Below are 56,709 nucleotides of genomic sequence, written 5' to 3' on the forward strand. Positions count from 1 at the left end.
TGCACGGTGCTGCCGGGGTACTCCGGCTCGATGGGCTTCGTTACGCTCAGCGCCATCCTACGAGGTGCCTGAGCCCGGGCCACGTACCGCACGCCGTAGGATGCGGTGAGCTCGGCGAACCGCATCAGATCACAGCACAGTGCTGCCGGGTACTCCCGCTCGATGGGCTTCGCTGCGCTCAGCGCCATCCTACGAAGTGCCTGAGAGCCCGGGCTACGCGCAACGCCCCGTAGGATGCGGTGAGCTCGGCGAACCGCATCAGATCGTTGCACGGCACTGCCGGGTACTCCGGGCTCGATGGGCTTCGCTGCGCTCAGCGCCATACTACGGACGTCCTGACGCCAGGTTGCGTTATGCAAAAAGCCCGGCACATGGCCGGGCTTTCTCGGGCGGATCAGGGGGGCGGCTCAGTTGGAGCAGCCATTGCCGAACACCATGTATTCCAGGCGGTGCACCTTGCCCTGGTGGTCCTCGTAGGTCAGGTAGGCCGGCACCACACCGCACACATCGGGGACCTCGCTACGGGAAATCACGCGGGCGATGTCCAGATCCATGCCGTACTGATAGTGCTCGACCTCGGCGGGAACGGTCTGGTCAGGCGGGGCAGCGAAGACGAGCGGAGACAGACCGGCAAGCGCCAGCAACAGGAAAGCTTTCATGAGTTCTAGTACTCGATTGCCTTGAGAGGGGCTTCGGCCCGCCCTCCACGAGCGGGCCGAAGGTATTGCGCGACACCGCACACGAACGGTGAAGTGGATCAAGCATGTGCCTCTTTCGTGGGAGGCGGAATCCATTCTAATGCCCGCCCCACGGGGCTTACAGGGCGATCCAGCACAAGGACTGTGACGTGCTGGTCAACAATCCCTCAGGCGCCGGGCAGGCCCTGGTGCGACTCATCCACCACCACCGTGCAGGTCATCCCGGCGGACAGCTCCAGCCCTTCGGGCACCTCGTCCAGGTGGATGCGCACCGGCACCCGCTGGGCCAGGCGCACCCAGTTGAAGGTGGGGTTCACGTCGGCCACCAGCTCGCGGCTTTCCGGGTTATCGCGGTCGTAGATGCCGCGCGCCACGCTGTCCACGTGGCCGAGCAGGCGCTCACCGCTCATCAGGCGCATCTCCACCTTCGCGCCCTGGCGGATGCGCGGCAGGCGGGTCTCCTCGAAGTAGCCGTTGACGTAGAAGGAGTGCGCGTCCACCAGCGCCATGCCGGCCTGCCCGGCGTGCACGTAGTCGCCCCGGTAGAGGTTGAGGTTGGTCACGTAGCCGTCCACCGGGGCACGGACTTCGGTGCGCTCCAGGTCCAGCCGCGCGGCGTCGAGCCGGGACAGCGCCTGGCGGTAGCGGGCCATGGCGCCGTCGGCCAGGTGGCTGGCGTCCTCGCGGTTCTCCCGCGAGACCACCAGGTCGTCCATGTCGGCACGCCGCCGGGCGTTCAGCCGGCGCATCTCCAGGTCGGCCTTGCGCGCGGCCACCTCGGCTTCGGCGTCACGCACGGCCAGCTCGTAGTGGGCGCGGTCGATGCGCACCAGCACGTCGCCGGCCTTGACCCGCTGGTTGTCGCGCACCGGGATCTCCACCACCAGCCCGGCCACGTCGGGGGCGATGTTGATCACGTCGGCCCGTACCCGGCCGTCGCGGGTCCAGGGCGAGTCCATGTAGTGCTGCCACAGGCGCTGCACCAACAGCATCGCCAGGGCGAGGATGAGCAGGGTCGCGCCGACACTGATGATTCGTTTCACGGACAGGGTCTCTCAACGGTAGGTGGCCAGGGCCAGGGAGGCGTACAGGCAGGTGAACAGGCAGACCCGCAGCAGCACGGGGTGCCAGGCCAGGCGGTAGAGGCCGAGCCGCGCGGCGACGCGGTCGATCAGCCAGCCGCCGACCAGGGTGATCAGAAACAGCAATGTCAGGCTCGGCAGGTAGACGCCGTGCACGGCGATTTCACGGGGCATGGGCGGGTACCGGGGTGGTGCCGGCGCCCTGATGCTCGGCCCAGGGCGCCAGGGGGTCAAGCAGGGAGGTGCGGATGAAGTGCAGGTAGCTCTGCAACCGGCGCAGCGGCGAGGTCTCGAACTGCGGCGCACAGGGTTCGGGGGTGGCGCGCACCGCCTCGATGGCCTGTTCGACGGCCTGCAGCGCACGCTGGCGATTGACCTCGCCAGGCTGGATCAGCAGGCGGATCAGCGCCCGGCCCATGGCGCGCACGGCGTGGCGCCAGGGCATGGATTCGGCATAACAGGACAGCGCCGGCAGGCGCGCCTGCTCCAGACGCAGCTCGATCACCGCGTGCCCCACCTCCTGCACGGCGAACATCCAGCGCAGCAGCCGGCGCTGGATGTCCGGCCGCCCGGCAGAGAAGGCATAGGCCTGGGCCAGCAGGTCGCGGGTGCCGCTCTCGAAACCGCTGACCAGCCCACGGATGCGCCCGCTGACGGTGTGCACCGCGCACATGCGCAGGTCGTGCTCCAGGCGCCGCCACAGCCAGGGCCGGTTGGGCGGCAGGATCAGCGCCGCCGCCAGGGTCGCCACGGTCATCGACAGCAGCACCGCCAGGTACTCGTTGAGCAGCCGGTAAGGGTCGTACTGCACCAGGTTGCCCGGCAGCGACAGCAGGCAGAACCACACCAGCAGCCCCACGCCGTAACCCGACCAGGCCGGGCGCGAGAGCAGCAGCGCGCCGAGGGCGAAGGTGGGCGCCAGGGCGCAGCAGAGCATGACGAAGCCATCCAGCGAGGGCAGCACGCAGAAGGTGGTGAAGAGGCCCGCCAGGGCGCCACCGGTGGCGCCCAGGGTCAGTTGCAGCGCCAGCCGCTTGGGGTTGGAGGAGGACGAGGCCAGGGCCGAGATCATCCCCACCGTCATGGTGAAGGTCTCCCCGGCGGGCCAGGCGGTGGCCATCCAGAAGGTGCCCAGGGCGAGGATCAGCAGGCTGCTGCGCATGCCCGCCACGGCGGCGGCCAGGGGGTTGGCGCGGGGGCGGAAGCTCTCCTGCCAGTCCTCGCGGTGGTGACGGTGTTCCAGCAGCGAGGCCAGGGTCATGGCGTAGCCGTGGAGGTCTTCGACGAAGCGGAACAGCAGCTCGGCAGCGGTATCGAAATCCAGCGCGCCGGCCTCGTCCACCTGGCGCTCGGCCAGCCAGCCGCGCCCGCTGCGGATCAGTTGCATCAACTCCTGCCGGCAGGCAGCCAGGCGCTCGGCGAACTCCGCCGCCTCGGCGTCGCTGCCCAGGCGCTCCCGCTGCGCGGCCAGCAGCGCCGAGACTTCGCCCAGGCACGGCTGCAACGCCTCACGCACCAGGTGGGCGCCGCCCAGGTGCAGGCGTTTGAGCAACTGATGCAGGGCGTGGAAGCGCGTGGAAAGGAGCATGAACTCGTTGTTCAGCCGCGCCAGCCGCCCGGCGCGCATGCGCATGTGCGGGTCCTCGAAGGTGGTGGCGTTGCGCATGTTCTCCAGGCCCACGGCCACGGCGGCGAAGCGCGCGTTGAGCGCTTCGAAGCGCTCGCTGTCGAGGCTGCCGGCCAGGCCTTCGCAGGCGAATGCGGCAAAGTCGCGAAAGCGCGCCTGCAAGGTGCCGCGCAGGTCAGCGCTGGTGGTCTGCGGCAGCACCAGGGCGCTGACCAGGCCGGTGCAGAGGATGCCCAGGGTGATCTCCAGCACCCGCCACAGCGCCGACATGAAGGCGCCTTCGGGGTGCAGGGTGGCGGGCAGGCCGATGATCACGGCGGTGTAGCCGGCCAGCACGCAGGCGTAGCCACGGAAGTCCCGGTAGCGTGCCGCGCCGGCGGTGCACAGGCCGATCCAGATGGCGATGGCCAGCATGAACAGCACCCGCTCCTGGTTGAACAGGCCGATCAGCGCCACCATCACCGTCAGCCCCAGCAGCGTGCCGATGATGCGGTAGAAGCTCTTGGCCAGGACCTGGCCGCTTTGCGGCTGCATGACGATGAATACGGTGACCAGCACCGTGCCGGGCTGCGGCAGCTCCAGGCGGTAGGCCAGCCACAGGGCGATGAAGGCGGTGAGCAGGGCCTTGAAGATGAAGACCCAGGTGACCCCTTCGGTACGGGCCCAATGGGCGAGGTCACGGCGCAGCGCCGTGCTCCAGGTAGCGTCGATGTTCATGGGCGGACCAGGCGGAAGCGGGGTTCGGAGGGCGTCAGGTGTTCAGGGGCGGGGCCGGCTTCCTGGGGCAGGCCGCCGCCCAGTTGCAGCAGCAGGTCGGCCTGGGCGGCGAGGCGCCGTGCGCGCACCTGCTGCTCCACGCGCTGGGCCTCGAACAGGGCCGGCTGCGCCTGCAGCACCTCGCTGTAGTCAGTCAGCCCGCGTTGCTGGGCCAGCAGGGTCAGGTCGCAGGCGTGTCGCGCCTGGGCCACGGAGACTTCCGCCAGGCGCTGTTGCTGGTGCAGCGACTCCAGGCGCACCAGGGCATCGGCCACGCCCTTGATGGCCTGCACCAGGGTCTGGTCGTAATGCCCCACTGCCAGGTCGTAGCCGGCGGTTGCTTCGGCCAGTTGGCCGCGCCGCCGCCCGCCGTCGTAGACCGGCAGGGACAGCGCCGGGCCGAGGCCCCAGGTGAGGGTGTCGTAGCGCAGGAAATCCAGCACACCGCCCTGCACCGCCAAGGTGCCAAGGCCGCCGAGCAGGTCGACGTTGGGGTAGAAATCCGCCTTGGCCGCCTCGATACCCTTGGCTTCGGCAGCCACCTGCCAGCGTGCCGCCACCAGGTCCGGGCGATGGCCGAGCAGCTCAAGGGGCAGGCGCGGCGGCAGGCCGATGTCCCTGAGCAGCGCCAGACGCGGCCGTGCCATGGTTTCGGCAGCCCCCGGCCCCTCCCCCGCCAGTGCGGCGATCAGGTTGTGATCGAGGGCGATGCTTTCGCGCAGTTCGTCGATCTGCCGCGCCACGGGCGGGATGCCCATTTCCGCACGGGTCACCTCCAGGCGGGTGCCGATGCCATCGTGGCGACGGCGCTTGGCCAGTCCCACCAGTTGCTGGCGCTGGGTCAGCTCGGCCTGGGCGATGTCCAACTGGCTGTGATGAAGCGCGAGGCCGATGTAGGCGCGCACCAGGTTGCCTTGCAGCTCCAGGGCTGCCAGGCGGGCTTCGGCGACGCTGGCACGGACGCGGTCCACCGCCGCCTCGCCACGGGCGCGCTCGCCGCCCCAGAGGTCCAGCGGGTAGCTGAAGCCGAGCTGGCTGGTGTTGTTCCACGAACTGGTGCGCGCCAGGTCGCCGGGGCCATAGAAGGCGTCGTCGGGCCAGCGCTTGCGCTGCACCTTGGCCGCCAGGCCGAGGCTGGGCGATTCGTCCGCCTCCACCACATGGGCCAGGGCCCGCGCCTGGCGGACCCGGGCGGCGGCCATGTCCAGGCTCGGGCTGCCGGCCAGGGCGCGGTCCATCCAGGCGTCCAGCTGCGGGTCGCCGAAGGCTCGCCACCACTGGCTGGCGGGCCAGCCGGCCTGGGCCTCGGCCGAGGCGATGGCGGCCCCCACCTCCAGCGCGGCCGGGTCGGGGACCTGGCTGGCCGGGGCGATGCCGTTGGAGTCGATGCAGGAACAGAGGAGCGGGAAACAGACGTACAGGCTGACCCGGAGCAAACCGGGCCGATCGATGCGGGGCACGTGCGGCGAATCCTGATGGCAAGGGCTCTGGTGGCCCGTAACGGCGGCGATTCTATGTGTCGCCCAGGGTCAGGATAAGCACACGGATAGGTGATTCATTGTGTACTCAGCGGCCATAATCGGCGGCACCACTTCATGCCAGAATTCGCGCCCCGTTCCGGGCCGGAGCCCTTGATGGACATCCTCTTCAACATGCGTGCCTTCGTCTGTGTCGCGGAGACCGGCAGCTTCACCGCCGCCGCCCAACGACTGGACCTGACCACCTCCTACGTTTCCCGCGCGGTCGCCACCCTGGAGACCCACCTTCGAACCCGCCTGTTGCACCGAACCACCCGCCGCATTGCCCTCACCGAAGCCGGCCAGCGCTACCTGATGCGTTGCGAGCAGATCCTCGGCTACATCGAGGAAGCCGAAGCCGAAGCCAGCGAAGCCCACGCCCGCCCCGCCGGCAACCTGAAGGTCCATGCCATGACCGGCATCGGCCAGCACTACCTGATCGAAGCCATCGCCCAGTACGCCGAGACCTACCCGGACGTGAGCTTCGACCTGACCCTGGCCAACCGCACCACGGACATCCTCGACGAGGGTTACGACATTTCGGTGGTGATCGCCCAGGAGCTGCCAGACTCGGGCTTCATCTCCAAGCAGTTGGGCACCACCTACAGCGTGCTCTGCGCATCCCCCGGCTACATCGCCAAGCACGGCGCGCCACGCCAGCCCGCCGACCTGCTGGGGCATCGCTGCCTGCGCCTGGTGAACTCGGTGATGTCGCTGGACAAGTGGACCTTCGACGGCCCGGACGGGCAGCAGATGATCACCATCACCCAGACCCCCTTCCAGGTGAACACCGCCGATGCGCTGACCGAGGCGCTGCGGGCGGGCATGGGCATCGGCGTGCTGCCGGTGTACTCGGCGGTGCATGGCCTGCGGGACGGCAGCCTGGTGCGGGTACTGCCCCATCACAGCCTGTTCCCGCTGGGCATCTACGCGCTGTACCCGTCGCGGCAGTTCCTCGATGCGAAGATCCGCACCTGGGTGGAGTTCCTCCGCGACTTCCTCCCCAGCCGCCTGAAGGCCGACGAGTCGGTGTTGCTGGAACACAGCACAACGCTGGGTTGAGCCTTCCATCGGGCAGCGAGCGCAGCGTTCGGGCGCTTTCCAGCAGCCAGATGGCCCGGCTGGCCAGGCGCACGAAGGGGCCGGCCTGGCGGTGCGGAAATCCGTCCGCTCGATAGTGCTCATGGGGTGTCACGATGCGCCGCTCCCAACCGAAGCGAACGGGCTCATGAACAGCGAGCGAGACGAGAAGGGCTTCCGAACGCCCGAGCCGCTTCAGGACGAAGCGGCCGGACGGCCAGAACTGACGGCCATGCAGGCCGTCGGCAGGATCAACTGAGGGTGCCGAGGTTGAAGCCGGTGACAGAGGCCAGGGTGCCGCGCCACAGGGTCAGCCCGGTGCAGGTCAGGCCGCCGGCGGCGTAGACACTGACATCACGCAGGTGGATGTACTGGGGCGGCAGCAGGTTGGGGTCTTCCCCGGTGGACTTGGCCATGACGCCGAGCTTGGCGAAGGTGGCGCGGATGTCCTCGCGGCCCTCTTCCGGCCAGGAATGGGCGTATTCCTGGGCGAACAGGTCGAAGTAGCTCTCCACGGAGATCAGCGTGCCGCTGACCAGGCCCGCGCCGACGGTGAGGGTGATGCCCACTTCCACGCCGAGTTCGTTGGCCTGGCGCACCAGCATCTGCAGGAACCAGTCCATGCTGCGCCCCGTCCACTCGAAGTCCTTCGCCGTGCTCAGGTCATAGCTGCTGAGGATTTCGGCGGCATTCGACTTGGGGGTGTTCTGGGTGTCGCTCATTCGTCCATCTCCGTGGTTGCGGGGCTTGAAGTCCAAGGGTTATAGCACGGCGCCAGCGGCAGGCAGGCGGCGCCGTTGCGCGGCAGCACGCCGCAGGTCAGGCGAGGGTCGCGCCGAGGGCGCGGATGCAGCGCTGCAACGCGGGCGACTCGCCCAGCAGGCGCACCCGCAGGCCATCGATCTCGCGGCGCACCGGGTAGTGCTTGCGCAGTGCGTCGAAGGCGGTGCGGCGCTGGGTGGCATCGCCCACCAGGCTGCGGCGGAAGTCGGCGTCGTCCCGCCGCGGGTCGTACACCGCGCGGCAAAGCATGGACAGCGCCCACTGCGGATCGGCGCTGGCATCCAGAGCCAGTTCGGGCAGCCAGGGCGCCGGCAACAGATCGGCCAGGCGCACCGTCTCGGGCTGATCCAGGGCCCGGCAGAAGGCCTGGTAGATCTGCTCGGTGCCGCGCAGCTTGCCGTCCAGGCTGTAGCCGGCGATGTGCGGGGTGGCGATGCGGCACAGCGCGGCCAGTTGCGGGTCTGCCTCGGGCTCGCCCTCCCACACGTCCAGCACCACGCGCAGGTCCGGGCGCCGGCCCAGCACGTCGCGCAGAGCGCGGTTGTCCACCACCGCGCCACGGGCGGCATTGATCAGCCAGGCGCCTTCGCGCAGGGCGGCCAGGCGGGTGGCATCGAGCAGGTGATGGGTGGGGTGGTCGCCGGCCTTCTCCAGCGGGGTGTGCAGGCTGATGGCGTCGCAGCGCGCCAGCAGGGTGTCCAGGTCCACGTAGTCCCCCCCCTCGGCCGCCTGGCGCGGTGGGTCGCAGACCAGCACGGTCCAGCCCAGCTCGCGTAGCCCCCGCACCAGGCGCCCGCCCACCTGGCCGGCGCCAACGACGCCATAGGTGCGGCTGGCCGGGTCGATGCCGGCGTCCTCGGCCAGGGTCAGCAGGCTGCCCAGCACGTAATCCACCACGCCCCGGGCGTTGCAGCCGGGCGCACTGGACCAGGCGATGCCGCCCGCGTCGAGGGCCTGGGTGTCCAGGTGGTCGGTGCCGATGGTGCAGGTGCCGACGAAGCGCAGCGCGCTGCCTTCCAGCAGGGCGCGGTCCACATGGGTCACCGAGCGCACCAGCAGCACCTCGGCATCGCCCAGGGCGGCGCGGTCGATGGCCCGGCCGGGCAGGCGGCGGATGCTGCCGAAGCCTCCGAAGAAGGCATCGACCAGGGGAATGTTCTCGTCAGCGAGGATCTGCATGGGGGCACTCCATAGGCGGGGTGGGCATTCTACGGAATCCATCGCGCAAGGTCCTACAGCCCTTTCCTGACTCATGCGTCAACGCGTAGACTACGCGGCCTTTCGCCTCCGCTGATTCCCCATCGCCGGCAGTCCCCCTGCCACGGCCGCTTCAGCGCCCGCTGCGAGCCCATCGCAGTCAGGCGGCCCGACAGGGCACTTCTAAAAACGTAAGCGAGGCAGTCAGCGCAAGGCAAAAACAGGCGAAAAAGCGCAGTTTACGCAGTGTAAATGAGCATTTTGATCGGACTCGCGCACGAGCGTGTTTTTAACGCAGCGATGACCACGCAGCCAGTTTTTAGGGGTGCTCGCCGGGCATACGCAAGACGGACGCCACCGCCGTACCGGTGAACGCTACACAGCCATGGAAAGACCTCCCGTGACCATTCGAACTCGCCTCGACCGTACCCGTCGCGAACTCCGAGCCCTATTCACCCTCGCCCTGCCGATCATCATTGCCCAGCTCTCCCACTCGGCCATGGGTTTCGTCGACGCCGTGATGGCCGGCCGCGTGAGCCCGCGCGACCTGGCCGCCGTGGCCCTGGGCAACTCCATCTGGGTGCCCGTGTTCCTGCTGATGACCGGCATCCTCCTGGCCACCACCGCCAAGGTGGCGCAGCGCTTCGGCGCCGGCCAGCAGGGGGAGATCGGCCCGCTGGTGCGCCAGGCGCTGTGGCTGGCCGTGGCCGTGGGCCTGGGCGGTGCCGGCCTGCTGCTGTGCGCCGAGCCGGTGCTGCACCTGATGGGGGTGGAGGAAGACCTGATCGCCCCGAGCATGGGCTACCTGCACGGCATCGCCTACGGGCTGCCGGCCGTGGCGCTCTACCAGGTGCTGCGCTGCTTCAGCGACGGCCTGGGCAAGACCCGCCCGAGCATGGTGCTGGGCATCTGCGGGCTGCTGCTGAACATCCCGCTGAACTACGTGCTGATCTACGGCCACCTGGGCTTCCCGGCCATGGGCGGCGTGGGCTGCGGCTGGGCCAGCGGCACGGTGATGTGGATGATGTTCCTGGGCATGCTCGGCTGGGTGCGCTTCGCCCGCGTCTACCAGAGCAGCGCCCTGTTCACCCGCTTCGAGCGGCCCGACTGGTCGGTGATCCGCCGCCTGCTGTCGGTGGGCCTGCCCATCGGCATCGCGGTGTTCGCCGAATCGAGCATCTTCGCGGTGATCGCCCTGCTGATCGGCGGCCTCGGCGCCAATGTGGTGGCCGGCCACCAGATCGCCCTGAACTTCAGCTCCCTGGTGTTCATGATCCCCTACTCCCTGGCAATGGCCGTCACCGTGCGCGTCGGCCAGGCCCTGGGCCGTGGCGAGCCCCGCGAGGCGCGCTTCGCCGCCGGCGTCGGAATGGTCACCGCACTGGCCTACGCCTGCCTCTCGGCGAGCCTGATGCTGCTGCTGCGCCACGGCATCGCCGGCATCTACACGCCGGACACGGAGGTGATCGCCATGGCCGCCTCGCTGCTGGTGTTCGCCGCACTGTTCCAGTTCTCTGACGCCATCCAGGTGACTGCCGCCGGCGCGCTGCGGGGCTACCAGGACACCCGTGCCACCATGGTCATCACCCTGTTCTCCTACTGGGGTATCGGCCTGCCGGTGGGCTGGGTGCTGGGGCTGACCGACTGGCTGGGCGAAGCCAGCGGCCCGCGCGGACTGTGGCAAGGGCTGATCGTCGGCCTGACGGTGGCGGCGGTGATGCTCAGCTACCGCATCACCGGCAGCGCCCGGGCGCACATCCGCCACCTTAGCCAGCGCCCGGCCGCTGCGGCCTGACCCGGCGAGAGCGTCGCCCCAACGCAACAGGGCCCTTTCGGGCCCTGTTTGCTAATCGGCTTTCTTGCGAATCCAGTACAGGTAAGTCCCCGCCTCTTCGGCCTGGTCCACCAGCTCATGGCCGAGGAACATGCAGAACTTCGGAATGTCGCGGCGGGTCGAGGGATCGGTGGCGATCACCTTGAGCAGGCCGCCGGCCTGCAGGTCGCGCACCTTGTTGTGCAGCATCATCACCGGCTCGGGGCAGTTGAGGCCGGTGGCGTCGAGAATGGCATCGGGCTGATCGGTCATGGGGCACTCCGTCGAAGGGGCGCCATTGTCGCGCAAAGCGCCGCGTCCGCCCACTCCCGAGCCCGACCTTGGATGGGCCGCCGGACGGAACGCAACGGTGGTAGCCTGCCGCGCCACGCCCATCAAATGCCCACCCCCCATGCGCCTGACCTGCCTGCTGCTCGCCCTCCTCCTGCTCGGCGGCTGCGCCGCCCGCGACCACCTGCCCGACTACGCCGCCCAGGCCGGCAAGGCCCTGCCCGCCACCTGGTACGACGCGGTGATCATCGCCCGCGACGGCACACGGCTCTCCGCCACCGTGTTCCAGCCCGCCCTCGCCGCCGGGGAAACCGCCCCGCTGGTGGTGCATACCCACGGCTGGGGAGGCTGGCGGGTCACCGGGCCGGACGGTTTCTACGGCCAGCGCATGATTTCCGGGCGCAGCGCCCTGCGGGCCTGGCGCGCCGGCTACTGGGTGGTCAGCTACGACCAGCGCGGCTGGGGCGGCAGCGAAGGCGACATCGAGATGATGGACCCGCGCTACGAGGTGCAGGATGCCCTCGCCGTGGTGGACTGGGCCAGCGCCCATCTACCGCGCCTGACCGAGGACGGCCCTGGCGACCCGCGCGTGGGCATGCTCGGGGAAAGCTACGGCGGTGCCGTGCAACTGCTGGCCGCCAGCGAAGACCCGCGCATCGACGTGCTGGTGCCCATCGCCACCTGGTACGACCTGGCCGACGCCCTCGCCCCTGGCGGCCGCCTCAAGGTGGGCTGGACCGGCGTACTGGTCAGCCTCGGCCTGGCCACCGGCTACGACCTCGGCAAATTCATCCAGGCGCCCTACCTGCGCAGTGCCGGCGGCGAACTGACCGAGCCGGTGCGCGACGAACTCCACGCCCACAGCCTGGCGGCCTACTGCGAACAGGGCCGTCGCCCGCGTGCCGATGCCCTGCTGATCCAGGGCCTGCGCGACACCCTCTTCCCCCTCGACCAGGGCCTGGCCATTCGCGACTGCCTGCGCCAGGGCAGCGCCGACGTGCGCCTGCTGGGCATCCAGGGCGGGCACATCCTGCCGCCACCGCTGCAGCGCTGGAGCGGCCTGCCGCCCTTCAACAACGAACCGGTGCTGCACTGCGATGGCCAGGCCCTCAACCTCGAAACCGCCGTGGTGAACTGGTACGAAGACCGCCTGCGCGGCCGTCACGGCGCGGCGGACAGCATCCCGCACCTGTGCCTGAGCCTGTCCACCGACGAGGGCCTGGCCCTGCGCGAAGCACCGCGCCTGGACGGCCCGCTGCCACTGCCGGAAACCCGCCTGCGCCCTGCCACCAGCGGCTGGCTGCAGCCGGCGACCTTCGTCGAGCTGAAGCAGATCGAACAGCCGGCAGCCCTGGTCGGGCCGACCCTGCTGCACCTGCGCCCCCGGGAGGACGATCACGAAGTCTTCGCCGCCCTCGCCGTGCGCCGGGCCAACGGGGATGTGGAGGTGCTGAGCGAGCAGGTCACCCCGCTGGCCGCGCGGGCCGACGTGCGCCTGCCTTCGGTGAGCACCCGGCTGCAACCGGGTGACCGCCTCGGCCTGCGCTTCAGCGGCTTCAGCGGGCAGTACCTGTTCAACGGGTCCTGGTGGCCGGGCCAGGTGAGCCTGGCCGGTGAAGTGGAGCTGCCGGAGCTGCAGCCCCTGCCCCACTGAGCGGCGGCCTCAGCCGAGGCGCCGCAGGTGGCAGGTGACTTCCTCGCGGTCGTGGTAGAGCTGCTTGCAGGCCATCGCCACCTTGATGCGGCGCGCCTTGAAACTCTCTTCCAGGCGTTGCAGCAGGCGCTGCACTTCTGCGTAGCGCTGCTTCATCGGCAGCTTGAGGTTGACCACCGCCTCGCGGCACAGCCCCTCGCCGATCCAGGTCTCCAGCAGCGCGGCGTTGCGCGCCGGCTTCTCGACGATGTCGCAGACCATCCAGTCCACCGGCTGCTTCGGCTTGTAGGTGAAGCCGTCGACCATCAGGTGCTGCACCAGGCCGGTGTCCATCAGGCTCTCGGCCATCGGACCGTTGTCGATGGCGGTGACCAGCATCCCGCGCCGCACCAACTGGTAGGTCCAGCCGCCAGGAGAAGCCCCCAGGTCGACACCGGTCATGTCACCGGACAGGCGCGTTTCCCACTGCTCGCGGGGGATGAAGGTGTGCCAGGCCTCCTCCAGCTTCAGAGTCGAGCGGCTCGGCGCCTCGCGGGGAAACTTCAGGCGCGGGATGCCCATGGGCCAGAGGGCCGAGTTGTCCGGCTCGGCCAGCCCGACGAAGACCTCGCGGCCACTGCGGAACGTCAGCAGCAGGCGCGGCAGGCGCGGGTCGTCCTGCAGGCGGCCGGCCTTCTCCAGTGCCTTGCGCAGCGGGCCCTCGAACTTCTTGCAGAAATTCGACAGCTCCTTGCCTTCATTGGTGTCCAGCACCTCCAGCCAGAGGCTGCCGCACACCGGGTACGCGCCCAGCTGCTCCAGCAGCACGCTGATGCGGTCGGTCTCGGGCAGCGCTACGAAGCCGCCACGGGCCCACTGGCGCGGGAAGATCAGGCGCGCGAAACGCTGGCCGCGCATCAGCCGCTCAGCGCCGTCGGCGTCCTGGCAGATGAACTCGGCATAGGCGCTGCTGGCCTTGCCCTTGGCGTAGCCGGGCACATCCAGTCGGGCGGCCAGGTCGGATATCTCGGCGCACACTTCGCCCTCGAAGCCGGGGCGGCAGTGCAGTAACAGGGTGTTCATGGTGGTGTCTCCTTGGCCGCGCACTATAGAGCCGCAGCACCCGATTTCACACAGCCGCTGACGGAAAATTCCTACGCACGCAGTGATGCAGCAAGAGGAACCATGCTGGCGGAACGTGGGTCCAGAACATGGCGTGCCCCGCCAAGCAGAGCTAGCTTTGCTGGGTTACGCCCCCTGTATCGGCCCATGCCGTGTGGGCCAAAAGGAGATGTCACATGCCTTCCCTGGATAGCCTGAACAGCCGCCGCACCCTCGAGGTGGACGGCAAGACCTATCACTACTTCAGCCTGCCAGAGGCCGCCAAGCGCCTCGGCAGCATCGACAAGCTTCCCCTGTCCCTGAAAGTGCTGCTGGAAAACCTGCTGCGCTGGGAAGACAACGAAACCGTCGGCCCCGAAGACCTCGAAGCCCTGGTGGCCTGGCAGAAGACCCGCAGCTCCGAGCGCGAGATCCAGTACCGCCCGGCGCGGGTATTGATGCAGGACTTCACCGGCGTACCCGCCGTGGTCGACCTGGCCGCCATGCGTGACGCCGTGGCCAAGGCCGGTGGCGACCCGCAGAAGATCAACCCGCTGTCCCCGGTGGACCTGGTGATCGACCACTCGGTGATGGTGGACCGCTTCGCCAGCCCCGAGGCCTTCGAGCAGAACGTCGAGATCGAGATGGAGCGCAACGGCGAACGCTATGCCTTCCTGCGCTGGGGCCAAAGCGCCTTCGATAACTTCAGTGTGGTTCCGCCGGGCACCGGCATCTGCCACCAGGTGAACCTGGAATACCTCGGCCGCACCGTCTGGACGCGGGAGGAAGACGGCCTGACCTACGCCTTCCCCGACACCCTGGTGGGCACCGACTCCCACACCACCATGATCAACGGCCTCGGCGTGCTCGGCTGGGGCGTGGGCGGCATCGAGGCGGAAGCGGCGATGCTCGGCCAGCCGGTGTCGATGCTGATCCCCGAGGTGATCGGCTTCAAGCTCAGCGGCAAGCTCAAGGAAGGCATCACCGCCACCGACCTGGTGCTCACCGTCACCCAGATGCTGCGCAAGAAGGGCGTGGTGGGGAAATTCGTCGAGTTCTACGGCGACGGCCTCGCCGACCTGCCCCTGGCCGACCGCGCCACCATCGCCAACATGGCCCCGGAATACGGCGCCACCTGCGGTTTCTTCCCGGTGGACGAGGTGACCCTCGGCTACCTGCGCCTCTCCGGTCGCCCGGAATCCACGGTCAAACTGGTGGAGGCCTACTGCAAGGCCCAGGGCCTGTGGCGCAACGCCGGCGACGAACCGCTGTTCACCGACAGCCTGTCCCTGGACATGGGCACGGTGGAAGCCAGCCTGGCCGGGCCCAAGCGCCCGCAGGACCGGGTGCCGCTGACCCAGGTGGCCAGCACCTTCGACGACCTCATCGCCCTGCAACTCAAGCCCAGCGCCAAGGAGGACGGCCGCCTGCTCAGCGAGGGCGGCGGTGGCACCGCCGTGGGCGGCAGCGTACAGAGCGGCGTGATGGACTACGAATACGAGGGCCGCACCCACCGCCTGAGCGACGGCGCCGTGGTGATCGCCGCCATCACCTCCTGCACCAACACCTCCAACCCCAGCGTGATGATGGCCGCCGGCCTGGTGGCGAAGAAGGCCGTGGAAAAGGGCCTGACGCGCAAGCCCTGGGTGAAGAGTTCCCTGGCGCCAGGCTCCAAGGTGGTGACCGAGTACTTCGCCGCCGCCGGGCTGACGAAGTACCTCGATGAGCTGGGCTTCGACCTGGTGGGTTACGGCTGCACCACCTGCATCGGCAACTCCGGCCCGCTACTGGAGCCCATCGAGAAGGCCATCCAGCAGGGCGACCTGACCGTGGCCTCGGTACTCTCCGGCAACCGCAACTTCGAAGGCCGCGTACACCCGCTGGTGAAGACCAACTGGCTGGCCTCACCGCCCCTGGTGGTCGCCTATGCCCTGGCTGGCAGCGTGCGCCTGGACATCAGCCGCGAACCGCTGGGCGAAGGCAAGGACGGCCAGCCGGTGTACCTGAAGGACATCTGGCCGAGCCAGAAGGAGATCGCCGAAGCCATCACCAAGGTCGACACCGCGATGTTCCGCAAGGAGTACGCGGAGGTCTTCGCCGGCGACGAGAAGTGGCGCGCCATCCAGGTGCCCGAATCGGACACCTATGCCTGGCAGGCCGACTCCACCTACATCCAGCACCCGCCGTTCTTCGCTGACATCGCCGGTGCGCCGCCCAAGGTGGAAGACGTGCAAAAAGCCCGGGTCCTCGCCCTGCTGGGGGACTCGGTGACCACCGACCACATCTCCCCGGCCGGCAACATCAAGGCCGACAGCCCCGCCGGGCGCTACCTGCGGGAAAACGGCGTGGAGCCGCGGGACTTCAACTCCTACGGCTCGCGGCGCGGCAACCACGAAGTGATGATGCGCGGCACCTTCGCCAACATCCGCATCCGCAACGAGATGCTCGGCGGCGAGGAAGGTGGCAACACCCTGCATGTGCCCAGCGGCGAGAAGCTGGCCATCTATGACGCCGCCATGCGCTACCAGGCCGAAGGCACGCCGCTGGTGATCATCGCCGGCAAGGAATACGGCACCGGCTCCTCCCGCGACTGGGCGGCCAAGGGTACCAACCTGCTGGGGGTCAAGGCGGTGATCGCCGAGAGCTTCGAGCGCATCCACCGCTCCAACCTGGTGGGCATGGGCGTGCTGCCGCTGCAGTTCAAGGAGGGCACCGACCGCAAGAGCCTGGGCCTGACCGGGCGCGAGCGGATCGCCATCCTCGGGCTCAGCGGCGTAGAGCTGCGCCCGCGCATGGACCTGACCCTGGAGATCACCCGCGAGGACGGCTCCCGCGAGAACGTCGAGGTGCTCTGCCGCATCGACACCCTCAATGAAGTGGAGTACTTCAAGGCCGGCGGCATCCTCCACTACGTGCTGCGCCAGCTGCTCGCGGCCTGACTTGCGAGCGACCCGGAGCCCCGCGAAGGCTCTGGGTCGCTGGTTGGCGGGAAACTTTCCCGACGGCGACACGACACAAACTGTTTACACTGCACGGCGAAAAATGGCTCAACTTTGGTTCACCAGAGCCGATACCCGCCTCAAGCCTTGCGGAAGAACAACATGCGAAACAACCAACCGGTTACCCAACGCGAAAGGACCTACCCCGCCGAGCAGCGCCTCATTTCGACCACGGACGGCAAGGGTGTCATCACCTACTGCAACCAGGCCTTCGTCGAGATCAGCGGCTATTCCCGGGAAGAGCTGATCCACGCCCCACACAACCTCGTCCGTCACCCGGACGTGCCCCCCGCCGTGTTCGCCCACATGTGGGCCACCCTGAAGAAGGGCCGGCCGTGGATGGGCATCGTCAAGAACCGCTGCAAGAACGGCGACCACTACTGGGTCAACGCCTACGTCACGCCCATCTTCGAGGGCAGCCAGGTCACCGGCTACGAGTCGGTGCGGGTCAAGCCCACCGCCGAGCAGGTGCGCCGGGCCGAGGCGCTCTACGCACGGATCAACGCCGGCAAGTCCGCCATCCCCAGCCAGGACCGCTGGCTGCCGGTGCTGCAGGACTGGCTGCCGTTCATCCTCATCAGCCAGATCGGCTTCTTCATCGGCGCCTGGCTGACCTCCCACTGGGGCTTCCTGCTCGCCGCCCTGCTCTCCGTGCCACTCGGGCTGATCGGCCTCGCCTGGCAAGGGCGCGGCATCAAGCGCCTGCTGCAGCTTGCCGAACAGACCACTTCCGACCCGCTGATCGCACGGATGTACACCGACAGCCGGGGCGACCAGGCCCGCCTGGAGATGGCCCTGCTCAGCCAGGAGGCACGCCTCAAGACCTGCCTCACCCGCCTGCAGGACACCGCCGAGCACCTCACCGACCAGGCCCGCCAGGCCGACGCCCTGGCCCACAACAGCTCCGACGGGCTGGAGCGTCAGCGCCAGGAGACCGACCAGGCGGCCACCGCCGTCAACCAGATGGCCGCCACCACCCAGGAAGTCGCCTCCAACGTCCAGCGCACTGCCGACGCCACCCAGGAAGCCAACCGCCTCACCACCCAGGGCCGGCACGTTGCCGCCGAGACCCGCGCCGCCATCGAACGCCTGTCGCAGTCGGTGATCGAGACCAGCGAGACCGTCGCCCGCCTGGCCCAGGACAGCAACGAGATCGGTGGCGTGGTGGACGTGATCAAGGGCATCGCCGACCAGACCAACCTGCTCGCCCTCAACGCCGCCATCGAGGCTGCCCGCGCCGGCGAAATGGGCAGGGGCTTCGCCGTGGTGGCTGACGAGGTGCGCTCCCTGGCGCAACGCACCGCCGAGTCCACCGGGCAGATCCACCAGCTCATCGCCCAGTTGCAGAAGACCGCCGAGGAAACCGTGCGCACCATGGAAAACGGTCGTCGCCAGGCCGACGAAGGCGTCGAGCAGGTGCTGCAGGCCGACCAGGCCCTGGTGGGCATCAGCGAAGCCGTGGCCAACATCACCGCCATGACCGACCAGATCGCCGCCGCCACCGAGGAACAGAGCGCCGTGGCCGAAGAGATCAACGTGCGCATCGGCAGCATCGCCCAGCTCGCCGACCAGACCTCGGGCGAAGCCCAGCGCACCGCCCTGCTGAGCGAAGAGCTGGCCCGCACCGCCCACGGCCAGTACTCACTGGTGGACCGCTTCAACCGCTGACCCCACCCCATCGAAACGGAGCGCCCCAGGGCGCTCTTTTTCGTTGCGCGCCCGCTCGCCGCCCCTCCCCTTGGCCCGTTCAACGGGTGCCAGGCTGCCACGTACCCAGGGCTTCAGTCCGGGGACACTCCACACCCTTCCCGGACTGAAATCCGGGCTACGCAGGGCCACGCCTCGTTGTTTCACGGTGGATGGATGAAGCGCCATCCACTCTACCCACCTGGAAACACCCGTAGCCTGGGCTTCAGCCCAGGGATGCGCCGGGCTGTACCCAGGCACGGGCTCGACACCCTTCCCGGACTGAAGTCCGGGCTACGCAGGGCCACGCCTGGGTGTTTCACGGTGGAGGGGTGAAGCGCCGCTCACCCTACCCACCTGGAAACACCCGTAGCCTGGGCTTCAGCCCAGGGATGCGCCGGGCTGTACCCAGGCACGGGCTCGGCACCCTTCCCGGACTGAAGTCCGGGCTACGCAGAGCGACGCCTGGGAGTTCACGGTGGAGGGGTGAAGCGCCGCTCACCCTACCCGCCTGGAAACGCCCGTAGCCTGGGCTTCAGCCCAGGGATGCGCCGGGCTGCTGTCGGGCGCGAGGTCAGGGTTGCAGCGGGTTCTGTTCGCTGCACAGGTCCGGGTTGTCGTTCAGCACGCGGCGGATGCGGCCGTTGTCGTAGTACGGCACTTCGGGGCAGTAGCGCTGGCCGGCGGCGGTCTGCACCGGTTTCCAGGTGGTTTCCTCGGTGCGCAGCAGGGTCGGCGGCTGGCCGGGCGACGCGGGTTTCCAGACCTCGATGTAGGTGCGTTCGAGGAAATTGCCTTCGTCCATGTCGCAGGACGCGGGGTCGAGCCCGCGTAGGCGCAGGCGGCCGTCGTCGCCCTGTTCCACCCGGCTGCTGTATTCGATGAAGCCGTCGCCGTAGCTGGGCATGACGTAGCACAGGCGCCGCTTGTCGCCGTCGATCAGCGGCAGCAGGTAGCTGCTGCGGGTGTCCACCTCCTGCACGTCGCCGTCCTGCCAGCGGTAGGTGGAAACGCCGTGTTCGCAGCAACTGGCGCGCCAGTAGGTGTAAACGATGCGGTGGACCGGATCGAACTCCGCCGAGCTGATGCCCTGCAGCATGGGCGGGGCATCGACATAGCGGCCGGTGGCCGGGTCGTAGAGCCAGGTCTGGTGGGGGATGTTGGGGCCGGCCGGGAGGAACTGGGCGATGGTCAGGTCCGGCCAGTCGTCGAAGTTGGCGTCGATCAGCGAGGGCGTGAACATCCCGCAGGTGCCCTGGGACTCGGTGGGCAGGGTCTGCACCAACTGGCCGTCCTTGTACAGGCGGATGGCCGAGACCATCGGCGGCGTGGGGCAACCGTCGCCCTCCTCCTCGGGCGGTGCATCCGCCACCAGGCGCAGCTCGAAGGGGAAGCGTGCCTCCAGCGCGTCCTCGGCAGTGGCCGGGCGCAGGGCCAGGGGCAACGAGCGCTTGCCGTTGGGCGAAATCCAGGTGCCGGTCAGGCCCTTCTCCAGCGAGGTGATGCGCCAGGTCCCCGTCGCCACGTTGGCACGGCTGCTGTCGGACTCGCCCAGCTCGCCCCCCTCGCCGGCGATACGCCCGCTGAGCCTGAGCACGTCGCGCGTCTGGTTGCTGCAAGGCTGGTAGCAATAGCGGCCGCGCAGGCCATCGGCCACCCGCTGCAGGGACACCTCCACCGTCCTGGTGCCCAGGGTGCCGACCCAACTGCGGTTCCACACCGGGATCTCCACCGCCGGGGCCGAAGCCTCGTCCGCCCTGCCAGGCAGGGGCAGCGCCGCCAGCGCGAAGATCAGCCCGGAAACAACGCCACGGTAAGAAAGGACAATGCGCATGCAACCTCCATGTCAGCGGAATTGGGGCGCGCAGGGTAGCAGACCCGGCGCCCGGCCCCTGAGACCTGGGCGAGCAAAACCGCCGGCACGGTGCCCGTACCGACACACCCGGCAAGAACCCCCATCGCCAGGGACGATCTGTTGCCAGCGACGCAACACAAGCCCCACTCTTGCGCATCGCCCCACAGGAGGCCCGTGATGGACCGTTTCCAGGAGATGCAGGTGTTTCTCGCCGTAGCCGAGGAACAGGGCTTCGCCGCCGCTGCGCGCCGCCTGAACATGTCGCCACCCAGCGTGACCCGCGCCGTGGCGGCGCTGGAGGAGCGCATCGGCACCCTGCTGCTGGCCCGCACCACCCGCAGCGTGCACATCACCGAGGCCGGCCAGCGCTACGTGGAGGACTGCCGGCGCATCCTCGCCGAGCTGGAGGAGGCCGAGGAATCCGCCGCCGGCAGCCACGCCACCGCGCGCGGCCAGTTGAGCGTTACCGCGCCGGTGCTGTTCGGGGAGCTGTTCGTCACCCCGCTGATGGTGGAGTACCTGGACCAGCACCCGGCGGTACAGATCAAGGCGCTGCTGGTGGACCGGGTGGTCACCATGGTGGACGAAGGCATCGATGTCGCGGTGCGCATCGGCCACCTGCCGGATAGCGGCCTCAACGCCGTGCGCGTCGGCGAAGTGCGCCGGGTGGTCTGTGCCTCGCCGGGCTTCCTCGCCACCCACGGCCGACCCACTCACCCCATGCAGTTGCAGGAGGCCCAGGTGGTGGCCTCGTCCAGCAGCCAGGCGCCGGGCGAGTGGCAGTTCATCGAGGGGGACCGGCCGCTGAACATCCGCCCGCAGCCGCGCCTGGTGGTCACCGCCAACCAGGCGGCGATCCACGCCGCCTGCCTGGGCTGGGGGCTGACGCGGGTGCTGAGCTACCAGGTGGCCGACAAGGTGCGCCGGGGTGAACTGGAGATCGTCCTGGAGGCCTTCGAGCAGCCGCCGCTGCCGATCCACGTGGTGTACCAGGGCGGACGGCGGATCGCCGCCAAGGTGCGCACCTTCGTCGACTTCTGCACAGAACGCCTGGCCCGGGACCCGGCGCTGAACCGCAACCGGCAGCCCTGAACATGGACCGCCACGGGCAGATGCAGGCCTTCCTCGCCGTCAGCCAGACCCTGAGCCTGGCCGCCGCCGCGCGCCAACTGGGGTTGTCGGCGCCCACCGTGACCCGCGCCGTGGAGGCACTGGAGCAGCGCCTGGGCCTGGCCCTGCTGCAGCGCAGCACCCAGGGCGTGACGCTGACCGAAGCCGGGCAGCGCTTCGCCGGCGACTGCGAGCGGCTGCTGCTGCAGGTGCGGGAAGCCGAAGCCTCGGCCGCCGGGCTGCACCTCGAACCGCGCGGCCGGCTCACGGTAAGCATGCCGCTGCTGCTCGGGCAGCAGGTGCTGACCCCGATGCTGCTGGACTACCTGCAGCGCTTCCCCGAGGTGGACGTGGTCGTCCGCTACCTGGAACGGCTGCCCAACCTGCACGAGGAAGGCCTCGACGTGGCCATCGTCGCCGGCAGCCTGCCGGATTCCTCCCTGGTGGCGCTGCCGGTCGGCCAGGTGCGCCGGGTGGTCTGCGCCAGCCCCGCCTACCTGGCCCGGCACGGCGAACCCCAGGCCCCGGCGGACCTCGCCCGGCACCGGATCATCCACGCCCTGGCGGACTCGCGGCTCCCCGAGTGGCGCTTTCGCGTCGACGGGGAACTGCGCCCGTACCCGCTGCGCCCGCGCCTGGCCTGCGCCACGACCCAGGGTGCGATCCAGGCGGCCTGCCTGGGCGGCGGCCTGACGCGCTGCCTGGGCTACCAGGCCCATGAGCAGTTGGCCAACGGGCAGCTGCGCAGCGTTCTCGACCCCTTCGCCCCGTCCCCTGTGCCGTTGCACGTGGTGTACCGCGAGGGGCGCCGCGCTGCCGCGCGGGTGCGCAGCTTCGTCGACCTGGCGGTGGCCGGCTTGCGCAACCACGGCGCCCTGAACGGGACGGGCGACGACTAGCGGCTCGGCGTTTATTCCAGATTCCAAAACAAAGGATTGCCATTCCTGGCGATTCCGCCCAAACCCTTGCGCACCGAAGATGACTCCACAGCACGGCCGCCACCGGCCCCTGTTCCCCTTACCTGTGCCACGGAGATCATCATGTCCAAGCCGATCAAGCTCTTTCACCACCCCCTGTCGGGCCACGCCCACCGCATCGAGCTGTTCCTTTCGCTGCTGGGCGTCCCGGCGGAACTGGTCTTCGTCGACCTGGCCAAGGGCGCCCACAAGAGCCCGGAATTCCTCGCCATGAACCCTTTCGGGCAGATCCCGGTGATCGACGACAACGGCGTGGTGCTCAGTGACTCCAACGCCATCCTCGTGTACCTGGCGAAGAAGCATGACCCGGCCGGCCGCTGGCTGCCCGACGACCCGCTGGGCGCCGCCCGGGTGCAGCGCTGGCTCTCTGTGGCGGCCGGGCCGATCGCCTCGGGCCCGGCTACCGCGCGGCTGATCACCGTGTTCGGCGCGCCCTACGAGGCCGAGCCCACCATCGCCCGCTCCCACGCGCTGCTCGCGGTCATCGAGCAGGAACTGGCCCAGCGCCCCTTCCTCGCCGGCGACCAGGCGACCCTGGCCGATGTGGCGGGCTACAGCTACATCGCCCACGCGCCGGAGGGCAACGTGTCCCTGGAACCCTACCCCCAGGTCCGCGCCTGGCTGGCCCGCGTCGAAGCGCTGCCCGGCTTCGTGCCGATGCCGCGCACGGCCGCCGGCCTGCAAAGCGCCTGACGTGCCCCCGGTGCAGCCACGGCGGCACCGGGCCTTACGCCTCTCCAGCGGGAGCCTCACCATGAACCAGCCGACCGAGCCCTCCCCCTGGCACGCCGGGGAACAGCAACTGCAGGCACGCGCCGGGGTGGCCCAGCGCATGGCGGACATGGGCCGGCGGGTGATCCGCGACCACATGCCCGAGCAGCACCGCGCCTTCTACCGTCAGTTGCCCTTCGTGCTGCTGGGCACGGTGGACGCCGAGGGGCGCCCCTGGGCCAGCGTCCTCGAAGGCCCGGTCGGTTTCGCCCACTCGCCGGACCCACGCCTGCTGCGGCTGGACGCCCTGCCCCAGGCCGGCGACCCGGCCGCAGCCGCCCTCACCGACGGCGCGGCGGTGGGCCTGCTGGGCATCGAGCTGCACAGCCGGCGGCGCAACCGCCTCAACGGCCAGGTGGTGATCCGTGACGGGCACGGGCTGGGTATCGCCGTGGAACAGACCTTCGGCAACTGCCCGCAGTACATCCAACTGCGCCAGTACGAGACCGTCGCGGAGCCCACCCCCGCCGCGGCAGCCGCCGAGCCTCTCGATCACCTGGACGACGCGGCACGCCAGGTGATCGCCAGCGCCGACACCTTCTTCGTCGCCAGCTACGTCACCCTCGCCGATGGCCACCGAACCGTGGACGTCTCCCACCGGGGCGGCCAGGCCGGCTTCGTCCGGGTCCGGGGCAACCGCCTGAGCATCCCGGACTTCGCCGGCAACCTGCACTTCAACACCCTCGGCAACCTGCTGCTCAACCCGCAGGCGGGCCTGCTGTTCATCGACTTCGCCAGCGGCGACATCCTGCAACTCAGCGGGCGCACCGAGCTGACGCTGGAGGGAGAGGAAATCCGCGCCTTCCAGGGTGCGGAACGGCTCTGGCACCTGGAGGTGGAGCAGGTCATCCGCCGCCCGGCCGCCCTGGCGTTGCGCTGGGCCTTCCAGGGCTATTCCGCCAACAGCCTGATGACCGGCAACTGGGATGAGGCCGAGGCCCGCCTGCAGGCCGCCGCGCAACGCGACCACTGGCGCCCGCTGCGGGTGACGCGGGTGCAGGACGAGAGCGCCAGCATCCGCTCCTTCTACCTGGAGCCCGCCGACCAGGGCGGCTGGCCGGTCTTCTCCGCCGGTCAGCACCTGCCGCTGCGGCTTGCCCTGCCGGGCCAGGCGCAACCGCTGATCCGCACCTACAGCCTGTCCAGCGCGCCGTCGGACGGCTTCCTGCGGATCAGCGTGAAGCGCGACGGCCTCGTCTCCCGGCACCTGCACGCGCACCTCGGCGTCGGCAGCCTGTTGGAGGCCAAGGCCCCGCGCGGCCGCTTCGTGCTCGACCCGGAGGAACGCCGCCCACTGGTGCTGCTGGCGGCCGGCGTCGGCATCACGCCGCTGCTGAGCATGTTGCGCGAGGTGCACTACCAGAACCGTCGCCTGCGTCGGCGCCGTGTGGTCTGGCTGTTCCAGTCCGCGCGCCACGGGAGCGAGCTGGCCTTCGGCCGCGAACTGGCCGCCCTGCAGCAGGAAGCCGGCGACACGCTGCAGTGGCTGCGGGTACTCAGCCAGCCGGAACCAGAGCTGCAGGAGGGGCTGGATTTCGACCAGGCGGGGCGCATCGACACCGCCCTGCTCAAGGCCGTGCTGCCCTTCGACGACTACGACTTCGTCCTCTGCGGCCCCGCCGGCTTCACCCAGGCGCTGTACGACGGCCTGCGGGCACTGAACATCAGCGATGGCCGCCTGCATGCCGAGACCTTCGGCCCCTCCAGCCTGCAACGCCGGCCGGACACGGCCAGCCCAGCCGATGCGCTGCCCCCGGCGGCCACCGAAGCGGTGCCGGTGCTGTTCCGGCAATCCGCCAAGGAGGCCCGCTGGCAGCCCGAGGGCGGCAGCCTGCTGGAGCTGGCGGAGCGCCGCGGGCTGCAGCCGGACTTCAGTTGCCGCAGCGGCTCCTGTGGCACCTGCCGCACGCGCATCCTCAGCGGCCAGGTGACCTACCCGCAGCCACCGGCCAGCCTGCCAGACGCGGGCGAGGTGCTGATCTGCTGCGCAGTGCCCGCCGCCGGTACGCCGCAGCCGCTGGTGCTCGACCTTTGACGACTACCTTTGAAGCCACGTCCCCCACCTCGCAAGGCCCGACAATGACTGCCGAACCCCGTCCCCCGCTTCCCCCCTTCACCCGTGAAACCGCCGTGCAGAAGGTGCGCATGGCCGAAGACGGCTGGAACAGCCGCGACCCGGAGCGGGTCGCCCTGGCGTATACCGTCGACAGCCGCTGGCGCAACCGCAGCGAGTTCCCCCGTGGCCGCGAGCAGATCCGCGACTTCCTCACCCGCAAGTGGCAGCGCGAGCAGCAGTACCGCCTGATCAAGGAACTCTGGGCCTTCGAAGGCCACCGCATCGCCGTGCGCTTCGCCTACGAATGGCACGACGCCGAGGGGCAGTGGTACCGCTCCTACGGCAACGAGAACTGGGCGTTCGACGAACACGGCCTGATGCAGGTCCGCCATGCCAGCATCAACGACCTGCCGATCCGCGAGGACCAGCGGCTGTTCCACTGGCCCCAGGGCCGGCGGCCCGACGACCATCCCGGGTTGAGCGAGCTGGGGTTGTAGACGCCTGCAAGCGGCGCCGGCTTAGCCGGAACGTGCCAGGGCGGATCGGTACAGGGCGGCGGCGATGCCTTCGATTTCGGAGGCGAGGTGCAGCCGCTTGATCCAGCGGGCCGGAATGCCCTGCCGGCCGTAGAAGGCGCCGGCGATCTGGCCGGTGATGGCGGCGGTGGTGTCGGCGTCATCCCCCAGGTTGGCAGCGGCGAGTACCGCCGCCTCGAAAGAGTCGGTGGACCAGAAGCACCACAGCGAGGCTTCGAGGGAAGCGACGCAGTAGCCGGTGCCCTGGACTTCGTCACGCGACCTGTGCCTGAAGCTGCCTTCGGCCTGGCGCTGGATGGCGGGCTCGGCATAGGTCTCCGGGGACAGCGTCAGCACCTCGTCCTTGCCCTCACCGGCCAGCGCCTTGGCGATGACCTCTGCCAGCAGCAGGCACGACTCGATGGCCTCGGCCGCGCCATGGGTGGTGAGAGAGCTCTGGCGCGCCGCCCAGCGCATCGCCTCGCGGTCCGGGTAGAAGAACAGCACCGCCGGGGCCAGGCGCATGAGCGAACCGTTGCCGGCAGTCTGAGGGTCGCTCGAGCCCGCGAACGGCTCTCCCGTTTCCTGGAAGCGCGTCAGGGCATCCCGGACCGTCATGCCGATGTCGAAGCACGCCCCCGTCGAACTCCAGTAGCCCCATTGCCACCAGTTCAGGTAGCGGGTCATCTGGTCCCGGGCATCGAACCCGTTGCGCTCCAGCAGACTTTCCGCCAGGCACAGCGCCATGGAGGTGTCGTCCGTCCACTGCCCCGGCGCCAGGTGGAAGGGCCCACCGCCGACCATGTCGGTGATGGGGACGAGAGCGCTGCGATGGATGAACTCGAGGGTCGTGCCGACCGCGTCGCCACAGGCCAGGCCAAGCAGGCACCCTGCGTAGCGATCCGAGAGCTGTGCGTTGTGCATGCGGGTGACTCCCTTCCGGTTCCTGGCTAAGCCCCATTGGCAGAGCCTTTCAGGGGCGCGCAGGGTAGCAGAGGCGCTGTCTGGCGCCTGAGACGGTTCTGGCAAAACGGCCCGCAAGGCATGCCAGGCTGCGGCGCGCCGCTGTATGCTCGCCGCCCACAAGGACGTACCCCGCCATGCAGTGGATGCCGATATGACACCCGCTCTCCGCGTTGCCGCCTTCATGCTCATCAGCGCCCGCAGTCTGACCGCTCGGGCCGAAGCGCCCCTGCACGGCTACTACCAGGCCGTCACCCTCGCCACGGGCCATTACCAGACCCTCACCGTGCTGGCCACGGCGCGCGGTCTGTCGTTCTTCTATGTGTCGGAATCGGGCGCCGCCCGCTGCGAAGTACCGGGTATCGCATCGCCCGAGCCAGGCAGCGCCGACACCTATCTGTTCACCGACGACCCGGACCATCACCTGTACGCGAGCTGGGAAGGCTACGGCACGCCCGATGCATCACCCCGCTGCCAGGTGAGCCTCGTCTTCGCAGAGAACAAGGTGGTGGTGAAACCGCTGGATGCACAGCGCTGCCGGTCCTTCTGCGGCCTGCGGGGTGCCATCGGCGGCACCTTGGAGCGGGTGGGGCATTGGAAGATGGAATGAGTCGAAGTGCCGGATCGAAGACAGCCGTAAGGAATGCCCAATATGTCGAGCAGCAAAGAAGCCAACCGGGAACCACTGAGCCATCTGCGAACTCTCAGCGCCAGGACGTAGAATGGCGCCCGCGCCGATCCCCTGATCGGGCACGCCTGGAGCCTGCTTCCCGATGTTCACCCTCGTTACCCTCGACACACCGCCGCCCGAGTCCCTGAAGAGCCAGGTCCTGCAGGCGGTGGTGGACGATTTCAGCGACATCAGCCCCGTACCGCTGACGCCCAGCAACCCGCTCTACCCGCTGTACCAGTACGTGATCGGCTACGAGGTGCACCTCTACCTGCAAGCCATGGACAGCGGGCTGGACGGCGCCGCGCGGCTCGTCCTGGCGCTGGATGACGAAGACCCTTCCCAGGTGCTCGGCTTTGCCCTCTTTCTGCCGAGCGCGGACGACGCCGAGGCCTGCACCCTCCCCTACATCGCCGTGAAGGCCAGCCACCGCCGGCGCGGCATCGGCCGTGCCCTGCTGCAGCAGGTGATCGCCCAGCGGCCCCACCTCGAACTGGCCTGCGTCGCCAGCAAGGCACCGCTCTTCGAAGCTATGGGGTTGCGCGTACTGGCCGCCCAGGGGCCCCACGTCCTGCTCAACACCCGTGACCACCGTTCCGACGGCCTGGTCGCCGTGCAGGACCTCGCCCCCATCTACCAGTCCAAGGAAGTGCGGCAGATCCACGCCTACCTGGTGAAGCAGCACGGCAGCAAGGCCATGCGCGAAGCCGAGGCCAAGCGCGACCGGCTGCTGGACCAGTTGGCCTTTCACGCCCAGGCACTGGTGAAGGAGCGTTTTCCCACGGTGCATTGAAGATCGGTGCACCTGGAGCATCGCCCCTCCATCGCCGTCATTAATGGGTCGTTGCCCCACCCGGGTCGAAGCGCCACCCCTCAGCCTCCAGGTTGTTGAGGGTGTGCAGCAGCTCGTGTCAGCGCCACAGTCTTTCATGGCCATGAACAAGGCCGACCTGGACGTCGAGAATCAACAGCGTCTGCATCAGTGGATCTCCTTGCGTACCCCCTCAACGCACGGACACAAAAAAGCCCGTCCATCGCTGGCGGGCCTTTGAAGTTCGTGATTTGTGCGCTCACGACACCTCACACGCGACGCTCGTGGTGGTGAGGGCGTGAATGAGCATCGAGTGGAACTACCGGGATGGCGGGTACATGGCAATAAGAAACCGAAGGCTACTCCGGCAAGTAGTGACTCCCCGCCGATGCGGCTCTCGCGTCAGTACTGAGGGCGAAGAGGCAATCTTCCAGATACGGCCGGACCTCCGACCACCCTTTGCGATCGGCGAAATAACCCCTGAGTTTCTTTCCTGCGTCGACGACATCAGGCTCATGCTGCATCAGCATCACCCTGGCAACTGAACTGGCGTCGTCCTCCTTGTGCTTTTCGTGATCCTGCTTGGCATAGGAATGAAACTCCTCGATCCGACCAAGTACAGGCTCAGTGCCCGCCAGGCACTTGTCACCAATGATCTCGTCACGCCGCTGAACATGCCCACCGGCAAAACTGTCCTGGACCATATGCAGCAAACTGCCAAAGGCCACTTCACTAACATGGGCACGCAACCATGGGCGCCCTGCCGTAAACAAGTCCTGAACCGTTTGAGCATTGTTGAAGCTCTGCTCCCAGCCCTCGATCTTCACGTCTTTCAAGTAAGTGTTGATGGGGTACGTACCATCCGCCACGCCCCAGGCAAACTGTGCCCACATCATGATGCTCTGCTTCGTCTTCTCCGGCGAATCCCCCTCCTGGGATGCCATTGCATGCAGGAACTGCAGATCACCGAAGTGTGAGCGGGCAATGTAGTTTCCCGACCCCATGTAGGCAGTAGGATCTGATGCGCTCTTCTTCTCTGCGGCCTTGAACAGGTTGATCCAGCACTTTGTTTGAGAGATGAATCCAACCGAGTAGCGCCCATCACAGCCGGAAACCTTGGCATCTTGAGCTCCCGGCATGAACACGGGGTCATCATTCCACCTCACCCCGGCAATGATGTAAGGCCCGGCATTCTCCAGATCCGGGTTACTGCATTTCTGCCAGTCTCCATCGCACCCATATATTTTCTGTGTCAGCGCTTCATGAGCCGGATCGGCAAAATTGTGCATGGCAAAGCTGGCAAAAGGCACGGTTGCCCTGTAGGTAACGCCATATTCCTGTGCCATGGATCGCTCTGCCGCAGTTCCATTCGGTGAAAGCTGGAAGGCCTCAACCTCTCCAACAACCACGGAAAACACTGCCCCGGCAATTACCAGCACTGATTGATTCATGAGCCGTCCCTGCGCTTTGATCGCATGAGCCCATCAGCCTTGCACGCCCAGCCAAAGGCCAATTCGGCCTTACAGCAACGCCTGCATACAAGTGGGTGATGGAGTTGAATGTTCAGCGTAGTGTGTGCCGCTTCGTTGTCCAATCGATTCGACTACAGCGGGCTGCTGACCTGAGTCATGGACTTCGGCACCCGGGAGGCATCACCCGCTGTAGCGTCTCATCATTCAACTGCAGTGGTTCGGAGCATCCCCAACAACGTACGGCTATGTCCGGGCACTTTCGGAACTGATTGAAAATACAGAGCAGGCAAGCCGAAAACAGCGGACTCAAGAACAAGGACTCAAGAAAACGTGGGCGCCCCCATCATCATTGGCAACAGCCATGACATCTGGATCAGCAACGCCCTGAAAGACGCCTTCTGTGACGTCATGACCCATGTCGCCGCTCTGGAAGGCCTGGACATCATGGCCATCTACGAAGAGGCGCCGGGCGTTGCCGGAACATATGGAGTGACAGGCGTGGGAATTGCCATAGGCGACTTCGATCAGTACCTGGGCGGGTGTGAAGGCGTGCGCCGACACATCAACACCTGCCAAAGACGACTGAAGGAAGTTGCAGCTGCCTGCTGCCTTTCTGAGACCGGCACGGAAGCGATGGCACACATACTGGCCTGGGTGGCCTATCACATGGATGGGAATCCAATCCCCGAAAACTGCAACCTCAGGTTCGACTGGCCACCGGGCTACACCCCTTTGAACCCTGCAACCCCAAACCCGCCAGGTGCACCGTGAACCGAAGCTACCTATTTCTTTTCGTGCTGTGCCTGATCGGTACGCCATGCTGGGCGGAACCGTCGCAACGAGAACTCGAGGGCATCCAGATATGGGAAGCGGCCCACCTGGCAGCCGAGCAAACCATCCCTGCGCTGCTCGAGCGCTACGGCAACGCCATCGGCTGCGGGTTTGCTTTCAAACCCGGCAACGTCGTCAAGTACCGCATCCAGAAGCAACCCGTCTTCGTTGCAGCCATCAGCCTGGACGTAGGGTGCTCGGGGGGCAGTTCAATGGGCAGAACCCTGCTGGTGACGATGAAGTACGGCGACTACCACAGGATCTCCGTCGACCCGGAACGCTCCAGGCCATCCCTGACGCCCACGGACTTTCCCAAGCGCCTGGAACGGCTTTATGTGGAGAACGGCGAGATCCTGTTCTCGGGCTTCAAGCCCGACTGGACGAAAGATGCGCTGTGCTGCGCAACCCAGCCGGTCAAGGGCAAGGTCTCGTTCAGTGATGGCGGGTGGCAGGTTGTCTTCCAGCCTTGAGGGCCCGGCCGTTGGGCGTCAGAACAGGGCGCCCTAAGGCTCTATCTCGCTCATGCTGCCAAGTCCAAAGATCGGTGACCTCGTTCGCATGGGTACATCGCTCTTAAGCGCCGGGCGTCGGGCTGGCCCATTGAGAAAGGAAGCTCGCGATTCGCTCCTCGATACGGCTCTCGACGGTTCGAAGGCGCAAAAGAGCAATGCCGCTTTTTTCCAGCACACCGTTCTTAATGGCGTCCCGCGCGGCCTGGTCGGGGCGGTCGTGGGAGCCTCCATCGACCTCGATGACCCCGATAGGGGTCTTGCCCACCTTGTAATAAATGACGAAATCACAACTCGCGCGAGCCATGAATCCGCGCTCACGATCGGTCCAATCCTGGCGATGTGGCGATGCGATCTGATCCAGCTTGATCTGCGTGTGGAACATCAACGACTGGTAAGCCGGAGCTGACAACGCCTCACGCAAGAGCTGCGTCACGATCTGCTCGGATTTGTAGCGCGAGTCTTCAGGACGAAGGCGAGCCTCGAGTTGCGCCAGAGATTGATCGAACTCCCGGTAGAGCAAATCGAAAGCCGATACCACCGGTGCGCGAATGACCTGATCATCCTGCGCGTAATAGGTGATGTAACGCATCAAAGCTGCGATGTGGCCGTTATTTTCAGTAAACACATCGTCGCCCGTTACCAGGGTGAAACAGTGCTTGGCCCGTGAGACCGCCACGTTGATCATGCGGGGGTCATCAACGAAATCCAGGCGCCTGCGCGCTTGGTTGAAGTGTTTTTTGTCCAGCACGGTGGAAAACACGATCTCGTCGCACTCACGGCCCTGGAACTTGTGCACGGTGTCCTTGATGAAGTCCTTCGGCAGACGGTCGCCGGAGAGGTTAACCTGGGCACGGAACGGCGCGATGAAACCACGACCATCCTCCTTCAGCTCAAGCGGCTCTCCCCCGCGTTCCAGCACTTCAAGCAGTGACTCCAGTTCGCGGAGGTTGACGTTCCGGCGGGCATGATTGCCCTTGGCCGTCACCACCAGACGCAGCGGCTCTTCGCCCTTGTCCTCGGTCATTGGCACCAACGCGTTGTCGTAGAACTGCTGGTTGCAGAACTGGATGATTCGGGGGTGGCACCGGTAATGCTCCTTCAGCAGGGTTCTGGGAACGACGTCCTTGAACACGCGAATGCACGAATCAAGCAGGCTGTAGCGCTCGCAGTCATAGGCTTCGGCAGGCGCCGGCAAGCCCAGCACAACCGGGATGTGCGCCAACTGGCGGTTGTCCCCGACGATGATCAGATTCCTCGCGCAGCCCATCGCCAGGATGCCCGGCACGATGTCTTGCAGCGAGGCTTCGTCAATGATCGCGTAGTCGAGGATCGCGCCTTTTCCAATCGAGTTGACGATGGAGTGCGTGCCGCTCCCCAGGATCGGGAAACGGCTCACGAAGGCATCGAAACGCAGGCAGTAGGTCGACGCATCGAAGTTGTCCGTCGGTGGCGTCCGGCGCTGCAAGTGCTGCTTCAGATGCCGCATCGAAGCGGTCTGCAGCTCATCCAGCAGGGCCGTGAAGTTTCCGCGCGCCAGGGACTCGCGGCATGCCTGCAGTTCCGCCTGCGTGTCTTGCAGCGCCTTGTCGTAGTAGTGCATCTGCAGGGCATGAAAGACCGATAGGCGCGCATCGCCCTGGGCGAATGGCTTGGTTCGAAAGATCCTGAAGTTGAACAGCAGTTCGATCCGGTCCCGGAGGCGGATGCGTTGCTCACCGAGGTAAGCCAGGTAGGCCATCAGGTCTGCTGTGCTTCGCGGCGAAAGCTTGTACTTCTCCAAGGAGGTGACAGCCTGGATGCCACTGTCTTCTTGCCACTGCTGCAGGAAGCGCCGCTCGATGGTCAGCTCATCGAGCTTGGCCTGCAGTTGTGCAGCCCGATTGTGGTCATGCAGGTGCTGCTTGACGCGGGCCAGCAAGGCTTGAATCTCATCCAGCGTCGGTGCCGGCCCGGGTTCGCTCGACGGCCAAGGCGGCAGGTTCGCGAAGAAGTCATCGCGCTTGTCCTTCTTGCCGAGCTTGGCGATCAGATGACCCAGCCCGAATTTCTCCAGCTTCTCGTAGACGTTTTCCACCGCTGCATTGTTGTTGGACAGTACCGCGACCGTCTGATTACGCAGCAGGATATTGGCGAGGATATTGAGGATGGTCTGGGTCTTGCCGGTTCCCGGAGGCCCTTCGATCACACTGACCTGGGCACGGAATGCCTGCTCGACCGCCGCGAGCTGGCTCTCGTTCAACCCGAACGGATAGATCAGCCCATGGCCCGGTGTCAGTACCTTGCTGTGCCCGTTGCAGTAGGCATGCAACGCGGTATCCGCGCTGGCAGGCAGCTTCTCCAACTGGCGCACGATATTGGCGGCAACCTCATGGTCGTCCTTCGACTCGGCACGACTCTGGCGGGCATTCGCCACTTCCCGGAAATAGCCAAAGACCGCCGAGCTCTTCATCCCCGTTGGCTTCGCCAAATGGATGTTTTCCATCTTGTGGATGTAAGGCGTGTCGGAGTTGGGGTAATACACCACGACATACCGCTCGCCGTAGATCATCGCTTTTGCGACAGGCTGGGTGATCGTGCTGCCGGATTTGGTCAGCAACACCTCCTCCAGTACGCGGCAGGGTGAGATGAGGCAGTCAGCCAGTGCGTGGCGGACGCGGCGTTTTTTGGAGTAGATGCATATCAGCTGCAGGCCTTCGCGCTTGTCACTCCAGATCTTCCAATCGACTATCTCTGCGGTCTTGTCCTCACCACCCACACGAATCGAAACCATACATTCCCTATACTTATGCGCACGGCATCCCGCTGTGCATTGGCAAACATCGAATGCCGTACTTCCAGAAAAATGCCATTTTGCCATCACTCTTCGAGTGACTGATAACGCGCTCGCTTGAAGGCTGCGCTGGCTCCATACAAGCGACCTCTAGCTTCCCCGCTCTACCCCCTTACGCCTCCCCAACACCCCGCTCCGCAGAACAAGCCCCGGCTCCCACTCCGGCTCGCCGACCTTGACCGTTTCCAGCACCTGCCACCTGAGCGTGTCGCCAACCAGCGTGGCCTTGCCCTTCACGACCTCGCCCGTTCGACCGCTGGTGACAAACAGAACGGCTTCGGAGCCCGTCACGGTTCCCCGGACTTCGCCGCCCTCGTTGAGCTTGCCGCAGTTGACCGTGGCGAGGTAGTGCGTCCCGAGCACCGTGTTGCCCTGCTGGGTCAGATCGAAGCCGGCGCCTCCGCACTCGGCCTGGGCGGCCTGTTGCTCGGGCGTGCGCAGGTCCAGGTACCAGCTTCCAGTGAAGGTGGGTTCGGCGAGGCAAAGGGCGGGAATGGCCTGGAGCAGCAGCAGGGCTGCGAGCAGGCGGGCCAGGCGTGGCTGGCAGCCGGTGTGAGTGGTGAGGTACGTATGCCGCATGGCGATCCTTGTCCGTGCGCGGATGATGAAAGCCCCCGTGCAGAGGGCTTGGCAGTTGGGTTGCCCCAGTCGATCAGTGCTGCTCCAGCTCCTGGCGCAATTGCTCCAGCAGTGCCTGCACCGTCAGTTCGGGGTTTGCCAGCAGGTAGCTCTTGGCCAGGATCGTCAGCGGGTGCACGCCCATGTTCTCCGCCAGCTCTGCCAGCTTGATGACCGAAGGGCTCTTGATGCCGCGCTCCACATCGCTGATGTAGCTCTGGCTTGCCCCCACCGATTCCTGGGAAAGATCGCTGCTGAGCCTCAACTCCTTGATGGCCTTCCCGAGGGCTTGCTTCAGTTCCATTCCACCTACTCGCAAAAAGGAACGATGAAGCCTTTCGTCTGGCCATTACTCCATACTCGATAGAGTATTATTTGCCGAATGGGAGCACCTCTTACGCCCTCTAGCTCCGGGGCTCTGAAAGGGAAGTTTCCGGCCAATGCACCTGCTCCCGAACACATGGACCCGCGACATCACCCACGTCCTCGCCCAGCCACCCGGCGAGCCTCAGCTGCAGGCCGTCACCCACTGGCTCCAGAGCCTTGCCCCGACCGACCACGTCGTACTGTTCGTCAACGAAGGCCATTACCCGCCTCAGCCTCTCTACTACGCCCTGCCGCCCGAACGGCGACGGCGCTTCATCGATGACTACAGAAGCGGCCCCTACCTGCTCGACCCCTTCTACCTCAGCAGCCTCTTCGACAAGGTCGATGGGCTCTACAGCCTGCGGGACCTGGCGCGGGAAGGCTTCGAAAGCGGCCACTACTTCCTCACCTACTACCACCGCCTGCGGCTGAGTGATCAGGTGGGCTTCCTCACCACCCCGGAGCCAGGCTGCCGAGCAGTGCTTTCGCTGATGAGGGCCACAGGCAAGAACGCGTACGACGACGCGACGCTGCGGCTGCTGCATGACGCCATGCCGGTCGTGGAGGACGTGGTGCGCCTGGCCTGGGCGGCCAGGAGCCAGCCACGGGCGGATGCCCTGTGGCCGACCGAGCATGTGCGCGCGGTATTCAGCAGCTTTGGGGAGGAACTGCTGACGCGGCGGGAGCACACGATTGCCCAGCTGATGCTGCAGGGCTACTCCAGCCTGGAAATCGCCAGGCAACTGCGCATCGCCTGGAGCACCGTGAAGGTCCACCGGCGCAACCTGTACGAGAAGCTGGAAGTGGACAGCCAGGTGCAACTCTTCGGGCTGTTCATGGGCGAGCTGCTTGGCGCGGGATTGTTCAGCAGGCCAAAGCGGCGGCAACGTCGATATCGGCGCCAGTCCTGACATCGCTCCAGAGCCCTCCACCCCACACCGGAACACCGCAATCAACCCAAGCCATTCGCACGCGCCCCACGCCCGGCCGAATGGACAGTGGCTGCACGCTGTAACAGCGACATGAGGACGCTCGACTTTACAGGCAGGCACGGCCCCCGAGTTGCGGTAGCATCCCGCGCTTGCCATGGAGAGTGATATGCAAAACCGATACGGAAGACTCGCCTCGTGGATTTATCACCTGGATAAACCCATCAGCCATTCATTTGGAGACCTGGAGTACTACCAGCAGTGCCTGGCGGACGTTGATGGCCCGGTACTGGAACCCGCAGTGGGCAATGGGCGGATCTTCATACCGCTGCTGGAGAGGGGCCTGGCCATCGAGGGCTTCGATGCCTCCCACGAGATGCTCGAATACTGCCGGCAGGAATGCCGGGCGCGAGGGCTGCCCGCGCCCCTCACACAGCAGACGTTCGAGCAGTTCCGCTATGACCAGCGATTCGCAGCCATCATCATGCCCGCCGGGTCATTCCAGCTGATTACCGAAACCACCTCCGCAATGGCCGTGCTCAAGCGGTTCTGGAATCACCTGCAGCCCGGCGGGCGGTTGATCATGGACATCGACCCCATCGAGAGCATCATCGGGGAGGCACAGGCGGCACGGAGCTGGACAGTGGATGGCAGCAACCTGCTCACGCTGACCAGCCACCGGGCCGAAGTGGACTACCGCAAGCAAACCACGCTGTCCCATCTGCACTATCAGCATTGGCAAGACGGCACCTTACAGTCCACCGAGCTGGATCTTTTCCACTTGCGTTGGTGGGGCGTCGACGAACTGGCATTCGCACTGCGTGAAGCGGGCTTTGTAGAGGTGGTGGCGTCAGGCGGCTACCAGCATGGCCGCTGCCCCTGCCAGAGCGATCCCATCATCAGCCTCGAAGCACGCCGCCCAGATTGACAAGGCCTTGAACAAGGGCGTGGCAAAGGTGGCGCGGGGCGGATCGAAAGCGGCCACGTCCACGCCAACCGTGAAGGGCCGTAAGCCCCGGCACGTTCATCCCGAATCGAAGGGTGAACGTGCCGATCAGCCCAACCTGCAACCACACCGCTGAGAGCAGCCGAGGCAGTTGTTCAAGCAACCGCCTCACTCGGTCAGCGGCTGACCATGGGCTCGGCCTGACGTAATGCTTTCCGCCCCAAGACCCGTCACTTCCTCCCAGACAAGACGGCAGCCTGCCGCCATGTCGGCCCCCTCCTCCCCTTGCCCTCGGGCTCGGCCGTCCCTATCCTGCGCCGGCCACGGTCAATCCCGTGGACGGGTTTGACAGCCCGAAAGAACATTGGCGCGAATGCGCCGCGAGGTGCATGCGAAAAACGGCGAATGTTTTTCGCAGGCATCAGCACGCATGCAGTTTTCACAACTGCTCTGCTTTATGGCAGGTCGCGCGGGGAGGTCCTCGTGGCCTGCCGGTTCCAATGTTGCCGGTCTGTCAACCCCGCGCGGCTTGCCGCCCTTCGACTGACAGCGTGGGTGGCAAGTCTTCAATTCAACATTGGAGAGCCACCATGCATGACGCATTCACCCCCATCACCTTCCAACGCCACTGCCACCAACTGCGCGCCGTCATGATCGACAACCGCCCCTGGTTCGTCGCCCTCGACTTCGCCCTGATGATCGCCGCCACCCGGCCCTACCGCCTGACCAAACGCCTCTATCCCCACCAATTCCGCTTCGCCTTTCTCCGCTACAGCACAGGGCGCTGCGAAGAGGTGGAACTGGTCAGTGACGCCGGCCTCTATCGCGCTCTCTACCGCTTCGGCCACCCCGAACACTGCGCCCTCAGCCAGTGGCTCAGCGACGAAGTGATCCCCACCCTCCACGACTACCACCGCGACCCGCAGGCCAGCCCGAGGCGCATCCTCATGACCTGGGCCAACCAGCGCATCGCCGCCCTGCACTGGCAAAGCGAAACCTGGATCGCCCGGCAGGACCTGCCGCGCTTTATGGCCGCGCACGATGACCTGCGGCTGGGGGATGGGCCGAGTTGGAGGCGGTTTTTCTAGGGAGGTGGAAATGGAAACGCCGCATGGGAGTGCGGCGTTTTTTATGGAAATGGCAGTTATCGGCCAGAAGCAGCCGTTTGCTCCGCACAGCCTCAACGTAACCGGTGCGCCGCGTAGCGCTCCAAGAGCGGTACCTGACAACGCTCCTTAAGGGACTTCAAGCACGAGGGTGTCCGAATTTTTGTGTAACCGGCTCATGAGCGACACTGTCGCTCCGAACCGAAGACACCATGAGCAAGACGAAACACCCCATCACTGACGAGCGGCTGGATCAGCTCCTGGCCAACTACCAGAAACTTGAAGACCTGATCGGTGCCGAAGGCATCCTCAAGCAGCAGACCAAGAAGCTGGTCGAGCGTGCGCTGGATGCCAAGCTGACGCATCACCTGGGGCACGACAAGCATCAGCCGGTCAGCAACCCGGCTGGCAATACCCGTAACGGTTCCAATCGCAAGAAGCTCAAGGGCGAGTTCGGTGAGCTGCCCATCGAGGTGCCCCGTGACCGTCACGGCACGTTCGACCCGCAGATCGTCGAGAAGCACCAGACTCGCTGGACGGGCTTCGATGGCAAAATCCTCTCGCTGTATGCCCGCAGCATGACCGTGCGCGAGATCCAGGCGCACTTGCAGGAAATGTAGGGCGCCGAGATCTCCTCGGTGACCGACGCTGTAGCCGATGAGGTGAAGGGCTGGCAATTGCGCCCGCTCGATACGGTCTATCCCATCGTCTACCTCGACTGCATCCAAACCAAAGTGCGTGAAGGTGCCGTGCGGGTGAAAGCGGTGTATTTGGCGCTGGGCATCAACCTGGCCGGCGAGAAGGAAGTCCTCGGCCTGTGGATCGCCCAGAGCGAAGGCGCCCAATTCTGGTTGCAGGTTTGACCGAACGGCGCAACCGCGGCGTGCAGGACATCTTCGTTGCCTGCGTGGATGGCCTGAAAGGCTTCCCCTAGGCCATCGAGGCGATGTTCCCCCACACCAGCGTGCAGCTGTGCATCGTGCACATGGTCAGGCACAGCCTGAACTACGTGTCCTGGAAGCGCCGGGCAGAAGTCGCCGCTGACCTGAAGCGGATTTACCAATCCAGCACGGCTGACGAGGCCGAACTGCGCCTCGGCGAGTTCGAGGCCAAGTGGGATGATGACTACCTGCCGATTGGTCAGTCCTGGCGCCGCAACTGGTCACGAATCACGCCGTTCTTCGACTTCCCGCCGGAGATCCGCAAGGTGATCTACACCACCAATGCCATCGAGTCGGTAAATATGAGCCTGCGCAACATCAGCAAGAAATGGACGATGCCGACCCGTGACTGGAAGGCGGCGCTGACGCGCTTTACGATCAGCTACGAAGACAGGCTGCCACCGCAGTAACCTCAACACCGGTTACACAGAATTCTGCACACCCTCCAGCGCGAGCGCTTGGGAAAATTTTCAGCACAAGGCATGTGAAATCCAAATAATTAAATACTTATAAATAATATGGGAATATTTCTATGGCCATGTTTACCAAGCAAAAAGGCTCATCAAGCAGCACGCCTTCTGTTTTTTCACGCTGGCTCACATCTAAGGTAATGAACTATTTAAATAGTGAGCGATATCTAATACAGAGCAGGAAAAGGCATGAGAAAAAACGCCTTAGAGATGGGCGCGGACATATTGTGGAATATTTTCATCAGGTTGACGACGGCTACTCTCACCTGGCCATACAAGCTTTAGAAAAATTAAAAACACGATATGACATTGAGTTTAAAGTGCATCTTGTTCCTTCGCTGAAAAATGATGACTTTCCTGAGCTTGAATTATGGCGAGATATGTCTAGAAGGGACGCGGCCAATGTTGCTCCTTATTATGGCCTAAGCTTCAATAGCACAGAAGCGCTGCCCGACACGAGACTTGTTGCCATTGCCAATGCAGTTTTATGCCGACTCCACCCAGATGACTTTGTGAGTGCCGGCGTCGAAGTTAGTAGTTTCTTGTGGAATAACAATGAAGAGGGCTTAAAAGACTTAGCTGAAAAATACGGATCCGCCTCAGCAGAAGAAGTTGCCCTGGCACTTGAATCTGGCGTCAGTCGTCGCAAAAAATTGAAGCACTACAATACGGCCATGTTTTACTACGAAGGCGAATGGTACTGGGGCGTCGACCGCCTCTATCATCTTGAAAACCGACTAATCTCCCTGGGCGCATGTAAAAACTCTAAAAGCTCATTAGTTGCTCCTCGCCCCGAAATTCCGGAAGTATTTAATGATGGTGCTAAAGAGCTAACCCTTGAGTTTTTTGTTTCACTTCGCAGCCCCTATACGGCCATCGCATGGGAACCCACGATCAAACTCGCCAAGGACTCTGGGATTAACTTAGTCGTAAGACCAGTGTTGCCAATGGTTATGCGAGGCGTGCCTGCTTCTCGAGCGAAAAAGATCTATATTGCCACCGATTCTAGCCGGGAAGCCAAAACACTAGGCGTAGCATTTGACAACTTCTATGATCCAATTGGCGAGCCTACATTGCGTGGCTACAGCATTTATATGTGGGCATCACAACAAAATAAGGGGAATGATTTTATTGGAGCCTTCCTTAATGGAGTTTTTGCAAGAGGGATTAATGCAAACTCCATGAGCGGCATGAAGAGCATCGTAGAACTGGCGGGATTAAGGTGGGACGAAGCAAGACACCATCTTCATGATAATTCCTGGGCAACGACACTTGAAACAAATCGATTGGCGATGTACGAGTTCGGCAATTGGGGCGTACCAAGTTATCGCCTATTGAATTCCAATGGCAAGGAGATATTGAGTGCTTGGGGGCAAGATCGCTTGTGGTTGCTTGCTTATAAAATTAGAGAATTGAGCCAGTCTCGATAACCTATTGAACGTTTGATCGCCCCAAACAGGCAGATTTCACTGATCGGTCTGATGCGCGCTCGATTATGAGGCGTGAATCGCCCCGGGCTTCGTACACGCCACGAATCCTCACAAACGAGCTTTGGCAAACGTCCGCTTCTGGCCGATACCTACCCATCAAAGGTCCACCTATTCCCCCTCCCACATTAAAAAACCCGGCCTGGCGCCGGGGTCAGGCCGCAGTTCGCGGCCTCAGTCGGGGCTTATGCCGCACGCGGGGAAACGATGATCTTCACGTTGTGCTCCTTGTTGTGCACCAGCTCTTCGAAGCCCTTCTCGACGATCTGCTCCAGTTCGATGCGGCCGGTGACCAGGGGCGTGATATCGAGACGGCCGTCGGCGATGAAGGCGATGACGTCGGCGAATTCGCCGTTGCAGGCCAGGGCGCCGAGGACCTGTTTCTCGGTGGCCACCAGTTCGAAGAAGTTGAACGAGCTGGGCTCTTCGAAGATGCCTACCAGCACGCAGGTGCCGGCCTTGCGGATGGCGTCGATGGCGTCGATGGCGAGCTTGGCGGTGTGCTTGTTGCCGATGCATTCGAATGCTGACGCGGCGCCCAGGCTCTGGGTGAGCGCGCGGTTCTCGGCGAGGACGTCGCATTCATTCGGGGCCAGCGCGTGGCTGGCGCCCACTCCGCGGGCCTTGGCCTTGCGCGCATGGGACATCTCCCGGGCGACGCTGTGCCGGCGGGTGGCGCAACACGGCATCGAGATGCTGCGCATGAAGAGCGAGCCGGCGAGCCCGCTGGAGGGCGCCTCCGACAGGGTTACTTGAAGAGCGCCGAGACCACCTTGGCGACGTGTTCGGCGCCCCGGCTGATCTCGCCCATGATGGTGGCGACGGTGGAGATCTGCGCGTTGTTGTCCTTGGCGCTGGCCTCGATCTTCTTCATGTAGTCGTCGATCTGCTGGGTCATCTTCACGTTTTCGGTGACCACACTCTTGATCTCGACAGTGGCACCGCTGGTGCGCCCGGCCAGTTGCCGCACTTCGTCGGCCACCACGGCGAAGCCGCGTCCCATGTCCCCTGCCCGCGCCGCTTCGATGGCGGCATTGAGGGCCAGCAGGTTGGTCTGCTCGGCGACGCCCTGGATGGTGGTGACGATGTTCTCGATGTCCTTGGCCTGAAGGTTCAGCTTGGAGATGAGGTCCACGGCGGTGTTCACCATGGTCAGGGTGGTGGCGGAGATCGCCACCGACTGGTTGAGCGAATCCATGCCCCGGTTGGAGATCTGCGCGGTCTCCTCGGCGGTGGCAAAGGACAGTTCGGCGGCACGCCGGACCTCTTCGTTGCGGTGCACCTGTTCGGTGACGTCGATGGCGAACTTGACCACCTTGAACACGGTTCCGGATTCGTCCTTCACCGGGTTGTAGCTGGCCTCGATGTGCACGGTGCTGCCTGAGGCGGTCTTGCGCTCGAAGTGGCCGCGGTGGAAGTTGCCGGCCTTGAGGCTGGCCCAGAAATTGGGGTTCTCCCTGTAGAACTCGTCGAAGCAAAGCATGCGGTGGTGGCGGCCCTTGAGGCCGTTGAGGCTGTAGCCCATGAGGCGTAGGAAGTTGTCGTTGGCGTCGATGATCTCGCCGTCGGGGGTGAACTCGATCATGGCCATGGAGCGGCGCAGCGCATCGCTCAGTGCGGCCAGCACCAGCATGTCGGCATGTTTCTCGGTGACGTCGCTGGCGATCTTCAACACTTCGACCACACGACCGGTGGCGTCCTTGACGGGGAAGTAGGTCGCCTCCAGCCAGATCACTGCGCCGCTCTTGGCAATGCGCTTGAACACGCCGCGTTGGGAGATGCCGTTGGCGAGGGACGTCCAGAAGCGCTCGTAGTCACTGGAGTTGCGGAAGCTGTCTTCGCAGAAGATGCGGTGGTGCTTGCCGAGCACCTCCTGCTCGGTGTAACCGACCACCTGTAGGAACAGGGGGTTGGCGGTGAGGATGTCACCTCGGGGCGTGAAGCAGACGCACGCGACGTTGTCCTCTATGGCGCGTAGGCGCTGGAGGCTGGCTTCGTCCTGGGGGGTTTTGGGGGCAAGGCTGACTTGGCTCTTTCTGAACAGCATGATGAGCTCCTTTTAGCGTTGGGCGAGGCACTTTCAAACCCATAAAAACACGCCGTGCTCGCTCCATGGCTGGAGCGGCATCCCTCAGCGTAGCCAAGCCAAACGGGGTGTGCGCTAAAGGCGCCCCCTCAACCTCACTGGCTGCGAAAACGTCCGGGCAGAACTTCGCCGAGCGGGTTACGCGAAGGAGGCACGCCAACACTCCCTGTCCAACTGTCGGGAAACTGCTTGGCAAGCAAACTACCGCCGCGCCTGAGCAGTGCATACGGCTGGCCGTCAGGGTCGGCACTCGGCATCTTCCAGCAGGCTCAGGTCAGGTGGATGACAGGACCGGGCGAGAGCGAGGCGCCAGCAGCAAGGCCAGGCAGAACCAGACGAACGGCGCTGCAGCGCCCATGAGCATGGGCGAGGCGTAAGCGCTCAGCGAGAAGGCGCAGAGGCTGGTCGCCAGCAGGGCAAGCCCGCAGATCAGGCCAGCCCGCGCGTACCGGCCCAGGCGGCGGGCCAGGAAGTGGGCGATGAGCCGGCCGATGATCGAGGCAACGATGAGCACCTGCTCGACGCCCAGCACGGCGATACCGGCCATGAAGGCGGGCCCCTCGGCCGCGTCCCGCTCCACGGCCCGGAAGAACCAGGCGACTTGCGCCCCGTAGAGCACGGCCACCCCGGCCAGGGCCACCAGAAACGCTCGCCGCCCGGGGAGCAGCGCGGGCAGCGTGCCCACCAGCAGCATCCCGATCAATGCCATGCCCTGCATGGTGCCGACTTCCTTGTAGGGTTCATCCTCGACGCCCGGCGAAGCGGCTTCCCTGCCTGCGGATGGGCGTGCCCAGGGCGCCATCATCAACGGGGCATGGGCCGGGTCAATCCCCGGGATGAGTTTCTGTCGATGGGTTCGCAGATGGAGGCGCGTGTGCTTCGACGCCGCAACGAAAAAGACACGCCGAAGCGTGTCTTTTTCCAGGTGGGTTGCGGCGGCGTCAGCTCTCCCCCACCGGCGCCTGGTCGGCCTCCACCAGCAGGCTGGCACGCCGTGTGAGCAGGCGATAGGCGCCGCACAGCACCAGCAGGAAGGGGATGCCGAAGACCAGGGTCATATGGAAGGCCGGGACGAAGGCGGTGGTAATGAGCACGGCCACCATCAACCCGAGCCCGAGCAAGGTCGCCCAGGGGAAGCCCCACATGCGGAAGGACAGCTGCAGGCCGCCGTTGCGCGCGTGATAGCGGCGGAAGCGGTAGTGGGTGAGGAAGATCATCATCCAGGCGAACAGCGCGCCGAAGATGGAGATGGCCATCATCAGCATGAAGGACTCTTCCGGGAACACCAGGTTGACCAGGGTGGCCAGGGCGATGCCGGTACACGACAGGGCCAGGGCGTTGAGCGGGACGCCGTTGCTGCCGAGCCGCCCCATGATGCGCGGGGCATGGCCGGCGCGGGCGAGGCTGAACATCATCCGGGTGGTGGTGTAGAGCTGGCTGTTCATGGCCGACAGGGCGGCGACAAGGATGACGAAGTTGATCAGCCCGGTGGCGCCGGGAATGCCCACCTGCTCCATCACCATGACGAAGGGGCTCTGCTCGCCCTGCCCCGACTGGTTCCATGGCACCAGGGCGAGGATCAGCGCCAGGGTGAGGATGTAGAACACCAGCAGGCGCGCCATGGTGACACGGAAGGCACGCTTGACGGCCACTTCCGGTTGCTCGGCTTCACCGGCGGCGACGGCGATCATCTCGATGCTGAGGTAGCTGAAGATGGAGATGATCACGGCGATCCACACGCCGGAGATGCCGTTGGGCATGAAACCGCCGTGGGCGACGTAGTGGTGGAAGCCGTAGGCGGGGTCGCCGCCACCGAACACCAGCCAGGCGCCGAGCAGGATGAAGGCGACGATGGCGGCGATCTTGATGGCCGAGAAAGCGTATTCGAAATGCCCGAACGCTTTGACGCTGATGGCGTTGGTGACCACCAGGCCGGCGGAGAACAGCAGGATCCAGACCCAACCGGCGACGGCGGGGAACCAGTGCTTCATGTACAGGGCGATGGCGGTCACTTCGGTGCCGACCGCGAGGACGATGGCGGCCCAGTAGGCGTAGCGGACGAGGAAGCCCGCCAGGGGGCTGACGTAGAACTCGGCGTAGGCGCCGAAGGAGCCGGAGGTGGGGTGGGCGACGGTCATTTCGGCCAGGCAGCCCATCAGCAGCAGGGCGATCAGGGCGCCGATGGCGTAGCTGATGAGCACGCCGGGGCCGGCGAAGCCGATGGCGAAGCTGCTGCCCATGAACAGGCCGGTGCCGATGGCACCGCCTATGGCGATCATGGCCATCTGGCCGGAGGTGAGCTGGCGCTTGAGGCCCTGCTCCCGCGCGGTGATGGCGGCGAATCCTGTCTTGTCGTTCATCGTGTGCCTCGGTGTTGTCGTTATGCGGGGCTCAGAGCAGTTGCAGCGGGTAGTCGATGATCACCCGCAGTTCGTTGTTGTCGGCGGTGTCGGCCCGGCCGACCTGGGCGGTGGAGCGGATGCTGGCCTGGCGCAGGCGGATGGAGAGGTCCTTGGCGGTTCCGCCCTGGACGACATAGCCGAGCTCGATGTCGCGCTCCCAACGCTTGCCAGCCTCGCCGTAGCGCTGGTAGGCGCTGGGGCTGCTGCGATGGCTGTCGTCGATGTGGTCGCCACGGATGTAGCGGCTCATGAAGCTGAGGCCGGGCACGCCGAAGGGGGCGAAATCGAGGTCGTAGCGCACTTGCCAGGAGCGCTCGTTGGGTGCGTTGAAATCGAGGACCTGGACGGAGTTGGCGAGGTAGATGGAGGTGCCGGGCTGGCGGTCGAAACCGAGGTAGTCGAAGGGCTGGTCGCCGTTCACGCGCTGGTGCGCCAGGGTCAGGGCATGGGCGCCGAAGCGGTAGCGGGCGGAGGTGGACCAGGCGGTGGTGTCGATCCGTCCGGCCAGGCTGCGGCCCTGGTCGAGGGTGCGGTAGAGGCTGAAGTCGAGGGTCAGGGCCTGCTGGTCGGCCAGGTCGAAGCGCTGGCCGGCGCCGAGGTAGTACTGGCGCCAGATGTCCTCATAGCGCGAGGCATAGACGGAGAGGCTGGTGGCGTCGCTGGGTGTCCACTGGCCGCCGAGGTAGTCGGCGCGACGGGTTTCCACCTGGGCGAACAGGGCCTTGAGGGCGCCGTCGCTGTTGGTGGAGTTGCCGTCGTTGCCGGCGGTGAAGTGCCCGGCCTCCAGCAGCAGGTTCTCCACCTCACGACTGCCTAGGGAGAAGCCGATGGGCATGGGAGCGAACAGGCGGGCGTTGCCGGTGCCGAACACGGGGTTCATGAGGGCCTGGCTGCCGTACTTCAATTCGGTGCGGGAAACACGCAGCTTGAGGGCGCCGCCAATCTCGGCCTGGCTGTCTTCGGGGCGGCCCCGGGAGTCGATCGGCAGCAGGTCGGTGCCGGTGCGGGCACGGTTGCTGTCGAGCTTGAGGCCGAGGTTGGCGTAGGCGTCCAGGCCGAAACCAACGGTGCCCTGGGTGTAGCCGGACTGGTAGTCGAGGGTGAAGCCGTGGGCCCACTCCTCGCGATAGTTCTGCCCGCCCGGGTTGTTGAGCAGGTTGCGGTGGAAGTAGAAGTTGCGCTGGTTGAGCTGCAGGCGGCTGCCTTCGAGGAAACCTTCGGGGCTTTCGGCGGCCATCAGCGGGGTAACGGTGATGCCACCCAGGAGCAAGGCGGCGCGGGCCAATCGTGCGGTGTTCATCTCATCGACCTTTTGTTGTGGTTATGGGTGAGAGGTGGAGGCGCCCTTCCGGGCGCCTCTCGGGGTGGTCAGGTCACTTGCTTGCGCGCCATGAAGCGCTCCTGCCGCCAGGTTTCGCCGTCGAGGATCTCGCCGAGGCGTTCGGCGGCGTCCCAGACATCGACGAAACGGGTGTAGAGGGGGGTGAAGCCAAAGCGCATGATGCGCGGCTCGCGGTAGTCGCCGACTACGCCCCGCTCGATCAGCGCCTGAACGATGGCATAGCCCTCGGGGTGCTCGTAGCTGACGTGGCTGCCACGGCGGGCGTGCTCCAGGGGGGTGACCAGGGTGAGCGGGTGCTGGCCGCAGCGGGCCTGCACGCGCTCGATGAAGAGGTCGGTGAGGGCCAGGGACTTCTCCCGCAGGGCCTCCATGCTGGTTCGGCCATAGACCTCGAGGCCGCACTCGATCATGGCCATGGAGGTGATCGGCTGGGTGCCGCAGAGGTAGCGGCCGATGCCGGGGGCCGGCTCGTAGGCAGGCTCCATGCCGAACTGGCGGGCATGGCCCCACCAGCCGGACAGCGGCTGCCAGACCAGTTCGCGCAGGGCGGGGGCGACCCAGACGAAGGCCGGGGAGCCCGGGCCGCCGTTGAGGTACTTGTAGGTGCAGCCGATGGCGTAGTCGGCTTTGGCGGCGGTGAGGTCGATGGGCACGGCGCCGGCGGAGTGGCAGAGGTCCCAGATGGTCAGCGCGCCGCATTCATGGGCCAGTGCGGTGAGGGCCTGCATGTCGTGCAGGTAGCCGGTCTTGTAGTTGACCTGGGTGATGAGGGCGACGGCGGTATCGGTGCCGATGGCGGCAGGCAGCTCTTCGGGGGTGTCCACCAGGCGCAGGCTGTAGCCCTGCTGGAGCAGGTCGGCGAGGCCTTCGACCATGTAGATGTCGGTGGGGAAGTTGCTGGTTTCGGTGACGATGACCTTGCGCGAGGGGTCTCGCTGGGCCTGCACGCGCAGGGCGGCGACCAGGACCTTGAAGAGGTTGATGGAGGTGGTGTCGGTGATCACCACTTCGTCCTGGCCGGCGCCGATGAGCTCGGCCAGTTGGTTGCCGAGGCGCTCGGGCAGGCCGCGCCAGCCGGCTTCGTTCCAACTGCCGATCAGGCCTGTGCCCCATTCGTCCTCCACCACTTGCCGGGCACGCTCCAGGGCGGCCTTGGGGCGCGCGCCGAGGGAGTTGCCGTCGAGGTAGATGACGCCTTCGGGCAGGGCGAAGTCATCTCGCAGGGGCGCGAGGGCATCACGGGCGTCGAGGTCGAGGCAGGTCTGTCTTGTTGTCATGGTCGGCTCCTAGGTCGACAGGCGACGCAGCACGGCGCGAACCGGGCTGGCATCGAGATGGGTGAACTTGAGCGGCAGGGCGATGAGCTCGTAATCGCCGGGGACTACCTCGTCGAGCACCAAACCTTCGAGGATCGCCATGCAGTGGGCGGCGACGGCGCGGTGGGCGTCGAGGGTCTTGCTGTGCTGGGGGTCGAGGGACGGGGTGTCGGTGCCCACCAGGCAGACGCCATGGGCGGCGAGCAGTGCGATGGCGTCGGCGGTGATGGCGGTGAAGGTGTCGGGCCAATGGTCCTGCGGGGCGGTCTGGCAGGTGCGGATCAGCACCCGGGGCGGAACGCCGGCGAGGTGCGGCTGCAGGTGATGGGGCTCGACGAGGCCCTCGGCGTCCAGGCAGTGGATGACGCGACAGGGGCCGAGGTAGGGCGCGAGCGAGACGGCGCCGATGGCGACACCAGCCGGGTCGTAGTGCAGCGGGGCGTCGGCGTGGGCGCCGGTGTGGGGCGAGAGGGTGATGCACCCGACGTTGACCGGGCAGTGCGCATCGATCTGCCAGGTGGTGTGCTGCTGGAAGGGGGTGTCGCCAGGCCAAGTGGGGGTCTGGCTGTTCAGGGGTGGGCTGATGTCCCACAGCAACGGCTCATTGCGCATGGTCTTCTCCTCGTTGGGCGAAAAAATCATGCTGCAAAGGCCTTCGAATTATCGTGCTATCTTTGCGACGCTTGCGTCATGTGGCCGCAGTAAATTCTATAAAAACAAACTTTCCTGAAATTTTATTCTCATGATCCTGGACAGCACTGACATTCGCATCCTCCACTGCCTGCAACACGACGGCCGTATCAGCAACCAGGAGCTGGCGGAGCGGGTCTCGCTGTCGCCGTCGGCCTGCCTGCGGCGCCTGCGCAACCTGGAGGACAGCGGCATCGTGCGGGGGTATCGGCCGGTGCTGGACGCGGAGCGCCTGGGGGTGGAGTTGGAGGCGCTGGTGCATGTGTCCATGCGCCAGGACGAGGCGGACTGGCACGAGCGCTTCGTGGAGCAGGTACAGGGCTGGCCGGAAGTGGTCAGCGCCTACATCGTGACGGGGGCGAGCAACTATGTGCTGCGGGTGCAGGCGCGCAACCTTAAGCAGTTCTCCGACTTCATCGTGTCGCGCCTTAACCGGGCCCACGGGGTGACCGACATCCGTTCGGAAATCATCCTGCAGACGGTGAAGGAAGGCGGCGGCGCGTTGGACTTGCTGCGCCGCTGACCCGCCCTCCCCCGTTCACCCCTTGAGGAATCGGGCGATCTGCTCGGCGGCAGCCTGGAGGTGCTCGCCGTGGGTGTGGCCGGACGCCTTGAGAGGCTTCAGGTCATGGTCCGCGGCTTCCAGCCAGTGCAGTTGGATGGCGTCGGAAAGGCAGTAGCCGGCGACGGTTTCGCGGTCGCCGAGGGCATCCCGCTCGCCCTGGACGATGAGGGTGCGGGTGCGCAGATCCGCCAGGTGCGCCACCCGGGGCTTCTCGGGCTTGCCGGCGGCGTAGAAGGGATAACCGAGGCAGACCAGGGCGTCGGCCTTCAGCTCATCAGCCAGCAGGCTGGCCATCCTCCCGCCCATGGACTTGCCACCGATGGCCAGTTGCCCCGTGACCTGCTGTCGCACCCGGGCATGCACGTCCCGCCAACAATCGAGCAATCGGGCCTGCGGATTGGGGGGACGGCGACGCCCGTCTTCGCGTCTCGCGGCCATGTACGGAAACTCGAAACGCACGGTCGCGATGCCGCTCTGCGCAAGTCTTTGCGCCATTTCATCCATGAACGGGCTGTCCATCGGCGCGCCTGCGCCGTGGGCCAGTATCAGGGTGCTGTCAGTCGGGCCTGAAGGCCTCTCCCACACGAACATTCGGACTTCTCCGCTAGCTGTTGGCTGTTGATCCAGATCAATGGGGCAAAACGGGTGTTTAACCATGCTTTCCCGGCAATTCCTAAAAAACCGTGTACGGAAGCCCAAGCACATGAACACAGAAGTCAGTACCGCCTACAACTACAAGGTGGTCCGCCAGTTCGCCATCATGACGGTGGTCTGGGGAATCGTCGGGATGGGGCTCGGCGTTCTCATTGCCGCTCAGTTGGCCTGGCCGGAGCTCAATTTCAACCTTCCCTGGACCAGCTTTGGCCGCTTGCGCCCGCTGCACACCAACGCGGTGATCTTCGCCTTCGGTGGCTGCGCGCTGTTCGCGACCTCTTACTACGCCGTCCAGCGTACTTGCCAGACCCGCTTGGTGTCCGATGGCCTCGCGGCCTTCACCTTCTGGGGTTGGCAACTGGTGATCGTGCTCGCCGCGATCAGCCTGCCGATGGGCTGGACCAGCTCGAAGGAATACGCAGAGCTGGAATGGCCGATCGACCTGCTCATCACCGTTGTCTGGGTGGCCTACGCCCTGGTGTTCTTCGGCACCGTGATGAAGCGCCGCACCAAGCACATCTACGTGGGCAACTGGTTCTTCGGCGGATTCATCCTGACCGTGGCCATTCTGCACATCGTCAACAACCTGGAAATCCCGGTCACCCTGACCAAGTCCTACTCCCTCTACTCGGGCGCCACTGACGCCATGATCCAGTGGTGGTACGGCCACAACGCGGTGGGCTTCTTCCTGACCGCCGGCTTCCTGGGGATGATGTACTACTTCGTGCCGAAGCAGGCTGGCCGTCCGGTCTACTCCTATCGCCTGTCCATCGTGCACTTCTGGGCACTGATCGCCGTCTACATCTGGGCCGGTCCGCACCACCTGCACTACACCGCGCTGCCGGACTGGGCACAGTCCCTGGGCATGGTGATGTCCCTGATCCTGCTGGCTCCGAGCTGGGGCGGCATGATCAACGGCATGATGACCCTGTCGGGCGCCTGGCATAAGCTGCGCGACGATCCGATCCTGCGCTTCCTGGTGGTCTCCCTGGCCTTCTACGGCATGTCCACCTTCGAAGGCCCGATGATGGCCATCAAGACCGTCAACGCCCTCTCCCACTACACCGACTGGACCATCGGCCACGTACACGCCGGCGCCCTCGGCTGGGTTGCCATGGTGTCCATCGGCTCGCTGTACCACCTGATCCCGAAGGTGTTCGGTCGCGAGCAGATGCACAGCGTCGGCCTGATCAACGCGCACTTCTGGCTGGCCACCATCGGCACCGTTCTGTACATCGCCTCGATGTGGGTCAACGGCATCGCCCAGGGCCTTATGTGGCGTGCAGTCAACGAGGACGGCACCCTCACCTACTCCTTCGTCGAAGCGCTGGAAGCCAGCCACCCCGGCTTCGTGGTGCGCATGATCGGCGGCGCGATCTTCCTCTCCGGCATGCTGCTGATGGCCTACAACACCTACCGCACCGTCAAGGCGGCCAAGCCGGCCGAGTACGACGCCATCGCCCAGATCGCCTGAGGAGCCGATAGATGAAAAAGCATGAAGTCATCGAGAAGAACGTCGGCCTGATGGCGTTGTTCATGATCCTGGCCGTCAGCATCGGCGGCCTGGTTCAGATCGTCCCGCTGTTCTTCCAGGACGTGACCAACACCCCGGTCGAAGGCATGAAGCCCTACACCGCCCTGCAGCTGGAAGGCCGCGACATCTACATCCGCGAAGGCTGCGTCGGCTGCCACTCGCAGATGGTCCGCCCCTTCCGCGCCGAGACCGAGCGCTACGGCCACTACTCGGTTGCCGGTGAAAGCGTGTGGGACCACCCCTTCCTCTGGGGCTCCAAGCGGACCGGCCCGGACCTGGCCCGCGTAGGCGGCCGCTACTCCGACGATTGGCACCGTGCGCACCTGTACAACCCGCGCAACGTGGTGCCCGAGTCGAAGATGCCCGCCTACCCCTGGCTGGTCGAGCACACCCTGGACGGCAAGGACACCGCCGCCAAGCTCTCGGCCATGCGCACGCTGGGCGTTCCCTACACCGAGGAAGACATCGCCGGTGCCTCCGATGCCGTGAAGGGCAAGACCGAGATGGACGCACTGGTGGCCTACCTGCAGGTGCTCGGCACCAGCCTGAAGAACAAGAGGTAAGGCATGGACATCGGAACGCTTCGCGGCCTGGGCACCCTGACGGTGCTGGTCGCGATGATCGGGGTTATCTGCTGGGCCTACAGCGGGCGCCGCAAGGCCGATTTCGACCAGGCCGCCCTGCTGCCCTTCGGCGACGACCTGCCAAGCCCGCAAGACCGGAATGATTCTAGGAGCACATTCGAATGAGCACTTTCTGGAGCTGGTACATCTCCCTGCTCACCCTGTTCACCCTGGTGGCGCTGCTCTGGCTGGTTTTCGCCACCCGCAAGGGCGAGGCCAAGGGCACGGTCGACAAGACCATGGGCCACAGCTTCGACGGCATCGAGGAGTACGACAACCCGCTGCCCAAGTGGTGGTTCATGCTGTTCGTCGGCACCATCATCTTCACGTTCGGCTACCTGGCGCTCTACCCGGGCCTGGGCAACTGGAAGGGCGTACTGCCGGGCTATGAAGGCGGCTGGACCCAGGACAAGCAGTGGCAGCGCGAGGTGGACAAGGCCAACGAGATGTACGGCCCGATCTTCGCCAAGTATTCGGCAATGCCGATAGAAGCCGTTGCCCAGGACCCGCAGGCCCTGAAGATGGGTGGCCGCCTGTTCGCCACCTACTGCTCCATCTGCCACGGCTCGGACGCCAAGGGTGCCGTCGGCTTCCCGAACCTGGCCGACAACAGCTGGCGCTGGGGCGGCGATGCCGAAACCATCAAGGCTTCCATTCTCCACGGTCGCATAGCTGCCATGCCGGCCTGGGGTGAAGTACTCGGTGAGGATGGCGTCAAGAACGTAGCCGCCTATGTCCGCCAGGACCTGGCCGGTCTGAAGCTGCCGGAAGACACCAAGGTCGACGTGACCGCCGGCAAGGCCCTGTTCGCCAGCACCTGCGTGGCCTGCCACGGCCCGGAGGGCCATGGCACCCCGGCCATGGGCGCTCCGGACCTGACCAAGCCCGCTGCCTGGATCTACGGCTCCAGCCTGGCTCAGTTGCAGCACACCATCCGCTACGGTCGCAACGGCCAGATGCCCGCTCAGGAACAATACCTGGGCCAGGACAAGGTCCACATCCTGGCCGCCTACGTGTACAGCCTGTCCCGCAAGGACGGTGACAAGGTCGCAGCGGAGTAACCCGAGACCGGCGACGCAAGGAGGCGTCGCCACCCCGCCCGGCCCGAAAGGCGCCTGACGGAAGCCGCGCAAAGGCAGCCCAACGCAAGAAGGGCAAACCGGACACAGGGAGGTGTCCACCCCTCCTTATATATAGTGCGACGCGATGTCGCACCCGTTCCGACCAGTAGCCTTTTACGAGTTGGGCCTTGCACTAATATGGTCCGTAGTCGCCGCCCGGCATAACCACGAGGCGACTTTCCCCTCTCGAAAGCACTGGAACCGATCACTGGGAAACCACGGTCGGGACACCTGGCAAACAGGTTGGAAACCCTTTCCAGAGGGCTTGGAAAGCGGGTTTGTGACGGCATGTGTCGTTGCATTGCATACCCTCTTTCTCCATACTTGCCGCCGCTTTTTTGTCCCGAAAAACTCCATTAACCGTGGAACCCCTAGCATGAGCACAGCAATCAGTCAGACTGCTTATAACTATAAGGTGGTCCGCCAGTTCGCCATTATGACGGTGATCTGGGGGGTCATTGGGATGGGTCTAGGCGTGTTCATTGCCGCACAACTTGTGTGGCCGGAACTCAACCTGAACCTTCCGTGGACCAGCTTCGGCCGTCTGCGCCCCTTGCATACCAACGCGGTGATCTTCGCCTTCGGTGGTTGCGCCCTGTTCGCCACGTCCTACTACGTGGTACAGCGCACCTGCCAGGCTCGCCTGATCTCCGACACTCTCGCCGCGTTCACCTTCTGGGGTTGGCAAGCGGTGATCGTGCTGGCGGTCATCACCCTGCCGCTGGGCTACACCTCCTCCAAGGAGTACGCCGAGCTGGAGTGGCCGATCGACATCCTGCTGGCGGTGGTCTGGATCACCTACGCGCTCGTGTTCTTCGGCACCGTGATCAAGCGCAAGACCAAACACATCTATGTCGGTAACTGGTTCTTCGGGGCCTTCATCCTGGTTACCGCCATGCTGCACATCGTCAACAGCATGGAAATCCCGGTCACCCTGACCAAGTCCTACTCACTGTATGCCGGCGCTACCGACGCCATGATCCAGTGGTGGTACGGCCACAACGCGGTGGGCTTCTTCCTGACCACCGGCTTCCTGGGGATGATGTACTACTTCGTTCCGAAGCAGGCCGAGCGTCCGATTTACTCCTACCGCCTGTCCATCGTGCACTTCTGGGCGCTGATCACCCTGTACATCTGGGCCGGTCCGCACCACCTGCACTACACCGCGCTGCCGGACTGGGCTCAGTCCCTGGGCATGGCCATGTCCCTGATCCTGCTGGCTCCGAGCTGGGGCGGCATGATCAACGGCATGATGAGCCTGTCGGGTGCCTGGCATAAGCTGCGCTCCGATCCCATCCTGCGCTTCCTGGTGGTTTCCCTGGCCTTCTACGGCATGTCCACCTTTGAAGGCCCGATGATGGCCATCAAGACCGTCAACGCCCTTTCCCACTACACCGACTGGACCATCGGCCACGTACATGCCGGCGCCCTCGGCTGGGTGGCGATGATCTCCATCGGTTCGCTGTACCACCTGATCCCGAAGGTGTTCGGTCGCGAGCAGATGCACAGCGTCGGCCTGATCAACGCGCATTTCTGGCTGGCCACCATCGGTACCGTTCTGTACATCGCCTCCATGTGGGTCAACGGCATCACCCAGGGTCTGATGTGGCGCGCAGTCAACGAAGACGGCACCCTCACCTACTCCTTCGTCGAAGCCCTTGAGGCCAGCCATCCGGGCTACCTGGTGCGCATGATCGGCGGTGCCTTCTTCGTGACCGGCATGCTGCTGATGGCCTACAACACCTTCCGTACCGTACGCGCCGCCAAGCCGGCCGAGTACGATGCGGCTGCCCAGATTCCGCAAGGAGCTCACTAATGAAGCAACACGAATTAGTCGAGAAGAACGTCGGTCTGCTGGCACTGTTCATGGTGATCGCCGTTAGCATCGGCGGTCTCGTGCAGATCGTCCCGCTGTTCTTCCAGGACGTGACCAACACCCCGGTCGAAGGCATGAAGCCGCGCACCGCGCTGGAGCTGGAAGGCCGCGACATCTACATCCGTGAAGGCTGCGTTGGCTGCCACTCGCAGATGGTTCGCCCCTTCCGCGCCGAGACCGAGCGCTACGGCCACTACTCGGTTGCCGGTGAAAGCGTCTGGGACCACCCCTTCCTGTGGGGTTCCAAGCGGACCGGCCCGGACCTGGCCCGCGTAGGCGGCCGCTACTCCGACGACTGGCACCGCGCGCACCTGTACAACCCGCGCAACGTGGTACCCGAGTCGAAGATGCCCTCCTACCCCTGGCTGGTTGAGAACAAGCTCGACGGCAAAGACACCGCTGCCAAGATGCAAGCGCTTCGTACCCTCGGCGTCCCCTACACCGACGATGACATTGCCGGTGCACGTGACGCGGTCAAGGGCAAGACCGAGATGGACGCCCTGGTGGCGTACCTCCAGGGTCTGGGCACCTCGATCAAGAACAAACGGTAAGCACGATGGATATCCAGACTCTCCGCGGGCTGGGAACCATCCTGGTGTTCGTCGCCTTCATCGGCGTCGTCCTCTGGGCCTACAACGGCAAGCGCAAGAGCAGCTTCGACGAAGCTGCCAACCTGCCCTTCGCCGACGACAAGCCGACGGACACCAAGCGCGACGACGAAGCTTCTAGGAGTAAGAGCGAATGACCACGTTCTGGAGTTGGTACGTAACCCTCCTGACCAGCGCCACCCTGGTGGCACTGGCGGTGCTGATCTTTGCCACCCGCAAGGGCCAGCGCCAGGAAACCACTGAAGAAACCCTCGGCCACGCCTTCGACGGCATCGAGGAGTACGACAACCCGCTGCCCAAGTGGTGGTTCATGCTGTTCGTCGGCACCCTGGTGTTCGCCGTCGGCTACCTTGTCCTCTACCCGGGCATGGGCAACTGGAAAGGCTTCTTCCCTGGCTACGACAAAGTCGCTGAAAACAAGCCTTTTGCCGACGGCCAGAGCGGTTGGACCGGCGTGCACCAGTGGGAAAAGGAAATGTACAAGGCCGAGCAACAATACGGCCCACTGTTCAAGAAGTACGCCGCCATGCCCATCGAGGAAGTGGCCAAGGACGAGAAGGCCCTGAAAATGGGCGGCCGTCTCTTCGCCTCCAACTGCTCGGTATGCCACGGCTCCGACGCCAAGGGCTCCTACGGCTTCCCGAACCTGACCGACGCCGACTGGCGCTGGGGCGGCGAGCCCGAAACCATCAAGGCCACCATCCTCGGCGGTCGTCACGGCGTGATGCCCGCGTGGGGCGAAGTGATCGGCGAGCAAGGCGTGCGTGACGTCGCTGCGTTCGTGCGCAAGACCCTGGATGGACGCGACCTGCCGAAGGACGCCAACGCCAACCCGGAAAACGGCAAAGCCATCTTCGCCGCCAACTGCGTGGCCTGCCACGGTCCGGAAGGCAAGGGCATGCCGGCGATGGGCGCCCCCAACCTGACCCACCCCAACGCGTTCATCTACGGCAGCAGCTTTGCCCAACTGCAGCAGACCATCCGCTATGGTCGCCAGGGCATGATGCCGGCCCAGGAAGAACACCTGGGTAACGACAAGGTCCACCTGCTGGCCGCCTACGTATACAGTCTCTCCCACAAGGGCGCGACCGAAGCCGAAGGCAAATAAGCAGCACCTAATGCCCGCCATGCGCGACGCACTGTCGCACATGGCGGGCAGCTATCAGGCGTACCATATGTGTCGTGGCACTAAGATCCCGTTCGGCAAGCACTGATCGGGGCAAGCCAAACAGCCGTGGTACGAGATAGATGAGCGAACAGATCCCCGTCCAGAACATTACCCCTCCCCCGGCAAAAGGCGGTCAAAGCACCGACCTCTACGCCAGCCGCGAAAAAATCTACACCCGAGCCTTCACCGGCCTCTTCCGCAACCTGCGGATGGCAGGAGGCGCAT

Annotated in this window: 51 protein-coding genes and 3 pseudogenes (1 of these 54 only partly in view); 29 read left to right on the plus strand and 25 right to left on the minus strand. The window is 65.5% G+C overall.

What is annotated here, in order from left to right; translation table 11 throughout:
• From A7D27_RS28515 to A7D27_RS16630, 6 genes are all read right to left on the minus strand, one after another.
• A partial coding sequence (locus A7D27_RS28515) for a hypothetical protein (RefSeq protein WP_218188490.1) occupies positions 1-188 on the minus strand: 188 nt, incomplete at its 3' end.
• A 219-nt stretch (positions 189-407) separates the two neighbouring features.
• Positions 408-659: a DUF2790 domain-containing protein gene (locus tag A7D27_RS16610; RefSeq protein WP_069565478.1), complete on the minus strand. Its 252-nt coding sequence runs from the start codon at positions 657-659 to the stop codon at positions 408-410.
• A 206-nt stretch (positions 660-865) separates the two neighbouring features.
• Complete coding sequence (locus A7D27_RS16615) at positions 866-1,690, minus strand: efflux RND transporter periplasmic adaptor subunit (RefSeq protein WP_371914822.1); 825 nt, start codon at positions 1,688-1,690, stop codon at positions 866-868.
• 63 nt (positions 1,691-1,753) lie between these two features.
• Positions 1,754-1,954, minus strand: a complete 201-nt coding sequence (locus A7D27_RS16620) for a DUF1656 domain-containing protein (RefSeq protein ID WP_044403687.1) — start codon at positions 1,952-1,954, stop codon at positions 1,754-1,756.
• Entirely contained in the window at positions 1,944-4,124 is a 2,181-nt protein-coding gene (locus A7D27_RS16625) for an FUSC family protein (RefSeq protein WP_069565480.1), read from the minus strand. Before A7D27_RS16625 ends, A7D27_RS16620 begins: the two co-directional genes overlap by 11 nt.
• The gene (locus A7D27_RS16630; protein ID WP_069565481.1) at positions 4,121-5,623 is read right to left on the minus strand and encodes an efflux transporter outer membrane subunit; all 1,503 of its coding nucleotides are present in this window, start codon (positions 5,621-5,623) and stop codon (positions 4,121-4,123) included. Before A7D27_RS16630 ends, A7D27_RS16625 begins: the two co-directional genes overlap by 4 nt.
• A gap of 174 nt (positions 5,624-5,797) precedes the next feature.
• Here A7D27_RS16630 and A7D27_RS16635 point away from each other — a divergent pair, with 174 nt between their 5' ends.
• Positions 5,798-6,742, plus strand: a complete 945-nt coding sequence (locus A7D27_RS16635; RefSeq protein WP_069560248.1) for a LysR family transcriptional regulator — start codon at positions 5,798-5,800, stop codon at positions 6,740-6,742.
• A gap of 269 nt (positions 6,743-7,011) precedes the next feature.
• Here the strand turns inward: A7D27_RS16635 and A7D27_RS16640 are convergent, their stop codons facing one another.
• Together A7D27_RS16640 and pdxB are read right to left on the minus strand one after the other, a co-directional pair.
• Positions 7,012-7,482 carry a hypothetical protein gene (locus tag A7D27_RS16640; protein ID WP_052807548.1) on the minus strand — a complete coding sequence of 157 codons (471 nt, stop codon included), beginning with the start codon at positions 7,480-7,482 and terminating at the stop codon, positions 7,012-7,014.
• A gap of 97 nt (positions 7,483-7,579) precedes the next feature.
• Complete coding sequence (gene pdxB / locus A7D27_RS16645) at positions 7,580-8,722, minus strand: 4-phosphoerythronate dehydrogenase PdxB (RefSeq protein WP_069565482.1); 1,143 nt, start codon at positions 8,720-8,722, stop codon at positions 7,580-7,582.
• A 403-nt stretch (positions 8,723-9,125) separates the two neighbouring features.
• Here pdxB and A7D27_RS16650 point away from each other — a divergent pair, with 403 nt between their 5' ends.
• A complete protein-coding gene (locus tag A7D27_RS16650; protein WP_069560251.1) occupies positions 9,126-10,535 on the plus strand; it encodes an MATE family efflux transporter in 1,410 nt (469 codons plus the stop codon).
• 51 nt (positions 10,536-10,586) lie between these two features.
• Here the strand turns inward: A7D27_RS16650 and tusA are convergent, their stop codons facing one another.
• On the minus strand, positions 10,587-10,826 hold the full coding sequence (gene tusA / locus A7D27_RS16655) for a sulfurtransferase TusA (RefSeq protein WP_044403704.1): 240 nt from the start codon (positions 10,824-10,826) through the stop codon (positions 10,587-10,589).
• 139 nt (positions 10,827-10,965) lie between these two features.
• Here tusA and A7D27_RS16660 point away from each other — a divergent pair, with 139 nt between their 5' ends.
• Positions 10,966-12,498, plus strand: a complete 1,533-nt coding sequence (locus A7D27_RS16660; RefSeq protein WP_069565483.1) for an alpha/beta hydrolase — start codon at positions 10,966-10,968, stop codon at positions 12,496-12,498.
• Positions 12,499-12,507: 9 nt separating this feature from the next.
• Here A7D27_RS16660 and rlmM read toward each other — a convergent pair whose 3' ends face one another.
• Positions 12,508-13,560: a 23S rRNA (cytidine(2498)-2'-O)-methyltransferase RlmM gene (gene rlmM, locus A7D27_RS16665; protein ID WP_069565484.1), complete on the minus strand. Its 1,053-nt coding sequence runs from the start codon at positions 13,558-13,560 to the stop codon at positions 12,508-12,510.
• Between the two features lie 215 nt (positions 13,561-13,775).
• Between rlmM and acnA the strand changes: the two genes are divergently transcribed.
• Together acnA and A7D27_RS16675 are read left to right on the plus strand one after the other, a co-directional pair.
• Positions 13,776-16,517: an aconitate hydratase AcnA gene (acnA, locus tag A7D27_RS16670; protein ID WP_069560253.1), complete on the plus strand. Its 2,742-nt coding sequence runs from the start codon at positions 13,776-13,778 to the stop codon at positions 16,515-16,517.
• Between the two features lie 162 nt (positions 16,518-16,679).
• On the plus strand, positions 16,680-18,245 hold the full coding sequence (locus A7D27_RS16675; protein WP_069560254.1) for a PAS domain-containing methyl-accepting chemotaxis protein: 1,566 nt from the start codon (positions 16,680-16,682) through the stop codon (positions 18,243-18,245).
• A gap of 592 nt (positions 18,246-18,837) precedes the next feature.
• On the opposite strand, the gene A7D27_RS16680 is transcribed toward A7D27_RS16675, so the two are convergent.
• A complete protein-coding gene (locus A7D27_RS16680) occupies positions 18,838-20,097 on the minus strand; it encodes a nitrite reductase (RefSeq protein WP_069565485.1) in 1,260 nt (419 codons plus the stop codon).
• A gap of 198 nt (positions 20,098-20,295) precedes the next feature.
• Here A7D27_RS16680 and A7D27_RS16685 point away from each other — a divergent pair, with 198 nt between their 5' ends.
• From A7D27_RS16685 to A7D27_RS16705, 5 genes are all read left to right on the plus strand, one after another.
• Complete coding sequence (locus A7D27_RS16685; RefSeq protein ID WP_069560256.1) at positions 20,296-21,210, plus strand: LysR family transcriptional regulator; 915 nt, start codon at positions 20,296-20,298, stop codon at positions 21,208-21,210.
• A 2-nt stretch (positions 21,211-21,212) separates the two neighbouring features.
• Positions 21,213-22,127 (plus strand): LysR family transcriptional regulator, encoded by a 915-nt coding sequence (locus tag A7D27_RS16690; RefSeq protein WP_069565486.1) that lies wholly within the window; start codon positions 21,213-21,215, stop codon positions 22,125-22,127.
• Between the two features lie 141 nt (positions 22,128-22,268).
• Positions 22,269-22,898, plus strand: a complete 630-nt coding sequence (locus A7D27_RS16695) for a glutathione S-transferase family protein (protein ID WP_069560258.1) — start codon at positions 22,269-22,271, stop codon at positions 22,896-22,898.
• Positions 22,899-22,959: 61 nt separating this feature from the next.
• Positions 22,960-25,011, plus strand: coding sequence for a pyridoxamine 5'-phosphate oxidase family protein (locus tag A7D27_RS16700; RefSeq protein WP_069565487.1), 2,052 nt, complete (start codon positions 22,960-22,962; stop codon positions 25,009-25,011).
• Positions 25,012-25,055: 44 nt separating this feature from the next.
• Positions 25,056-25,529, plus strand: coding sequence for a nuclear transport factor 2 family protein (locus A7D27_RS16705; RefSeq protein WP_069560260.1), 474 nt, complete (start codon positions 25,056-25,058; stop codon positions 25,527-25,529).
• Positions 25,530-25,550: 21 nt separating this feature from the next.
• On the opposite strand, the gene A7D27_RS16710 is transcribed toward A7D27_RS16705, so the two are convergent.
• Positions 25,551-26,471 carry an ADP-ribosylglycohydrolase family protein gene (locus A7D27_RS16710; protein ID WP_069565488.1) on the minus strand — a complete coding sequence of 307 codons (921 nt, stop codon included), beginning with the start codon at positions 26,469-26,471 and terminating at the stop codon, positions 25,551-25,553.
• A gap of 193 nt (positions 26,472-26,664) precedes the next feature.
• Between A7D27_RS16710 and A7D27_RS16715 the strand changes: the two genes are divergently transcribed.
• Both A7D27_RS16715 and A7D27_RS16720 read left to right on the plus strand, forming a co-directional pair.
• Entirely contained in the window at positions 26,665-27,120 is a 456-nt protein-coding gene (locus A7D27_RS16715) for a hypothetical protein (protein WP_069565489.1), read from the plus strand.
• Between the two features lie 163 nt (positions 27,121-27,283).
• A complete protein-coding gene (locus tag A7D27_RS16720) occupies positions 27,284-27,973 on the plus strand; it encodes a GNAT family N-acetyltransferase (RefSeq protein ID WP_069565490.1) in 690 nt (229 codons plus the stop codon).
• A 377-nt stretch (positions 27,974-28,350) separates the two neighbouring features.
• Here A7D27_RS16720 and A7D27_RS16725 read toward each other — a convergent pair whose 3' ends face one another.
• Positions 28,351-29,442 carry a hypothetical protein gene (locus A7D27_RS16725; protein WP_069565491.1) on the minus strand — a complete coding sequence of 364 codons (1,092 nt, stop codon included), beginning with the start codon at positions 29,440-29,442 and terminating at the stop codon, positions 28,351-28,353.
• A gap of 351 nt (positions 29,443-29,793) precedes the next feature.
• Here A7D27_RS16725 and A7D27_RS16730 point away from each other — a divergent pair, with 351 nt between their 5' ends.
• A complete protein-coding gene (locus A7D27_RS16730; protein WP_069565492.1) occupies positions 29,794-30,234 on the plus strand; it encodes a hypothetical protein in 441 nt (146 codons plus the stop codon).
• Positions 30,231-30,764 (plus strand): hypothetical protein, encoded by a 534-nt coding sequence (locus A7D27_RS16735; RefSeq protein WP_069565493.1) that lies wholly within the window; start codon positions 30,231-30,233, stop codon positions 30,762-30,764. The genes A7D27_RS16730 and A7D27_RS16735 overlap by 4 nt, the downstream gene beginning before the upstream one ends.
• 103 nt (positions 30,765-30,867) lie before the next feature.
• Here A7D27_RS16735 and A7D27_RS16740 read toward each other — a convergent pair whose 3' ends face one another.
• From A7D27_RS16740 to A7D27_RS16750, 3 genes are all read right to left on the minus strand, one after another.
• A complete protein-coding gene (locus A7D27_RS16740; RefSeq protein ID WP_069565494.1) occupies positions 30,868-33,576 on the minus strand; it encodes an AAA domain-containing protein in 2,709 nt (902 codons plus the stop codon).
• 150 nt (positions 33,577-33,726) lie between these two features.
• Positions 33,727-34,215 carry a hypothetical protein gene (locus A7D27_RS16745; RefSeq protein ID WP_069565495.1) on the minus strand — a complete coding sequence of 163 codons (489 nt, stop codon included), beginning with the start codon at positions 34,213-34,215 and terminating at the stop codon, positions 33,727-33,729.
• Between the two features lie 73 nt (positions 34,216-34,288).
• A complete protein-coding gene (locus A7D27_RS16750) occupies positions 34,289-34,558 on the minus strand; it encodes a helix-turn-helix domain-containing protein (protein WP_044400503.1) in 270 nt (89 codons plus the stop codon).
• A gap of 136 nt (positions 34,559-34,694) precedes the next feature.
• Here A7D27_RS16750 and A7D27_RS16755 point away from each other — a divergent pair, with 136 nt between their 5' ends.
• The 5 genes and pseudogenes from A7D27_RS16755 (at position 34,695) to A7D27_RS27275 (ending at position 40,442) form a co-directional block, all read left to right on the plus strand.
• The gene (locus A7D27_RS16755; RefSeq protein WP_069565496.1) at positions 34,695-35,531 is read left to right on the plus strand and encodes a LuxR C-terminal-related transcriptional regulator; all 837 of its coding nucleotides are present in this window, start codon (positions 34,695-34,697) and stop codon (positions 35,529-35,531) included.
• A gap of 187 nt (positions 35,532-35,718) precedes the next feature.
• The gene (locus A7D27_RS16760; protein WP_069565497.1) at positions 35,719-36,477 is read left to right on the plus strand and encodes a class I SAM-dependent methyltransferase; all 759 of its coding nucleotides are present in this window, start codon (positions 35,719-35,721) and stop codon (positions 36,475-36,477) included.
• Between the two features lie 608 nt (positions 36,478-37,085).
• A complete protein-coding gene (locus A7D27_RS16765) occupies positions 37,086-37,583 on the plus strand; it encodes a phage antirepressor (RefSeq protein ID WP_069565498.1) in 498 nt (165 codons plus the stop codon).
• A 230-nt stretch (positions 37,584-37,813) separates the two neighbouring features.
• Positions 37,814-38,952, plus strand: a pseudogene (locus A7D27_RS16770) (IS256 family transposase).
• Positions 38,953-39,074: 122 nt separating this feature from the next.
• On the plus strand, positions 39,075-40,442 hold the full coding sequence (locus A7D27_RS27275; RefSeq protein ID WP_083265662.1) for a DsbA family protein: 1,368 nt from the start codon (positions 39,075-39,077) through the stop codon (positions 40,440-40,442).
• A 242-nt stretch (positions 40,443-40,684) separates the two neighbouring features.
• Here the strand turns inward: A7D27_RS27275 and A7D27_RS16775 are convergent.
• The 8 genes and pseudogenes from A7D27_RS16775 to kynB form a co-directional block, all read right to left on the minus strand.
• Positions 40,685-41,155, minus strand: a pseudogene (locus A7D27_RS16775) (zinc-binding dehydrogenase); the annotation flags it as partial.
• Between the two features lie 92 nt (positions 41,156-41,247).
• Entirely contained in the window at positions 41,248-41,697 is a 450-nt protein-coding gene (locus tag A7D27_RS29190) for a methyl-accepting chemotaxis protein (protein ID WP_371850554.1), read from the minus strand.
• A gap of 78 nt (positions 41,698-41,775) precedes the next feature.
• A pseudogene (locus A7D27_RS29195) lies at positions 41,776-42,546 on the minus strand (PAS domain-containing protein); the annotation flags it as partial.
• A 313-nt stretch (positions 42,547-42,859) separates the two neighbouring features.
• Entirely contained in the window at positions 42,860-43,390 is a 531-nt protein-coding gene (locus A7D27_RS16785) for a hypothetical protein (protein ID WP_139131094.1), read from the minus strand.
• A gap of 136 nt (positions 43,391-43,526) precedes the next feature.
• Complete coding sequence (locus tag A7D27_RS16790) at positions 43,527-44,945, minus strand: amino acid permease (protein ID WP_069560274.1); 1,419 nt, start codon at positions 44,943-44,945, stop codon at positions 43,527-43,529.
• 31 nt (positions 44,946-44,976) lie between these two features.
• Entirely contained in the window at positions 44,977-46,287 is a 1,311-nt protein-coding gene (locus A7D27_RS16795; RefSeq protein ID WP_069565499.1) for an OprD family porin, read from the minus strand.
• 68 nt (positions 46,288-46,355) lie between these two features.
• Positions 46,356-47,606 carry a kynureninase gene (kynU, locus tag A7D27_RS16800; RefSeq protein WP_069565500.1) on the minus strand — a complete coding sequence of 417 codons (1,251 nt, stop codon included), beginning with the start codon at positions 47,604-47,606 and terminating at the stop codon, positions 46,356-46,358.
• A 9-nt stretch (positions 47,607-47,615) separates the two neighbouring features.
• Entirely contained in the window at positions 47,616-48,257 is a 642-nt protein-coding gene (gene kynB / locus A7D27_RS16805) for an arylformamidase (protein ID WP_139134115.1), read from the minus strand.
• Positions 48,258-48,387: 130 nt separating this feature from the next.
• On the opposite strand from kynB, the gene A7D27_RS16810 reads away from it, so the two are divergent.
• Positions 48,388-48,858 carry an Lrp/AsnC family transcriptional regulator gene (locus A7D27_RS16810; protein WP_069560277.1) on the plus strand — a complete coding sequence of 157 codons (471 nt, stop codon included), beginning with the start codon at positions 48,388-48,390 and terminating at the stop codon, positions 48,856-48,858.
• A 15-nt stretch (positions 48,859-48,873) separates the two neighbouring features.
• On the opposite strand, the gene A7D27_RS16815 is transcribed toward A7D27_RS16810, so the two are convergent.
• Positions 48,874-49,557, minus strand: a complete 684-nt coding sequence (locus A7D27_RS16815) for an alpha/beta family hydrolase (protein ID WP_371850553.1) — start codon at positions 49,555-49,557, stop codon at positions 48,874-48,876.
• A 46-nt stretch (positions 49,558-49,603) separates the two neighbouring features.
• Between A7D27_RS16815 and ccoN (A7D27_RS16820) the strand changes: the two genes are divergently transcribed.
• From ccoN (A7D27_RS16820) to ccoG, 9 genes are all read left to right on the plus strand, one after another.
• Positions 49,604-51,028: a cytochrome-c oxidase, cbb3-type subunit I gene (gene ccoN, locus A7D27_RS16820; RefSeq protein WP_069560279.1), complete on the plus strand. Its 1,425-nt coding sequence runs from the start codon at positions 49,604-49,606 to the stop codon at positions 51,026-51,028.
• A gap of 11 nt (positions 51,029-51,039) precedes the next feature.
• On the plus strand, positions 51,040-51,651 hold the full coding sequence (ccoO, locus tag A7D27_RS16825) for a cytochrome-c oxidase, cbb3-type subunit II (RefSeq protein WP_069565501.1): 612 nt from the start codon (positions 51,040-51,042) through the stop codon (positions 51,649-51,651).
• 3 nt (positions 51,652-51,654) lie between these two features.
• Positions 51,655-51,837, plus strand: a complete 183-nt coding sequence (locus A7D27_RS16830; protein ID WP_069565502.1) for a CcoQ/FixQ family Cbb3-type cytochrome c oxidase assembly chaperone — start codon at positions 51,655-51,657, stop codon at positions 51,835-51,837.
• On the plus strand, positions 51,834-52,772 hold the full coding sequence (gene ccoP / locus A7D27_RS16835; protein WP_069560281.1) for a cytochrome-c oxidase, cbb3-type subunit III: 939 nt from the start codon (positions 51,834-51,836) through the stop codon (positions 52,770-52,772). The genes A7D27_RS16830 and ccoP (A7D27_RS16835) overlap by 4 nt, the downstream gene beginning before the upstream one ends.
• A gap of 436 nt (positions 52,773-53,208) precedes the next feature.
• A complete protein-coding gene (gene ccoN, locus A7D27_RS16840; RefSeq protein ID WP_069560282.1) occupies positions 53,209-54,648 on the plus strand; it encodes a cytochrome-c oxidase, cbb3-type subunit I in 1,440 nt (479 codons plus the stop codon).
• Positions 54,648-55,259 (plus strand): cytochrome-c oxidase, cbb3-type subunit II, encoded by a 612-nt coding sequence (gene ccoO, locus A7D27_RS16845; protein WP_069565503.1) that lies wholly within the window; start codon positions 54,648-54,650, stop codon positions 55,257-55,259. The genes ccoN (A7D27_RS16840) and ccoO (A7D27_RS16845) overlap by 1 nt, the downstream gene beginning before the upstream one ends.
• A gap of 5 nt (positions 55,260-55,264) precedes the next feature.
• A complete protein-coding gene (locus A7D27_RS16850; RefSeq protein WP_069560284.1) occupies positions 55,265-55,453 on the plus strand; it encodes a CcoQ/FixQ family Cbb3-type cytochrome c oxidase assembly chaperone in 189 nt (62 codons plus the stop codon).
• Positions 55,450-56,424 carry a cytochrome-c oxidase, cbb3-type subunit III gene (gene ccoP / locus A7D27_RS16855; RefSeq protein WP_069560285.1) on the plus strand — a complete coding sequence of 325 codons (975 nt, stop codon included), beginning with the start codon at positions 55,450-55,452 and terminating at the stop codon, positions 56,422-56,424. Before A7D27_RS16850 ends, ccoP (A7D27_RS16855) begins: the two co-directional genes overlap by 4 nt.
• A gap of 140 nt (positions 56,425-56,564) precedes the next feature.
• A protein-coding gene (gene ccoG / locus A7D27_RS16860; protein WP_069560286.1) for a cytochrome c oxidase accessory protein CcoG crosses the window boundary here: on the plus strand, positions 56,565-56,709 show its 5' end (the start). Its footprint extends 1,271 nt past the window's final position; 145 of the gene's 1,416 nt are visible here — the first part of the coding sequence; the start codon lies at positions 56,565-56,567; its stop codon lies beyond the right edge, outside the window.

This window comes from Pseudomonas sp. 1D4, from assembly GCF_001728925.1.
Taxonomy (GTDB): domain Bacteria; phylum Pseudomonadota; class Gammaproteobacteria; order Pseudomonadales; family Pseudomonadaceae; genus Metapseudomonas; species Metapseudomonas otitidis.

Coding starts and splice junctions, on each gene's coding strand:
- A7D27_RS16610 (WP_069565478.1), bottom strand. CDS start 659: ATGAAAGCTTTCCTGTTGCTGGCGCTTGCCGGTCTGTCTCCGCTCGTC.
- A7D27_RS16615 (WP_371914822.1), bottom strand. CDS start 1,690: ATGCTGTTGGTGCAGCGCCTGTGGCAGCACTACATGGACTCGCCCTGG.
- A7D27_RS16620 (WP_044403687.1), bottom strand. CDS start 1,954: ATGCCCCGTGAAATCGCCGTGCACGGCGTCTACCTGCCGAGCCTGACA.
- A7D27_RS16625 (WP_069565480.1), bottom strand. CDS start 4,124: ATGAACATCGACGCTACCTGGAGCACGGCGCTGCGCCGTGACCTCGCC.
- A7D27_RS16635 (WP_069560248.1), top strand. CDS start 5,798: ATGGACATCCTCTTCAACATGCGTGCCTTCGTCTGTGTCGCGGAGACC.
- A7D27_RS16640 (WP_052807548.1), bottom strand. CDS start 7,482: ATGAGCGACACCCAGAACACCCCCAAGTCGAATGCCGCCGAAATCCTC.
- pdxB (WP_069565482.1), bottom strand. CDS start 8,722: ATGCAGATCCTCGCTGACGAGAACATTCCCCTGGTCGATGCCTTCTTC.
- A7D27_RS16650 (WP_069560251.1), top strand. CDS start 9,126: ATGGAAAGACCTCCCGTGACCATTCGAACTCGCCTCGACCGTACCCGT.
- tusA (WP_044403704.1), bottom strand. CDS start 10,826: ATGACCGATCAGCCCGATGCCATTCTCGACGCCACCGGCCTCAACTGC.
- A7D27_RS16660 (WP_069565483.1), top strand. CDS start 10,966: ATGCGCCTGACCTGCCTGCTGCTCGCCCTCCTCCTGCTCGGCGGCTGC.
- rlmM (WP_069565484.1), bottom strand. CDS start 13,560: ATGAACACCCTGTTACTGCACTGCCGCCCCGGCTTCGAGGGCGAAGTG.
- acnA (WP_069560253.1), top strand. CDS start 13,776: ATGCCTTCCCTGGATAGCCTGAACAGCCGCCGCACCCTCGAGGTGGAC.
- A7D27_RS16675 (WP_069560254.1), top strand. CDS start 16,680: ATGCGAAACAACCAACCGGTTACCCAACGCGAAAGGACCTACCCCGCC.
- A7D27_RS16680 (WP_069565485.1), bottom strand. CDS start 20,097: ATGCGCATTGTCCTTTCTTACCGTGGCGTTGTTTCCGGGCTGATCTTC.
- A7D27_RS16685 (WP_069560256.1), top strand. CDS start 20,296: ATGGACCGTTTCCAGGAGATGCAGGTGTTTCTCGCCGTAGCCGAGGAA.
- A7D27_RS16690 (WP_069565486.1), top strand. CDS start 21,213: ATGGACCGCCACGGGCAGATGCAGGCCTTCCTCGCCGTCAGCCAGACC.
- A7D27_RS16695 (WP_069560258.1), top strand. CDS start 22,269: ATGTCCAAGCCGATCAAGCTCTTTCACCACCCCCTGTCGGGCCACGCC.
- A7D27_RS16700 (WP_069565487.1), top strand. CDS start 22,960: ATGAACCAGCCGACCGAGCCCTCCCCCTGGCACGCCGGGGAACAGCAA.
- A7D27_RS16705 (WP_069560260.1), top strand. CDS start 25,056: ATGACTGCCGAACCCCGTCCCCCGCTTCCCCCCTTCACCCGTGAAACC.
- A7D27_RS16710 (WP_069565488.1), bottom strand. CDS start 26,471: ATGCACAACGCACAGCTCTCGGATCGCTACGCAGGGTGCCTGCTTGGC.
- A7D27_RS16715 (WP_069565489.1), top strand. CDS start 26,665: ATGACACCCGCTCTCCGCGTTGCCGCCTTCATGCTCATCAGCGCCCGC.
- A7D27_RS16720 (WP_069565490.1), top strand. CDS start 27,284: ATGTTCACCCTCGTTACCCTCGACACACCGCCGCCCGAGTCCCTGAAG.
- A7D27_RS16725 (WP_069565491.1), bottom strand. CDS start 29,442: ATGAATCAATCAGTGCTGGTAATTGCCGGGGCAGTGTTTTCCGTGGTT.
- A7D27_RS16740 (WP_069565494.1), bottom strand. CDS start 33,576: ATGGTTTCGATTCGTGTGGGTGGTGAGGACAAGACCGCAGAGATAGTC.
- A7D27_RS16745 (WP_069565495.1), bottom strand. CDS start 34,215: ATGCGGCATACGTACCTCACCACTCACACCGGCTGCCAGCCACGCCTG.
- A7D27_RS16750 (WP_044400503.1), bottom strand. CDS start 34,558: ATGGAACTGAAGCAAGCCCTCGGGAAGGCCATCAAGGAGTTGAGGCTC.
- A7D27_RS16755 (WP_069565496.1), top strand. CDS start 34,695: ATGCACCTGCTCCCGAACACATGGACCCGCGACATCACCCACGTCCTC.
- A7D27_RS16760 (WP_069565497.1), top strand. CDS start 35,719: ATGCAAAACCGATACGGAAGACTCGCCTCGTGGATTTATCACCTGGAT.
- A7D27_RS16765 (WP_069565498.1), top strand. CDS start 37,086: ATGCATGACGCATTCACCCCCATCACCTTCCAACGCCACTGCCACCAA.
- A7D27_RS27275 (WP_083265662.1), top strand. CDS start 39,075: ATGGCCATGTTTACCAAGCAAAAAGGCTCATCAAGCAGCACGCCTTCT.
- A7D27_RS29190 (WP_371850554.1), bottom strand. CDS start 41,697: ATGGATTCGCTCAACCAGTCGGTGGCGATCTCCGCCACCACCCTGACC.
- A7D27_RS16785 (WP_139131094.1), bottom strand. CDS start 43,390: ATGATGGCGCCCTGGGCACGCCCATCCGCAGGCAGGGAAGCCGCTTCG.
- A7D27_RS16790 (WP_069560274.1), bottom strand. CDS start 44,945: ATGAACGACAAGACAGGATTCGCCGCCATCACCGCGCGGGAGCAGGGC.
- A7D27_RS16795 (WP_069565499.1), bottom strand. CDS start 46,287: ATGAACACCGCACGATTGGCCCGCGCCGCCTTGCTCCTGGGTGGCATC.
- kynU (WP_069565500.1), bottom strand. CDS start 47,606: ATGACAACAAGACAGACCTGCCTCGACCTCGACGCCCGTGATGCCCTC.
- kynB (WP_139134115.1), bottom strand. CDS start 48,257: ATGCGCAATGAGCCGTTGCTGTGGGACATCAGCCCACCCCTGAACAGC.
- A7D27_RS16810 (WP_069560277.1), top strand. CDS start 48,388: ATGATCCTGGACAGCACTGACATTCGCATCCTCCACTGCCTGCAACAC.
- A7D27_RS16815 (WP_371850553.1), bottom strand. CDS start 49,557: ATGGTTAAACACCCGTTTTGCCCCATTGATCTGGATCAACAGCCAACA.
- ccoN (WP_069560279.1), top strand. CDS start 49,604: ATGAACACAGAAGTCAGTACCGCCTACAACTACAAGGTGGTCCGCCAG.
- ccoO (WP_069565501.1), top strand. CDS start 51,040: ATGAAAAAGCATGAAGTCATCGAGAAGAACGTCGGCCTGATGGCGTTG.
- A7D27_RS16830 (WP_069565502.1), top strand. CDS start 51,655: ATGGACATCGGAACGCTTCGCGGCCTGGGCACCCTGACGGTGCTGGTC.
- ccoP (WP_069560281.1), top strand. CDS start 51,834: ATGAGCACTTTCTGGAGCTGGTACATCTCCCTGCTCACCCTGTTCACC.
- ccoN (WP_069560282.1), top strand. CDS start 53,209: ATGAGCACAGCAATCAGTCAGACTGCTTATAACTATAAGGTGGTCCGC.
- ccoO (WP_069565503.1), top strand. CDS start 54,648: ATGAAGCAACACGAATTAGTCGAGAAGAACGTCGGTCTGCTGGCACTG.
- A7D27_RS16850 (WP_069560284.1), top strand. CDS start 55,265: ATGGATATCCAGACTCTCCGCGGGCTGGGAACCATCCTGGTGTTCGTC.
- ccoP (WP_069560285.1), top strand. CDS start 55,450: ATGACCACGTTCTGGAGTTGGTACGTAACCCTCCTGACCAGCGCCACC.